Here is a 55359-nt window from a genome sequence, read left to right as displayed (position 1 = left end):
GGCCAACCGCAAGCGCCCGGCCTATGCGGCGCCGGGCAAACGCCCCGCCGGCAAGGGCACGGGGTCCCCGAAGGCCTCCGGTCCACGCGCGGACGGCACGCTGATGATCAAGCGCAAGGTCGCGAACGGCTAACCCGCCCCAACCCGCGAAGACGACGGCTGGCTCAGGCCAGAAGCCCGCGACACCTCTGGATGCCGCGGGCTTTCTCGTTCAGGGCTTCAGAAATCGCCGGTACGGCCCGCCTCGACGATGCTGTAGATCGTGTCGCGGACCTCGCGCGCGGTCGCCTCGAGGTCCTCGGGCAGGTCCGTCGCGTGCAGCATCATGTCCATGTTGGTGGTCACGATCCAGCCCTGCCCCTCGTCGTCCTCCACCACGGCGATCCGGCAGGGCAGGAAGCTGGCGAAGATGATGTCGTGCTGCACCATCTGATTGGCAATCAGCGCATCACAGAAGGCCAGGATGCGCATGTAGTTGCCCTCGCCCCCCATCGCCCGCACCTGCTCGGACAGCGGCAGATCCGCGACCTCCTGGAAATTGCGCAGGTTGGCGCGCAGCTTCATCGACTCGATAGCCTCATCAATGCTTACGCCATCCTCGATGCGCACCAGCTCCACGCTGTGTCGAACCATCTGCTGCAGGGTTTCGCGATCCAGCTCCTCCACATCGGTGGAATCCGACGCAGCCAGAGGCAACGGCAGCAGCATCAACAGCAACACCAGCATCCAGACTTTCATCGCGCTCTCCTGATTCGGGTGGACGGAAGGGTTCGCCGGCCGGGGCGGCATGTGAATCCTTCCTTACCGAAATCTAGATCATGCTGGCGCGCTTCACCCGCTCTCCCGCACTGGACGACGGGAGATACCCCGCGATCAAAGCAATCTGCCCCGCCTGCACTAACGCCGGATCAGGCGGTGCAGAAGCTCGTACTTGCCGTTGGTGTGATCGGTGCGACCCGCCTCGTCACGCCAGTCCCAGCGATCCGCCGGAAACAGTTCCCGCATGGCCGGCAGCGCGCAATGGAAGGGCGGCCCACCCTCCCGGCCGGTCTGCATGAAGCACGCAAACAGCTCACCGCCCGGGCGCAACCAGGCGTGCAGCTGGCGTTCATAGGCCGGCCACTGAGCGGGCGGCAGGGCACACAGGGAGGTTTGCTCGTAAACCCCGTCTACCGGTGCCTCCGGCCGCCAGGACAGCATATCGGCCTGAACCACATCGGCTTCCAGGCCGGCATGGTCCAGATCGCTCCGCAGCTGTTCGACGGGCGTTGGCGCCACGTCCAGTCCAATCACGCGAAAGCCCCGTGCCGCCAGGGTCGGGACTTCGTGGCCAAACCCGCAGCCGGGCACCACGATACGGGCCCCCGGCTTCAGGGCGGTGCGTTGCAACCATTGCTCCAGCGAGGGGCTGGGCCCACCGCGATCCCAGCGGGTCGAGCCCGCCTGATAGCGGGCCTCCCAGTCCGCCTCCGCATCGACGGAAGCGGAATCGGCAGGGGAACTTTCGGAATTTGGCATCGGACTCCTTCTCGGCACAGGATAGGAACCCGATAGACCATACCAAAGCGCCAACGACTCACGGAGAGCCCGATGGACCGGAACCAACTGCCCTACCGCATCCACCGCCAGGAACTCGGCCCCATGGAGAACTTCGTCTACCTGATCGAGGATCGCGCCAGTCACCGCGGCGCCGTGGTCGACCCCGCCTGGGAGCCCGAGGCGATCATCCGTCAGGCACGGGAGAACGACGTCGAGATCTCCGACATCCTGCTGACTCACAGCCATCACGATCACATCAACGGCGTCGAGGCCATCCTGGAGCAATACCCGAATGCCCGGCTACACCTGCTCAAGCCGGAGGCCGAATTCTGGGGCAAGCAACTGGAACGCCCGGAGCTGCACCACGGCGGCGATGCGATGCGCCTGGGCGATACCGATATCCGCTTCCTGCATACGCCCGGCCACACGCCCGGCTCTGCCTGCTTTCACATGCCCGCGGGCGACGACCTCATCACCGGGGACACCCTGTTCGTCTTCGGCTGCGGTCGCTGCGACCTGGCCGGCGGCGACCCGGAACAGATGTTCCATACCCTGAACGGTCTGCGTGAAGGCCTGCCGGCGCATACCTGCATCCACCCGGGCCACAACTACGCCGACAAAGCCGAATCCACACTGGAAGAACAGGACGCCGGCAACCCCTTCCTGCACTTCCACGACAAGGACGACTTCGTCCACTACCGCATGGTCGAGCACGACCGCGCGCGCAGCACGCCCTACCACCCCATCCCCCGGAGCTGAGACGGGCCGAAAAACAAAGAATCCGTCCCGATGGCTTGCATCCCCCGGGACCAATCGCGATAATGCGCGCCTTCAGACGATGCGCCCGTAGCTCAGCTGGATAGAGTACCTGGCTACGAACCAGGTGGTCGGAGGTTCGAATCCTTCCGGGCGCGCCATATTCCAGAGAGAAGGCACCCACGTTCGGGTGCCTTTTTTCGTTTGGGCCAGCACAAAGGATTCGAACCTCCGTCGACAATCCGGTTCGATCCCGAGCGCAGCGAGGAACGTGTCAGCCCACAGCCGGCAGCCGGGAGGTCAACACGTACCGCGTCGCCGCCATCCTTTCGGGCGCGCCACATTTCGGAGAAAGGGATCAGTGACTTACAGTCGCTGGTCCCTTTTTCGTTCTGGCTCAGGGCTCGTGCCACTCCTGTGACAAACCCGAATTACGCCAATTGGGCTCCTCGTGCCCGATTAGTACCTGGCTTCGCGAGTCATTCCGTTCCTTGTGTTCGTAGGAACGCCTTCGATCGTGCCCCTACAGCCAGCCCTCAGGTGCGGCGCAACGCATCTCCTTCTATATTTTCCACGGGCCAGCTCCCGGGAATGCGCCGTTTGCGCAATCATGCCCCCGACCCGTACTTTTAGCGTAGCAACCGGGTTTCGATGACGCCTCGGTAGTGCTCCCGGCGTTTTCCCAAGCTGGGCGCCGTGCAGGCCTCGGGCAGGACGCGATCGGAGGTGGACGACCCGCAACACGCGGGGCGTTACCCGAAAGAGCGGGGTGGGACGATGATGGAACTGCAGTGGCTGATCGCCCTGCTGCCCTTTCTGGCAGCACTGCTGGTGCACCTCCTTGCGGGCCGGCTGGGCCACCGGGTCGCGCACCTGAGCGTGGGGATCAACGTCATCGTCGTAGGGATCGCCGCGTTCCAGCTGGCGCTCTACATCACCGGCGACACCGGGCCGCAGTGGATGGGCCTGGCCAACGGCTGGGGCAGCCTGCAGCTGGACCCGCTCAGCGCCATCATGGCGCTGGTCGTGGCCGGGATCAGCCTGGTGGTGCACGTCTACTCGATCCGCTACATGTTCGAGGAGCCCGGGTACGCCCGCTTCTTCATGCTGCTGGACCTGATGACCGGATCCATCCTCCTGATGGTGATGGCCGGCGACCTGATCACCCTCCTGATCGGCTGGCACCTGATCGGGGTAGTCCTCTACTTCCTGCTTACGCACAACACCGAACCGCCGCGCGCGCAGCGCTACGCCTTCTGGACGTTCATCACCTACCGTCTGGGGGACCTGCCGCTGGTGCTGGCCACCGTGATCCTGTTCCAGGCCTACGGCGTACTCGACCTCCCCACCCTCTTCGACCGTATCGCCGAAAGCCCCGATGCCCGCACCGTCATGGGACTGCCCGTCACTGGGACGGTGGCCTTCCTGGTAGCGCTGGCCGCCTTCGCGAAGTCGGCCCAGTTCCCGCTGCACACCTGGCTGCCCTACACCATGGAGGGGCCCACGCCCGTGTCGGCCCTGATGCATGCGGGGATCGTCAACGCCGGCGGCATCATCATCAACCGCTTCGCCCCGGTGTTCGTCCACAGTAGCGAGGTCCTCCATCTGCTCTTCATCGTGGGCCTGCTGACCGCCGTGATCGGCTCGCTGATGATGCTTTCGCAGAACGACATCAAGAAGTCGCTGGGCTACTCCACCATGGGGCAGATGGGCTTCATGGTGATGGAAACCGGTGCCGGCGCCTTCGCGCTGTCGATCTTTCATCTGATCGCCCACGGCCTGTTCAAGGGCACCCTGTTCCTCGGAGCCGGCAACGTGATCGGGGCCGCGCGTCGCCATGACGGGGTTCCCAATGAGCCCCTCTACGACTTCCTCGTGGAGCGCAAATCGGCCCCCGCACGCGTGCCCTGGTTCATCATCGGGGCGGTCACGCTCATCGTGCCTCTGGTGATCCTGGTCGGCGCACATGCCTGGGTTGCGGAGCGCTTCTTCCAGCAACAGGGCGCGATCGTGCTGCTGTTCTTCGGCTGGATCACCGGGGTCCAGGTGCTCTTCACCGCCCAGCGGCTCGATACCGAGAATCCGCTGCGCATGATGGCCCTGATCATCCTGTCCTTCGCCGTGATCGTGATCGGCTACGTGCTCGTGGGCCACAGCTTCGAGGCCTTCCTCTACCCGGATGCCGCATTCCGTGACGCACTCTACTCGTCGGCGGGTATCGACAAGCTCACCTTCGATGTCCTGGTCGTCCTGCTGGCCGTGGTGTTCGTCCTCGGCTGGATCGGGGCCTACCTGAGCCGGACGCGCCAGCGCCCGATGGACAAGCTGCCGGCCGGCGCACGGCTGATGCTGTACTCGCTTCTGTCGCGCGAGCTTTATGTAGCCGACGTCCACGAACGTGTCACGGACCGGCTGCTGGCCCTGTCCAGACGCCTCAATATCTGGCTGAGGTGGCGCTGACATGTCGGTGTTTCTATTGATACTCGCCGCGTTCTTCCTGCCGCTCTTCCCGGCCACGATGCTGTTCACGCGGCTCGCCGTCAGCACCCAGCCTCTGCCGGTACGGCTCGCACTCGTCGTCTTCTGGCCCCAGATCGGGGTCGTCCTGATCCTCTGGGGCGAACTGGAGCCAGGTCCGATTCTCGCGACCTGGGCCGTGATGAGTGCGCTGTTCTACGCCTTCCGGATGCTGACCGTGCGCGAGGTCGGGCGCTGGAACGCCATGCTGGCCGTATCCGCCTGGCCCCTGGTCTGGCTCTACGCCCTGCAAACACCCGCGCCGGTTGATCTCGTCGCCGTGACGCTGGCACTGACCACCGCCCCTGTCCTGATGCTGGTGGTGCGCGAAGTCCTCGTCGGACGCCTGGGAGCCGCCTACACGGGGCTCCACGGCGGTCTGGCACGCGATCTGCCGCGCCTCTCGGGGATCATTGTGGTGGCAACGCTCGCGGCAATGGCCCTGCCCTTGTTCCCCGGCTTCTTCGCCCTGCTGACCCTACTGGGCAGTGCGCCCGTCGGCTTCGCCATTGGCATCCTGCTGATCTGGCTGCTATGGAGCTGGGCGGGGGCCCGTCTGCTGCAGGGCACGGTATTCGGTCCGCGCAGCGGACCCGTGGCTGCCGATCTGACGGCCCCCCGCGCATGGGGCTTCGCCGGTCTCGTCGTGGCCCTGACAGGCGCCGGGCTCATCTGGACCGGAGGTGCGCTGTGACCCTTTCCCTCGGCCGCCAGCTGAAGATCCGCTCCATGGTGCACATGGCCGCCGAGCCGATCCCCAACTTCTGGCCCATGCGCACCTTCATCCACCACAACCCGTTGCACGGGCTGGAGGACCACCCCTTCCCCGAGGCGATCGAGCGTGGCCGGGCCCTGTTCCACGGGCGCGGCTTCCTGGCCCGCGCCGACTACCAGTGGCTGCTCGCCGATGGCCGCATCGACCCGGATGCGCTGGACACAGCGATCGACCGGGCGCTTGGTGGCTATCCAGCCCTGCAGGCCACCGGTGGCCACGCGCTGATCCATACCCTGCTCACGCGCTGTCGCGAACCGGCCCGTCGACCGTGCGTGCTGGCCGCGGCGGAGGACGTGGCGGCCATCCTCGCCGGCGGTGTTCCATCCGCGGGGGACGGCGTGGATGTGGAACGCATCGAGGACATCCTGCGCCGGGCGTTCCCGCCGGAGCGGCCGCTCTACGAGGCGCTGGACCACCTCTACGACACCCGCATCGCCGAGACCCTGGACGAGCTCCTGATCAAGACCTGCCTCGACTTCTTCGACGAGGGCCAGTCCGCCTGGCCCATGCCCGGGCGCGAACAGGGCCTGTTCGCCGCCTGGAGCCAGCTTGCACAGCGCAACCTGCGGCTGTTCCTGCGCGGCCTGCACATCAAGAAAATCCTGGATCAGAGCGACACCCCGGAGGGCATCATCGCCTTCGTCCTCGACGAACTCGGCATCCCCGAGCCGTCCTGGCCCGGGCTGATCGTGCGCGAACTCACCCATCTGCACGGCTGGGCCGGCTTTATCCGCTGGCGCGAACGGGCGCCTCGCTATCACTGGGCCCGCGAATATCCAGCGGACCTGGTCGACTTCCTGGCGATTCGCCTGGTGCTGGCACTGTCCCTGGTCCGCGAACACGCGCGGCGCCGTCGGATGCCACGCAACCGGTTCGAACTCGAGGCCCGGATTACCGAGCGCCCGGCGGAATCCTTCCTGCGCCACGAACTGTTCACCGGCGCCGTGCTGCCCACTCGGGCCGAGTCCGTCGAGGACGCAGTGGCGCGCGGTCGGCCGGCCGAAATCGCCCGGCTCATCGGGGCTTACATCCCCGAAAAGCGCCAGGCTGAAGCCGGGACCCAGTCACGTGCCCTCGAAGAACTGGCACAGCGCGCCGGCACACCGAATGCCTTCCGCGAGCTCTCGCCGGGATGCCTGGCCGAGGTGCTGTCGGAACTGGAGGCATTCGAACGGCGCGAGGGCATGATCTGGCTGGAGGCCATGGAGACAACCTACCGCCGCGCGCTGCTGTCACGCCTTCACCCGACTCCCGCGCCACCCCGCGAAAAGCGCCCCTTTGCGCAGATGCTGTTTTGTATCGATGTGCGCTCGGAACGCATTCGCCGCCAGCTCGAGACGCTTGGCGACTACCAGACCTACGGGATCGCCGGATTCTTCGGTGTCCCGGTCAGCTTCATCGCGCTGGGCAAGGGTAGCGAGGATCACCTGTGTCCCGTACTGCTGACCCCGAAGAACCTGGTCCTCGAGGTGACGACCGGCGCCGAGAAACTGGAGACGGATCTGTATTCCTCGGCGGAACACCTGCTGCACGACCTGAAGCATTCGGTCCTGTCGCCCTACTTCACGGTCGAGGCCATTGGCCTGCTCTTCGGTTTCGACATGGTCGGCAAGACCCTCGCGCCGCGGCTCTACAATCGCTGGCGCCACCGCATCGAATCGGACAAGCCGTCCACCCGTTTGCTGGTCGACAAGCTCACCCGCGAACAGGCGGACTCGGTCGTTCGTGCGCTGCAGCGGGTCATCATCGTGGAGGCGATTCACAAGGAGTTCGGCATCGAGCGCGAATCGATCACCGACGCGATCATCCGCGAACTGCGCGAGGCGGCCCTGGGGCGCCACACGGGCCAGACCCACTTCGCGCAGGCTTTCGCCCTTGGCAAACGCGCCGAGGCGGATTTTATCCAGACCCTGCAACAGCGCTACCGCATCAATCGCTCGTATGCGCAGATGCAGCTCGAACGCCTCGGGCGCATCGGCTTCTCCCTCGACGAGCAGACCTACTTCGTCGCCCAGGCGCTGCGCTCCATCGGGCTCACTGAACACTTCTCCCGCTTCATCATCCTGACCGGGCACGGCAGCCAGTCGCACAACAATCCCTACGAGTCCGCCCTCGACTGCGGTGCCTGCGGCGGGAGTCACGGCCTCGTCAGTGCCCGCGTCCTGGCGCATATGGGCAACAAGCCGGAGGTTCGCCGGCGCCTGCGGCACGAGGGCATCCACATCCCGGACGATGCCTGGTTCCTGCCGGCATTCCACAACACGACCAGCGACGCGATCGAGTTGCACGACCTGGATCTGCTCCCGGCCAGTCATCTCGTCTACCTCGAGCGCCTGCGCAACGGGTTGCAGGCAGCGCGGCGCCGCACCGCCGCGGAGCGGCTGCAGACCCTGCCGCCGGAGGGCGGGCCGGAACTCGAGCCCATCCAGGCCGCGCGGATGGCCCAGCGCAACACGGTGGACTGGGCCCAGGTGCGCCCCGAATGGGGCCTGGCGCGCAACGCGGGCTTCATCATCGGGCGCCGCCACCTGACCGAGGGCAGCGACCTCGAGGGCCGTACCTTCCTGCACTCCTACGACTATCGCCTCGACCCGCGCGGGCGTCTGCTCGCGAATATCCTGACCGGCCCGCTGGTGGTCGCCCAGTGGATCAACATGGAGCACTACTTCTCCACGGTCGACAACGAACACTATGGCAGCGGCAGCAAGGTCTACCACAACGTGGCGTGCCGCCTCGGTGTCATCACCGGCAACCTCAGTGACCTGCGAACCGGCCTCCCCGCCCAGACCGTACTGCGCGACGGCCGGCCCTACCATGACCCGATCCGCCTGTTGGCGGTCATCGAGGCGCCCTTTGAACACGCCCAGGCGGCGATCGACGGCGTCGCCAAGGTCCGGAGCCTGGTCACCAACGGATGGATCCTGGTGGTGATCCTCGACCCCGAGACCCACCGGATCCATCGCTTCGCGGACGGCCAGTGGCTGGAAGAGCCGCTGCCCGGGGCCGCTCATGGGCAAACCGATCCAACGGCTGCGGAGGAGACCCGCGCATGAACGACGTGAACCTGAATCCCCTCAAGAAGCTGGAGATCATTCTCGAGGGCGAACACCAGGCCTTTGCCACCGATCTGCTCGACCGGGCCGGCGTCAAGGGCTACACCATCATGGGCAACCTCTCGGGAAAGGGCAGCCAGGGCTTCCACGAAGGCCATCTGATGTTCAACGAGGACGACGTGCTGATCATGATCATCGCCGCCGTACCCGAGGAACTGGTCGAGCCGATCCTCGAGGGCTTCACCCCCTTCTTCAACCAGCACAGTGGCGTGATCTTCATCTCCGACATCCAGGTCAGCCGTCTGGTGAAATTCAAGGGCTGAAATCCGCCCCCGGGCGGCTGCGGTGCCCCCGGGAACACCTGCTGTTCGACAGCCGGGCTTGGCCGGTTCACAGGCAACATGCCAATCCCTGGCGTGCATCCCGCCTCTTGCAATGCGCCACTCCCGAGGCCAGCCTGAGTCACTCCCCAGTCACGGTTCACCACCATGCGCCAGATGTCCCCCCGGGAATTGCACGACTATCTCTCGCAGGCAAAGAGCCCGCCGAAGCTGCTGGATGTGCGCGAGCCCTGGGAATTCCGGCACTGCCACATCGAGGGCTCGCAACTGCTCCCGATGGGCCAGATCCCGACGGCGTACCAGGACCTGAATCCGGAGGACGAGATCGTGGTGATCTGTCACCACGGGGTCCGCAGCCAGCAAGTCTGCGGCTTTCTGCAGCGGGTCGGGTTCAACAACGTGATCAACCTGTCCGGCGGCATTGATGCCTGGGCACGCGAGGTCGATCCCCACATGGCGACCTATTGATCAGAGCTCCCCTGGCCGCTGCGTGAGACGCGCACCCACCCTGTCGTTCATCATCCCGGCCTGGAACGAGGCCGAGTGGCTGCCACGAACCCTGACGGCCGTCCAGGAGGCCCTGTCGGGCCTTGATCGCCCCAGCGAGATCATCGTGGTGGACAACGCCTCCACGGACGCGACCCCGCAGATCGCGCAGCGCGCCGGCTGTCGCGTCGTCTTCGAGCCGGAACGCAGGATCAGCCGCGCCCGCAATGCCGGCGCGGAGGCCGCCAGCGGGGACTACCTGCTGTTCGTGGACGCCGACACCTGGCCGGATGGCGCCCTGCTGCAGGCTACCCTGAAAGCACTGGACAGCGGCCGCGTCTGCGGCGGCGGTGCCCGGGTGGCGTTCGACCACCTGAATCACCGCATCTACCGCTGGGGCGCGCGTACATGGAATACGCTCTCCGCGCGCCTGGGGCTGGCCGCGGGCTGCTACGTCTTCTCCACCCGCGAGGCGTTCACGGCGGTGGGCGGGTTCAGCGAGCGCGTGTACGCCGGGGAAGAGGTGTTCCTGTCCCGCGCCCTGCGCCGCTGGGGCCGGGCACACGGCCAGCGCGTGGAAATCCTGGACACGCCGGTCCTGACCTCCGGGCGCAAGGCGGACTGGTTCAACCCCGCGCGCCACCTCCTGGTCGTGTTGCAGGTCCTGCTGTTCCCCTGGAGCCTGCGCTCCCGCCGCCTCAGCTGGTTCTGGTATACCCGTCCGGGCAGTCGCGACTGAACGATCGCGGTGCCGTCGCCCCGTCGGGTTCGGTATACTGCGCGGTCTTTCGGTTCGCGCCCTGCACAGGAATCCCCGGACGCCATGAATCCCCGCCTCGACCGGCTCCAGCCTTACCCGTTCGAACGCCTGCGGGCCCTGTTCACGGACCTGCGCCAGCCGGAGGGGCTGGAGCCCATCGCGCTGTCGATCGGCGAACCACGCCATGCGCTTCCGGGTTTCGTCGAACCCGCCCTGCGCGACGCCGTACAGGGTTACAACCACTACCCCACCACACGCGGTGAACCCGCCCTGCGCGAGACCATCGCCGCCTGGCTGCAACGCCGGTTCCACCTCGATACCGTGAACCCCGAGCGCCAAGTGCTGCCGGTCAGCGGCACCCGCGAGGCCCTGTTCGCGATCGCCCAGGCCGTCGTCGCCGAGAAGCCCGGGGCGCGCGTGCTGATGCCAAATCCCTTCTACCAGATCTACGAAGGCGCGGCCCTGCTGGCCGGGGCGGAACCGGCCTTCTACGACCTGGCCCCGGAGAACGGCTATCTACCCGACTTCTCCACGATCGACGCCGCCACCTGGGATGCGGTGCAGCTCGTCTACATCTGCAACCCGGGCAACCCGGCCGGCGCCTGCATGTCCGAGGCGGCGATGCAGGACCTGATCCGTCTGGCCGAACGCCATGACTTCGTGATTGCGGCCGACGAGTGCTACTCCGAGATCTATCACCCGGAGGCCACCCCGCCCGCCGGCCTGCTGGGTGCCGCGGCGCGCATGGGCAATACCGGCTTCGAGCGCTGCATCGTGTTCCACAGCCTGTCCAAGCGTTCGAACTTGCCGGGGCTGCGCTCCGGCTTCGTGGCGGGCGATGCCGAGCTGCTGGACCGCTTTGCGCTGTACCGTACCTACCATGGCTGCACCCTGCCACCGCCCACCCAGGCCATCAGTCGCGTGGCCTGGGCGGACGAGGCCCATGTGGAGCACAATCGCGCCCTGTACGCGCAGAAGTTCGCGGCGGTCGTCCCACGGCTACAGGCCATACTCGACGTCACCACACCGGCCGCCGGCTTTTACCTCTGGCCACGGGTTCCCGATGGCGACGACGAGGGCTTTGCCCGCCGCCTGTACGCCGAGGCCGGGGTGACCGTGCTGCCCGGGCGCTACCTCTCGCGCAGCGACCCGAACTCCGGGCACAACCCCGGTGCCGGGCATGTCCGCATGGCCCTGGTCGCCGAGCCGGCCGCCTGTGTCGAGGCCGCCGAGCGCATCGCCGGCCTGTATGAATCCATTACCTATTAATACGTTGCAAGGAAAACCTCATGTCCGATATCCAGAGCACCATCGAAACCGCCTTTGAACGCCGCGCCGAGATTAACCCGCGCAACGTGGAGACCAATGTCCGCGATGCGGTGAACGAGGCGCTGGAGATGCTGGACACCGGCCGTGCCCGAGTCGCCGAGAAGAAGGGCGGCGAATGGGTGGTGAACGAATGGCTGAAGAAGGCCGTACTGCTGTCGTTCCGCATCTCGGAGAACGAGTTCATCAAGGGCGGCTTCACCAACTACTACGACAAGGTCCCGTCCAAGTACGCCGACACCTCCAGCCGTGACTTCCGCGAGGCCGGCGTGCGCGTCGTGCCGCCGGCCACCGCGCGCCGCGGGAGCTTCATCGCCCCCAACACGGTGCTGATGCCGTCCTACGTGAACATCGGTGCCTATGTGGATGAAGGCACGATGGTCGATACCTGGGCCACGGTCGGCTCCTGCGCCCAGATCGGCAAGAATGTGCATCTCTCCGGCGGCGTCGGGATCGGCGGCGTGCTGGAGCCGCTGCAGGCGGCCCCGACCATCATCGAAGACAACTGCTTCATCGGTGCCCGATCCGAGGTGGTCGAGGGCGTGATCGTCGAGGAAGGCGCGGTCATCTCCATGGGCGTGTATCTCGGCCAGTCCACCCGGATCTACGATCGCGAGAACGACGAGATCCTCTATGGCCGCGTACCGGCCGGCTCCGTGGTGGTCTCCGGCACCCTGCCCTCCAAGGACGGCAAGTACTCGCTGTACTGCGCGGTGATCGTGAAGCGCGTGGACGAGAAGACCAAGGCCAAGGTGGGTCTGAACGCCCTGCTGCGCGATGTCTGAGATCGCGCTCTTCGGGATCGCCAACTGCGATACCGTCCGCAAGGCTCGCCGGGCGCTGGACGCGGCCGGCGTGAGCGTTCGCTTCGTGGACGTTCGCAAGGACGGACTGGAGGAAGCCCGGGTGCGCGCCTGGGTCGAGGCGCTTGGCTGGGAGGCCCTGGTCAACCGGCGCGGCACGACCTGGCGCCAGCTTCCCGCCGAACAGCGCGACGGGCTGGACCGCGAACGCGCGATCGCCCTGATGCTCGAACACTCAGCCCTGATCAAGCGGCCGGTGATCGAACAGGGGGACGCGATCACGGTCGGCTGGACCCCCGACATCGCGGCCCGCTGGGGGGCTGCCTGAGGCCCTCGGCGGCATGCTGAGGCGGGCCGGCATTCGCTGGCGGGCGTTGCGCTGGCGCGCCCACCACTGGCTGGCCCGTCATCCCCGCCTGCACACGGGCCTGCATGCCGCCGGGAGCATGAAGAGCGGCCCGGAGGCCATGGCCCGCGGGGTTGCCATCGGGCTGTTCATTGGCCTGACGCCCACGGTCGGCTTTCAGACCGTATTGATGATCATCCTCTGCATCGCGCTGGCCGGGAATTTCCCGACGGCCTTCGTGGCCTCGTTCGTCAGCAACCCCCTGACCACCGCTCCCCTGCACTGGGGCTACCACTCGCTGGGCGAGGCAGTCTTTCGCTACATGCCCCTGCTCACCCACGACCCGGACGCCTGGTACCTGCAGGGGATCGGCGACGAGATCACCTTCACGTTGCTGGGCAGCCTGCTGATCGCGAGCCCCACCGCCATGGCCGGCTACTGGATCTCCCATCAACTTTCCGCCGCCTGGCAGCGCCACCGGGACCGGCGGCGCGCCGAGCGGGCCCGGCGCCGCGGCCCCTAAGCCTCGTCACTCGGTCGCCTCCTCGGCGACCCCTTCCCCTGCCGGCGCGCCACTGGGTTCCGGCCATTCCAGCCGGACATCCAGCAACTCCACCGTGCCCCGGTCGCGCTCCAGGGGCGGTACGTCGGCGTAGGGGTCCGGATCCAGCCGGCCGTCGTGCCACACCCACACGAAGTACCCCAGGTTCAGCAGCGCGAGCGCCAGGATTAGCCAGCGCATCCGGCATCCTCCGCGAGCGACAGGGCCCATAGCCCGTCCAGAACCAGGTTGGGCACGATCCGAGATTCCTCGCGCAACAGCGGCGCCAGCCAGTAGGCATCCCCGCCGGTCAGCCAGCAGGGGGCCTCCTCGCCCAGCACGTCGCGGGAGCGCGCGATCAGCCCGTCCAGTGCCCCGGCCAGCCCCAGACCCCAGCCACGCTCCAGCGCATCCGCACTGTTCAGCCCGGGCGACGGGTCGAGGTCCTCGGGCCACTGCGTCGCCTCGCGCGGCGCGATACGATCGGCCAGACGGGGCTGCAGCGCCTCCCAGCCGAGCTGGCGCCCCGGCAGTATGTAGCCGCCTGCATGACACCCGCCCGCCTGCAACACGTCGACGGTGACCGCGGTTCCGGCATCCACCAGGATGACCGGCATATCGCCAACGGCCCGCGCCGCGACCAGCGCGCAGTACCGGTCCACCCCCAGCTGGCCGGCTGCGTAGTCGGTCCGCAGGCCGTTCGGCCCGGCAGCCGCAACCCGGACCGCGTGGACCGAGGCCGCCAGCCCGGCGCTGTCCAATTCCTCGGCGAACGCCGCCCCGCGATCACCCGCCACCCGCGAGACCCATACGGCGTCGATGGTCGAGTCCTGCGCCATGGATGCGAGGGCGCGGGCGCAGCCCGCGGGCTCCCGGGCCGCGCCGGAGCCCAGCACGTCGCCATCCCGGCTGCGCACCTGCCATTTGACCCGGGTACTGCCGATATCCACCAGCGCGATGTCAGACATGTTCAAGACTCCGTACCGAAACCTCGCCCGAGTGCAGATGACGCACCGATCCGTCCGCGAATGCCGCCACCAGACAGCCGCTGGCCGGGTCGATCCCCAGCGCCCGCGCCTGCGCTCCATCGTCCAGAAGCTCGATGGCCTGCCCGCGCAACAGATCGAGCCGCTCCAACTCGGACTCCAGCGGGGCCACGCCCTCGCGCACCAGGACGGGATGCAGGCGGCAAAGCCGGTCGACCACCCGCGCGGCCAGTTCCAGGCCGTCCGGCGCGCCACCCGGACAATGACTGGCAAGATCGGTAACCGCGCGGTCCAGTTCCAGTGTATCCGCGGCCTCGCGATTCATCCCGATCCCGGCGACCAGCCGGCCCGGCCGCTCCCGACCGGGCGCCCGCTGCTCCATCAGGATTCCGCCGAGCTTGGCGCCCTGGATCATCAGGTCATTGGGCCACTTGAGCCGCACGGACTCCAGACCCAGCCCCTCCAGGGCCTGGATTACCCCGATCCCCGCCCCCACCGGATAGGCGGGCGGCACCGGTCCCCGCGCGATGGGCCACGCCAGCGACAGAGCGAGGCTCGCCCCGGGCCGCGACTGCCAGATCCGGCCCCGCCGGCCGCGGCCCGCGGTCTGGGTATGTGCCACGCAGACACGCGGTCGCTCATCGTCCGTGGCAGCCGCCTCCAGGAGATAGCGGTTGGTCGAATCGACCGATTCCAGGACCTCGACCCAAGGTGCGTCGACGTCGCTGCCCGCCAGCAGGCCGTCGACGCGCTCTTTCAGCCATGCACTTTCCGGCGCCATAATGCAGACTGTGAATGAAGTCTCGGTCATCGGGATCGGTACTCGGCCAGGGGGCACAGGGGTTGGATACCAGGGATACGCGGGGGAAAGCCAGGCACCATGGTAAGCATTCCGTCCGGACGGCGCTGGGGCTGCTGGTACTGGTGGCAGGGCTGGTCGCGGGCGGAACCAGCGCGGACGAGCTGTACAGCTACCGCGATGCCTCCGGTGCCCGCGTCCTGACCGACGAACGGCCCCAGGGTATCCCGTACGAAACCATCCGCTCGCCCGCGAGCACGGGTACACGGACGCCTTCCACCGGCGGAGACTGGTCTCCCAGCCAGATCTTCGTGTTCGAGGGCCCGGGCGGTGACCGCCTGGTCACCAACCAGCACCGGCAAGACAACGGCATGGAACTGGTCGCCACCTACGGCCGCCCCACCGCGCGCGCCCGCTGCGGCGAGCGCGCCCGCCAGGCGCTGGCCACCGGTGGTGGCGAGTTCGCGGACCTCATTCGTACGGCCGCCACTCGCAAGGGCCTCGACCCTGCGCTGGTCCAGTCGGTCATTCACGTGGAATCCTGCTTCGATCCGCAGGCGGTCTCGCGGGTGGGCGCCCACGGCCTGATGCAGCTGATGCCCGCGACCGCGGCCGATCTCGGGGTCACCGACCGTTTCGATCCGGCCCAGAACATCAACGGCGGCACACGCTATCTGGCCGCCATGCTCGAGCGTTTCGAGGGCAACCTGGATCTCGCCCTGGCCGCCTACAACGCCGGCCCCGGCGCGGTGGAGCGCCACGGCGGCGTCCCGCCGTTCCGCGAGACGCAGACCTACATCCAGCGCATCCGCTCGCAGTACACCGGCAACGGGCGGCCGAACTGACTCAGACTTTGGGCTTGTCGCGCCCGCAGTTCCAGCACTGGGTGAACTGCGGCTCGATCACCTCGCCGCAGCGCGGGCACTTCCAGTCCCGGCCGTCGTGTTCCGGCTCGCCCTCCAGATACTCCAGGATCAGGGCTCGCGCCTCCTCGGCCTGCTCCTCGTGCACCACCATGATGCGCGCCCAGGTCTCGGTTGGCGGGACCTCCCCCGCCGCGCCCATGAGCCCCGCCTGGTTCACGTACGCCGGGATGCCGGCCTCTTTCAGCAGGTCCTCGATGAACCCGGCCATCACGGGGTCGGCGGCGGAATAGACAGTCCTCATGGCCGCGACCGTAGCACGCGCGGCAAATCCGACGCAGCGGGCCTACCCCTACTGCACAGTGCCCTGATTGGCCGCCTGGAAGTATTCCATCGCCTTCTGGATTGCGAAGAACGGGGCTTCCTCGAGCGCGGTACGGGTGTGCGGCAGGTTGATGTCCGCGTGGTACTTGCGCATGGCCAGGACATGAATCGGCAGCTCGCGCGCGAACATCGGGTTTTCGAAGTTGAAGTACTGGCCCAGCCCCAGCACCAGATCCTGGCGCTCGTCGGCCGTCAGGCTCTCGGGGGACACCCGGACATCCGGGAGCTGCCCGGCCTGGCCGTCGACCGATACGACCACCTGGCGATCCCCGTCGGCCGCGGCCGGCACGGAATCTCCGTTCACCAGCTGCAGGTTCTCCGACAGGTCCAGGTACCCCTTGGACAGGATATGCCCATGCGGCTGGAACACCTTGCTGGACATGTTGACCGCCCAAAGTTCCATGGTCTCCTTGAGGTCCTGGGCCGCCTGCACCTCGCCCAGGGCGAACAACTGCTGGGCGTAAACGATATCCCACACCCAGACCTGGCCGTATTCGGGCAGCTCGCCCTCGACGGCCAGCGAGACCTTGCGCAGCTCGGGCTGCGATTCGTCGCGCGCATGCAGTGTCAGGGTAAATTCGGCCAAGGGAGTTCTCCTTACGGCAGCGCCACTCGCGCTGCATGATCAAGCCATGAATTATAGCCGTCCGTCGACCCGTACCGCAGTTCAGGCACGTCGCCCGGGGACTTCGGCCACGCCTGCCCCCCATTCACGGAACTGACATAATGTCGTCATAGACTCGCGAGTCCACTTCTGCCGCGAGTCGTGCATGCCGGATGCCGACGTGACCCAGACTGATCTGTTCCTCAATCGCGAGCTGTCCCTGCTGGAATTCAACCGTCGGGTCCTCGCGATCGCCCAGGACCCCGCCTTCCCGCTGCTCGAACGCCTGCGCTATCTGAGTATCTCCTCCACCAACCTGGACGAGTTCTTCGAGGTCCGCGTGGGCTCGCTGCGCCAGCAGGTCGAACTGAACGTGCAGGCCCCCGGCCCGGATGGCCTGTCCGCCGCCGAGCAGCTGCGCCAGATCGCCCCGCGTGCGCACGACCTGGTGGAGGAGCAGTACCGCACCCTGAACGATGAACTGATCCCGGCACTGGCGGCCGAGGGCATCCACTTCGTGCGCCGCACCCACTGGAGCTCCGCGCAGCAGGAATGGGTGCTGCAGTATTTCCGCGAACAGCTGCAACCGGTCCTGACCCCGATCGGCCTGGACCCGGCGCATCCCTTTCCGCGCATCCTGAACAAGAGCCTGAACTTCATCGTCACGCTGAAGGGCAAGGACGCCTTCGGACGCGAGTCCGGCCGCGCCGTGGTGCAGGCACCGCGTTCTCTCCCGCGTCTGGTGCGCCTCCCGCGGGAGGTCGCCAGCGGCGACAACGACTTCGTCCTGCTGTCGTCCATCCTGCACGCCCATGTTGACGAGCTGTTCCGCGGGATGAAGGTGACCGGCTGCTACCAGTTCCGGCTGACCCGCAACTCCGACCTGTTCGTGCAGGAAGAGGAGATCGACGACCTCCTGAACGCCCTGGAAGGCGAGCTGCCCCAGCGCAACTACGGCGCCGGCGTTCGCCTGGAGGTCGCGGACAACTGCCCGCAGGAGGTCGCCGATTTCCTCCTGCAGCAGTTCCATCTGGACCCCGACGACCTGTATCAGGTCACCGGCCTCGTGAACCTGAACCGGCTGATGGCGGTGCACGAACTGGTCGAGCGCCCGGACCTCAAGTTCCCGCCCCTGGTCCCGGCCCTGCCTCGCGTGGACGCCAGCGGTAGCGGCATCTTCGCCTGCATCCGCGAGCAGGAGCTATTGCTGCATCATCCGTACCAGTCGTTCATGCCGGTGGTGGATTTCCTGCGTCAGGCCGCGGCCGACCCGCGGGTACTGGCCATCAAGCAGACCCTGTACCGCACGGGCACCCGCTCGCCCCTGGTCGAGACCCTGATCGAGGCGGCGCAGGCCGGCAAGGAGGTCACCGTCGTGATCGAGCTGCGGGCGCGCTTCGACGAGGCCGACAACATCGAGCTGGCCAACCGCATGCAGGATGCCGGGGTGCATGTGACCTACGGCGTGGTCGGCTACAAGACCCACGCCAAGCTGGCCCTGGTGGTGCGCCGGGATGGCGACCAGATTACCCGCTACGCCCACCTCGGCACCGGCAACTATCACTCGGGCACTGCCAAGGCCTACACCGATTTCGGCCTGCTGACGGCCGACCCCGTGCTGACCGAGGACGTCCACCGCGTGTTTCTCCAGCTGACCGGGCTCGGCAAGGTGACCCGGCTGCGCCAGCTCATCCAGGCCCCCTTCCGCCTGCACGACGCGATGCAGGAGAAGATCGAGCGCGAGATCGAGAACCACCGGGCCGGCAAACCGGCGCGCATCGTCGCGCGCATGAACTCCCTGAACGAGGCCACCATCATCCAGGCCCTGTACCAGGCCTCGCAGGCCGGTGTGCCCATCCAGCTGATCGTGCGCGGCATCTGCAGCCTGCGCCCCGGGGTCCCCGGCATATCGGAAACCATCGAGGTGCGCTCGGTACTGGGCCGCTTCCTCGAACACTCGCGGGTGTTCTACTTCGAGAACGCCGGCAACCCCGAGGTGTTCCTTTCCAGCGCCGACTGGATGCCGCGCAACTTCTTCCGCCGCGTCGAGGTGGCTTTCCCGGTGCGCGACCCGGAGCTGCGCGACCGCGTGGCCGAGGAATCCCTGTTCAACTACCTGCGCGACACCGCCACCGCCTGGTCCCTGCAACCGGACGGCAGCTACACCCGCATTCGGCCCGCAGACGACCAGGCCCCCTACTCCGCACAGGAGGTCCTGGCGGCCCGGCTGGCGGGGTCTACCGCCGGCTGACGCGACATCCATGGCCGGCGCGGGGCACCCGGTCGTGGGACTTCGCCGGTCCCCGCTTGACCCCATCCTTCGGACAACCGAACCTGAAGGTCACAACCTCCCTGTGGGCGCGAGCATCCGGACCCCCTATGAAGATCCTGATACTGGAAGACGAAGATCTCATGGCGGATCTCCTGAAGACGCTCGTTCGCGGCCTTTATCCCAATTCCGACATCTTCCACGCGCGCTCCATTACCGAGGCCCTGCGACGTTGGCGCGAGAAACACCACGACCTCGTGCTGTCGGACCTGTCGCTGCCCGACGGGAACGGGCTGGACTTCCTGCGACGGGCGGCCATCGATGGCCGCGTCACGCCCATCGTCATCATCACCGCGAACCCGGACCGTAAGAGTGTCCAGCGCGCCGCTCGCTACGGCGTCCGGGGTTTTATCTCCAAGCCCTTCGAGGCGGAACTGGTGCATGACCGTCTGCAAGCGATACTGGCTACGGGAGCGACTACCGCCGAGTCCCGCGAAGAAGCCGAGGGCGAGCCGGAGGCGCCCGCCCTGGAAAACGCCCTGCAACAGGCCGAATCCGGTGAGCTGAGACTGCCTACACCGATCGATCTTGACGCACTGCGGGAATTGAGGGCGCGGGCCGACACACTCTCGCTGTCCGAACTGGAGAAGGCCTGGCAGGACATTCCATCCCTGGTCACGCGCCTGATCGATGCATCCAACGGCAGTGCTCTGAGGCGCACCGACACCCCCAATACCTCGCTACGCGACGCCCTGCAGGTTCTGGGCATCCCCACCGCCCTGAATCTGGCAATGGCCATGGCCCTCGATCTCACCACCACACTTCAGGACCCCAACCTCCAGACCCGCGCCCGGCATTACCAGGAACAGAGCGAGCGCATGGCCCACCAGGCCGCGGCCCTGGGTCGCAGCCTGCGGGCGGACGCCAGCCTTTGCTTTACCGCCGGACTGATGCATCGCCTGGGCGAGCTCGCGGTCATCGCCACGGCACAGCGCTGCGTCCTTCAGGGCTGCACCCTCGACCCAGCCGCCCTGGATACGGCGCTTGCGGGGGACTGGCCCGCTCGAATGGCCGTAGCGCTGAAGTCGCGTCTACGCCTCTCTCTCCCGTTAAAGCAGATGATTGGGGCCGCCCACGGCTTCGGTCTGGGCAGCGGCCACATTCATCTCCCCATCATGCGCACCGCCTTCTTGCTGACCAATGGGGCGGCGGACTCCGCCGAATGCCAGAAGCTACTGGGGCGCCTTGGTCTGTCGGACCAGGACACAACAGGCGGCATACCCGCTCAGCAGGTCTCGCTCCAGAGAAATGCTGATGGGTGAACACGCTCGCGTGGGCACCCCGAGCCCCCGAGGCAGGGGTCACACAGCCGTTAGCGCCTCCACCCCCGTTCTATAAACCCTCGGGGCGCAATGCAGGGTCGGGGAACCTGGAGTACAAGCCCCAAACGTGAGTGAATACAGGGGCACATGCGCCGCACACCATCGGGCCGCACACGCGTGCGGCACCCTCCCGGAACCGAGGCGCTCCTGTACCCAATCCTCTTGTTCCCGATGCAGAGGGTCGCTGGGTTCCCTACCCGTTCACAACACACCCGGTAAGCGCCTCAGCTCCCGCGGTTTTTTGTATCCGCTTCACTTTGACGCTCGGAGCGCGGCACATCATGCAGTCCGCCCAGCAGGGTGACCTCGGCGTCGCCATGACGCAGCAGGTCCTGCAACAGCACCACGATCCCGGCCACGCAGAGGAACAGCCCGAAGTTCAGTCCGATCGACTGCACATGGCGGAGCACAAAGAAGAACTCCGCCTCCTGCGCCGGAATCCACAGGATCGGCGCCATCACCCCCAGCAACGCCACGAATGCATACACCATGAAACGGATGAAGTGCACCGGTACCCGCCGTATGCTCAGGCCGTACACAATGGTGGCCACGATCAGCACACTCGCCGTCGCCTGAACCGCGATCATGGCCCGGTCGGTGATGAACACGTACCGACCCTCCTCGTAGGTGGCTTCGCTGAGCCCGCCGAACATGGCCACCAGCAGGGCGTTTCCGACCACATACACCAGACTGAGCAGGAAGGGCAGTGCCAGCAACCGGTTGTGCCGCATCAACCGGAACCCCGTAGCCGACCACCAGATGCCGATCCACAACGGCACCGACAGTACATAGATCCAGACCACCAGCGTCAGCATTGCATCCATCCTTTCCGAATCCGCCGTCAGGCGTACTCGAGTTGCAGTGCGTGGCGGGCCCATTCCTCGCGCTCGGCGTCGAGGTCGGCCCGTGTCAGGGGATGGGCATCCAGCCATCCCGTCGCAAAGCTCAGTGCGAGGCCGTCCGTCGTCGCCTCGATACGCTCCAGCGGCACCGGATCGGGTGCCCGCGAGCGATGCAGCAGCACGGCCAGGCGCAACAGCACCGCCATATACCGGAAGGCGCCCGCACGATCCTCACGCACACCGCCCAGCAGCTTGGGTTTCAGGGTCCGCCGGTGCAGCCGCACCAGCAGCGCAAGCTCCGCCTGCTCCGGCTGCGAGAACCCGGGCAGGTCGGCCCATGTGAGGATGTATTCACCGTGCTTGTGATACTTGCTGTGGGCCAGGGCTAGGCCGATCTCGTGCAGCTCGGCAGCCCAGTCCAGACGCTCGGCGTCGTCCCCGTCCAGCCCCCAGGCCGCGCGCACCGCGGTGACCAGGCGTGCCACCGTGGCCTGGACGCGCTCGGCCTGGGCCGGGTCCACCGCAAAGCGCCGGCGCAGATGATGAATGGTGCGCCCGCGCACGTCCTCGTGCCGGAAGCGACCCAGCAGGTCATGCACCACTCCCTCGCGCAGCGCCCCGTCGGAGGGATGCAGGCGTTCGATGCCCAGCGCCTCGAACGCGCCCAGCAGGACCGCCAGTCCGCCGGCGATGACCGGCGCCCGCTCTGCCGCCAGGCCGGGGAACTCCAGCCCGTCGATCGAGCCCTGCTCGATCAGTGCGTCCCGCAGACGCTCGAGGGCCTGCCGGTCCATGCCCGGCGCCGGGTCCTCCAGGCCCGACTCCTGCACCATGCGATCCAGCGCGAGGATCGTGCCCGAGGCCCCGAGTGCCTGATCCCATCCCTCGGCCCGGTAGGCGCTGGCAATCGGCTGCAGTTCCTGCTCCGCTCGCAGTCGGGCGGCATCGAAGGCCTTGCGACTCAGCTTGCCGTCGGCGAAGAAGCGCCGGGTAAAGGTCACACACCCCATCTCGAGGCTCTCGGCCAGGACCGGCTCGAAGCGTTCCCCGATAATGAACTCGGTGCTGCCGCCGCCGATATCCATCACCAGGCGCCGGCCACTGTCATCCGCCAGCGTGTGGGCCACGCCGAGGTAGATCAGCCGTGCCTCCTCGCGCCCGGCGATGATCTCCACCGGATGTCCGAGGGCCTGCTCCGCCGACCGCAGAAAGGCCCGGCTGTCATGCATCTGGCGCAGCGTGTTGGTCCCAACGACCCGCACATGTCCGCGCGGCAGCTGACGCAGCCGCTGGCCGAAACGATCCAGGCAGTCCAAAGCCCGCTGGGCGACCTCCGGATCCAGCTGTCCCTGATCGTCGAGGCCGCTGGCAAGCCGCACCATCTCCTTGAGCCGGTCCACCTTCAGGACCTCGCCATCCTGGCGCCGAGCCACGATCATGTGAAAGCTGTTGGATCCCAGATCGACGGCCGCAACCGTCTCCGTATGGTGAGCCTCCTGCATGCCTAATGCGCCTCCCCATCGGCCAGCCGTTCGAGGACCCGCCGCGGGAGATGCCAGACAAGGCGCATCGGCCCCGGCAGCGAACCCGCCAGCCCGCAGGCATCGCCCTTGCCCATATGCACCAGACTCCGCCCCCCGGGCGCGCCCAGCAAGCAGCTGGCCAGGAGCGACAGGTCGGGTTCGTGGCCCACCAGCACCAACCCGCCGTTCGCCGGCAGGTTCCGGGCCAGGGCCTCGACCTCCAGCCCGGCGGGTTGTCCCGGAGCGAGCCATTTCTTCTGTCGCACCGGTACATCCAGCGCCTGGGAAAGGGGGATCGCCGTCTGTCGGGCGCGCAGATAGGGGCTGCACAGAAGCTCCACGGAAGCCGGCAGCAGATCGCCCAGCGCCTGGGCCATGCGCACCGCGCTGACCTGTCCCTTGTCGGTCAGCGGCCGGTCACGATCGGCCCCGTCCCAGTCGCCGGGATTACCGGCCTGGGCATGCCGCACCAGCACCAGCCGCGCTTCCCGCATGCCGATCAGGCCGCCCCGGGCCGCAGCAGGAACAGGGAATACCAGTCCTCGGGCGCCGACCACTCGGCCTCGTGTTCCAGCCCCGCCGCCGCCAGCAGACCATCAACCGCCTCGCGGCTGAACTTGCGCGAGATCTCGGTGCGGATGATCTCGCCTGCCGCGATCTCCAGGCGAGCCTCGGGCTCCGAGACCTGCACGACCTGGTCGCGACGCGCCACCAGGTGCATCTCGATCCGCGAATGCTCTTCCACGAAGGGCGCGCGGTGATCGAACCCCTCGGGGTCGAAATCCGCCCCCAGCTCGGTATTCAGCACCGACAGCAGATTCAGATTGAACGCCGCGGTGACCCCCGCCGCATCGTTGTAGGCCGCCTCCAGCACCGGACGCGGCTTGACCCGGTCCAGCCCCAGCAACAGGCGATCCTCCGCATTCATGGTCGCGCGGATCCGGGTCAGCAGGGCGGCGGCCTCTGGGTCCTCGAAATTCCCCAGACTGCTGCCGAGAAAGGCGAACAGTCGGGGACCGTCGCCACGCGCGCCGGCGACCTCGCCCAGGTGGCCCAGGGCCGCCGCGTAGTCGCCGCACAGGCTGTCCACCCGCAGTTGATCGAAGCGCTGCAAGAGCCGCTCGCCCGCCTCGTCCAGGATCTCGCTACACACGTCATTGGCGATGTAATGGGGCGCCGCCAGGCGCCGCTCCAGGGCGGCCAGCAGGTATTCGGTCTTGCGCGAGGTCCCGCTGCCCAGCTCGAACAGCGTCCGGGCGCCGGATGCGTCCACGATCGCATCGGCATGACGCTCCAGGAGCTCGGCCTCCAGGCGGGTCGGGTAGTATTCCGGCGTGTCGCAAATCGCATCGAACAGCTGCGAACCCCGTGCATCGTAGAAGTACTTCGGCGGCAGGGATCGCGGTGGCTCGAGCATCCCCGCGCGGAAATCGGCCAGTAACTCGGCGTGGGCATCGCGTTCTTCCACCACCCGGCGGCTGTAACGGGAGGAAACGGGTACAGCGCAGGCGTCGGCGGACATGCGGGCTTCCGTATCAAGAGGGTTTGCGGCACGCTAGCATGAAACCACCGACGTCCCAACTGCCCCCAGGGAAGCCCGGATCAATGTGCCGACACCTCGCTTATCTGGGTCCTCCGATCACGCTGCGCAGCCTGATCCTGGATCCCCCCCACAACCTGATCGAACAGGCCATGGCGCCCCAGGAACTGGTGTACGCGCGGGTCAATGCCGATGGCTTCGGCTTCGGCTGGTTCGGGGCCGGGGGCATGGCGCGCCATTACCGCCGAGCCGACCCGCTCTGGCAGGATCCCAATCTGGAAGATCTGGCCAGCGACATGACCCAGCCCCTCTGGATCGCGGCCATCCGCAGCGCAACCCCCGGCTTCGGGGGCGACTCGGTCAATGCCCAGCCGTTCGCCCGGGACGGCCTGCTGTACAGCCACAACGGCCTGATCAGCCGGTTCCGGCCGGATGTGCGGCGGCAGATCCAGAACATCCTCAGCCACGAGATCGAAGCCAGCATCGAGGGCACAACCGACTCGGAACACCTGTTCGCGCTGGTGCGGCAGTACCTGGCCGATGACGAGAACGCCACGCTGGAAGGCGCCCTCGGCGAGGCGTTCTCGACCATCGAGGCCTGGCTGGGCACGGATACCGCCCTGCTGAACGTGATCCTGTCCGACGGACGCCGCATCATCGCCAGCCGCCACGCGATCAACGCGCCCTGCCCCAGCCTCTACTACACCACCGATGACGAGACGTTCCCCGAAGACAGCGTGGTCGTGGCATCGGAACCGCTGACGGATCGCGAGCGCTGGCGCCCGGTGCCATCCGGCCACCTGCTGATCCTGGATCCCGACGAACCGCCGGAACTCCTGGCCTTGTAACGCGCTCCACCGGATATGAACGCCGTCCATCCGCTGTCGAACGCTTCCGAACCGGACCTCATAGAGTGCCTGTCCGTCCAGCACGACCGCCTGAACGCGGCGCTTCTCGCCACCCCGGAACACGAATGGCGCAATCAGTACCACCCGGACCTCAGCCCCATGGGGTGGCATTACGCCCATTGCCATTTCATCGAGGCGGTCTGGCTGCACGAACGGATTTTGGGTGAACCGCCGCCCGCACGGCGGGATTGGCACGACCTCTATTTCCCGGAGCAAAGCCCGAAATGGCGCCGCGGCGGGCGCCTCCCACCCCGCCACTCGCTGCTCGCGTGGGGCCGGGCATGTCAGCAGCACCACCTGGAGCTTTTGCGCGCCCACCCGGAGGTGCGCCGCCATCCCCTGCTTGAAAACGACTACCTGACCGGTTTCCTCGCGCAGCACCACGCGATGCATCTGGAGAGTCTCGAACAGGTGCGCTGGTTTGCCCGCCTGCAACACACCGAAGCCGGCCCTGTACAAACCTCCGAGACCGCGCACTGGCCTTGCAACGACTGGATCGAGTGCCCGGGGGGCGAACACATCGCCGGCAGCGATTCCATCACCGCCTTCGACAACGAGCGCGGCCGACACACCGTGCGGCTCGCGCCCCACGCCATCCGTGCACACCCCGTCACCAACGCCGAGGTCGCGGCCTTCATCGAGGCCGACGGATATCACCCCGGCCCTCACTGGGACGAATCCGGCCGGGCGTGGCTGGAACAGACGGGGGTCACCGCCCCGCTGGGCTGGGGGCGCCGGTCCGACGGCACACGAGTCCAGACCCTGCCGGGCGGCACCCAGCGGCTCGAGCCCCGGGCACCCGCCGTCGGCCTCTCCTGGTTCGAGGCCACGGCCTACGCGCGCTGGGTTGGCGCCCGCCTGCCCCACGAACACGAGTGGGAGCATGCCGCGCAGGCCGGTTGCCTAGCCGGTACAGGGCAGGTCTGGGAATGGTGTGCGAACCCCTTTCAACCCTACCCGGGTTTCCGGCCCTACCCCTATGATGAATACTCCCTGCCCTGGTTCGACGGGAAGCACTACGTCCTGCGCGGCGGCAGTGCCTGGAGCGACCCGCTGCTCACCCGGACGACCCTGCGCAATTTCTTCACTCCCGATAAACGTCACGTGTTCGCCGGCATCCGGCTGGCGCGCGACCTCTAAGGAAACACCATGCGACCGAACCACATCCCGCTCGTCCACCGTGCATCCTGGCTTGTCGCCGGCCTCGCCGCACTTACGCTGGCGGTCCCCGGGACCGCTGTCGGCAGCGATGGCGCCACGACGCTTTCCCTGACCGGCAAGACCGAACGGCAGGTCGCCAACGATCACATGACCGTGCTGATGCAGACCGAGGCGCGCGCGCCGGAAGCCGCTACTGCCGCGGATGCCGTCAACCGGAACATGGAGGCGGCCCTGGAACGCGCGGGCGAACACGATGTCGTCGAGGCCCGCACCATTGGCTATTCGACCCGCCCCATCTACGACGCCGACGACCGCAGCCGCATCAACGCCTGGCAGGTCCAGCAGAACCTGGAACTGACCAGCGGCGACTTCGACCGCCTGGGCGAACTGGTGGGAACCCTCCAGCGGCACGACCTCACGGTGAGTCAGATCCGTTTTTCCCTGAGCCCCGAGGCCCGCGAGGAACACCGCGAGGCCATGATCGAAGAGGCCATGGACGACCTGAAGGATCAGGCGCGCGTCATCGCCCGCTCACTGGGCGCCACGCACCTGCGTGTTCTGGAAGTGGAACTGCCGGATGACTCCTACAGTGGCCCGCAGCCGATGATGGCCATGCGGGCGATGGACGAATCCGCCAGCCAGCCGGCGCTAGAGGCCGGGCACTCCACCCTGAGCCTCAGCGTACGCGGCCGCCTGCAGGCCCTTGGTGCCGAAACCCTGCGCGTCGGCCCCGCCCGGTAACCCACGGCACCTGCCGCAAGGTGCCGCGAGGCGATTCCAAACCGCGCCTCACCGAGAGCCCTTGCGCCGAAACGTCATCACGGCCGGAGCGCAGCGCAGAGCCGGGATCGCCAGTTCCCTGCCCCAGGCCTTTCCCAGTCCATCGTTGCAGATCCCGGATAACCGCTTCGCGGCTTCCGGGGTGACACAGCGCGGCGGCATCGCGTGTGACCTTGGGAGGTCCCGCGCACCGTCCAGAACAGGCCGTCGGCCCGGGGACGGATGCATGACTCCACAAGGCACTCCCTCAGCGGGCGAGCTCCAGGGCCAGCTCGCCGTCGCGCACCTCGATGGATTCGATGCCGGCGCGCAGTTGCTGGAAGGGCTCCAGCCCCAGCAGATCCTCGTCCTTGAGCCCGCCAAGCCAGGCATCCGGCAGCGGGATCCCGGCAACGCTGACGCCCACCAGCCGCGCGTGCACCTGGCCCTCTTCCGTACCAAAGCGAACGCCCGAGCGCACATTAAGGACGCGTCCGCCCAGAAGGGGGATATCCGGCGGCACATCGATGCGCACCCGCGTGCTCACCTGTCCCGGCGTCAGGCGGATCGCCACCCGCCCGGCCAGGTCCGGGTCCTGCGCGATCAGCGCATTCAGCTCGCGTTCGCTGAATTGCACCACCCGGGCCTCGGCGCGTTCCTCGTAGAGTTCGGGGACCAGCGGCTCGGCTTCGGCGTCGAGATCGATGATCGGATCGCCTGGTGCGCTATCGGGGCGGGGCTCCGCATCGCGCGGACCCAACGCCCGCAGCTTGGCCTCCAGCTCCGCCTGCTCCTCGACATTCAGGGTCACCGGCTTGGGCTCGCCCGACTGCAGGTGGATGACACCCCAGAACCCCGCCCACAGCGCGGCCAGGATCAGCAGGACGATCAGATAGCGCGGGGGCCGCCCGGTGGAACGGTACTGGATGGGCGCGGAGGGTTCGTTGTTCTTGGCCATGCCGGAGTCTCGCAGATCACAATGGCGTCATGGTCGCACAAAGGCGCGACCATGATCCGCACGGCCGGGGCATGGATCAGAGGAAGTCGAACAGCGACAGGCGGTTCACCTGGGTATAGGTCTGCTGCGCGGCCTGAAGGGCCACCTGCTGCTGGTTGAAGCGGCTGATGGCCTCGGCATAGTCCAGATCGCGGATCTCGGAGACCGCGCTGTTCAGGTCCACCAGGCGGTCCTCGTTCAGGTCCTTCTGCTGATCGAAGCTCTTCAGCCGCGAGCCGACCTCGGCCCGGATGTCGCTGAAGTTGCCCAGCACCGCATCCAGGTCGGCCAGTGCCGTGTTGCTGGAGGTCGCAAGATTGGCCCGGCTGGTGCCGCTGGCACCGCCCTCTTCCAGCGCCGCGATAATCGCGTCCAGCGTCTCGAACACGCTCTTGTTTTCGGCGGCGCGGGACAAGACCTGATCCCCAGCCTGGGGTGTGCCACTGAGGGTGATACTCCGCCCCTCAAAAAGGACCGCCTCACCGGCCACAAAAGGCCGATCTTCCATCGAATTCCCGGAATTGTCTTCGGCGAACTGGGTATCTCCATTCTCATCTACATAGGTGATGGAAAACTGGACGTTCCCGCCGGCGTCTTCAGAGAATTCAATCGTGTAGTCGCGCTCATCCAGTGCACCAACGTCGCTTACACCGGTTTGCTCCACAACAAGAGTACTGCCGGGTTCCCGATTGAGCACCTCGGCCCCGACCCGCCCGTCGTTCTCCGGAATATCCATGAACACCCGCGCACCGGTATCGCCCACCGGCACCTTGCGGTTGGCCGAGATTGCGACCTCGCGGACGCTGCCCGTACCCTCGGCCCCCTCATAGCGCACCGCGCCCGTGCCATCCTGCTGGAAGGGCTGCTGCAAGGACTTCGTCCCGGCGAAGAGGTATTCGCCGTTGGGATCCTTGGTGTTGGCGATGTCGAACAGGCCCTCTCGTAACTGACGCAGTTCGCCGGCCAGATAGCTGCGGGTCTCGTTGGTCTGGGAATCGTTGTTGCCGGCCACCACCAGTTCGCGCGCCCGCTGCAGCAGATCCGTCCCGCTTTGCAGGGCCGATTCCTCCTGCTGCAGGCGTGGTTGGGTGTTGTCGATATTGCGCTGGTACTGTTTGGTGGCCTGGATGATGCGTTCGAACTGGTTGACCTGGGTGGCCCCGCTCGGGTCATCGGAGGGGCTCAGGATGCGCTCGCCGCGACCCATCTGCAGCGAGGTCCGGTTCAGCTCCGTCTGGCCCCGCTGGATCTGGTCGATCCCGGTCTGGAAGATCTGGGTGGTCGAGATGCGCATGTCCGTATCTCCCGGTGGGCGCTAGCGGCGGAAGGCGCCGAGCAGTGAGTCGAACAGCGAGTTGCTGACCGAGATGACCTGGGCCGCCGCCTGATAGGCCTGCTGGTAGCGGATCAGATCCGCCGCCTCTTCGTCCAGATTGACGCCGGACACTGCCTCACGCTGCGCCCGCGCCTGTGCCAGCTGCGCATCGGCGGACTCCTGCGCGACCTGGGCCTGCCGGGTGCGCGTGCCGACATTGGCCAGCAGGCTGTTGTAGCCATCCCCGAAGGTCCGGTCACCGCCCACCAGGCGCTGATCCGACAGCTCGTTCATCGCCAGCATGTTGCGATTGTCGCCGGGATACCCCTCGTTGCTGCTGACCTTGAAGATATCCCCGTCCGCAGGCGCACCACGGACCTCCATTTCCCATCCATTGAACTCAATGGTTGTCACACCATCCTCACTGAGCTCAAATTCTTCTCCATCGATCACGAAAGCGCCCCGGTCCCCGATGTCAGCATCGAACACAACCTCATCGGGGTCGTCCGCGGGTAGAGCTTCCAAATCGATGGTCGGGTCTGCTGCTCGCACAGACGCGATCGCGGCATCCCCGGCGTTGTCATCGCCAAGGTCGGCCCGCACGGCGCTGGCTGCAGCGATCCGACTAGGGTCGGTCATCTCCACCGACAGGTCGCGCGACCCATTGCGGGTCGGCTGGATCAGCCAGCCATCCCCTTCCACCTGTCCGCCAATCGTAGCCGTATCCACAATGATCCCATCCGCCTCAAGGACTCCATTGCCACTCGCTACGACCTCACCATCCGACAGCTTCCGTAGTTCATAGTCCGTACCGTTATAACTCAGGCGGTAATCGGACGTGGTCAGGTCGCGCACGTCTCCGAATTCGACAGACGGAACATCATCAGACTCATTGCCGGGGAATCCACGTACCGCCGGATCACCAATCCCGAAGATATCCGCGCCCAGATTGCCCTCCAGGTCCAGCCCGAGGTTGTTCTGCTGGTTGTATTCCGCCCCGATGCTCACCGCGAGCCGGCCCAGGGTGTTCTGGGCCTCGTCGATGATCCCGGTTCGGGTCTCCAGCAATGCACCCAGCTCGCCGCCCTGGATGAAGCGGGAGATGTTGACCGGATCACCACTGGTCTTCAGCCCGATGTCCGGGGAGCGCGGGTCGCCCGTGAGCGACTCGGCGACCAGCTCGCGGTTGTTGCCGCCCAGCACCAGGGCCTGGCCGTTGCCGACGAAGACGTTGACCGCTCCGTCATCCTGTTCGGTGATGCGGACGTTCACCTTCTCCGCCAGCTGGTTGAGCACCCGGTCGCGCTGGTCCAACAGGTCGTTGGGCGTCCCCTGTGTCGACTTCGACACGATCTCGCGGTTGAGCCCGGCGATCGCTTCGGTCAGGGAGTTGATCTCCTCGACGTTGGTGCGGATCTGGCCATTAATGATGTCGCGCTGCTCCTCGATGCGCCGGTCGATGGAGGCAAAACGCTCGGCCAGGGATTCCGCCTCGGTCAGGAAGACCGTGCGCGCGGCACTGGACGTCGGGTCGTTGGCCAGATCCTGGCCGGCGTCGAAAAAGTCCTGCAGTACCGGCGTCAGACCGGAACTGGAGCTTCCCAGCAGGTCGTCGATGCGCCCGGCCAGCGAGGCCTTCAGCTCGGCATTCGACTGATCCGAGATGGAGTTGCGCAGCTGGGTGTTCACGAAGTCGTCAGAGATGCGCCGAACCGTGTCCACCTGCACGCCCTGGCCCTGGAAGCTGCCCCCCAGGAACTGCGGCGTCAGGTTGGACAGCTCGGTGCGCTGCCGACTGTAGCCCTCGGTCGCGGAGTTCGCGATGTTGTTGCTGGTGGTGCCAATCGCGCGCTGGAAGGCCAGCAGCGCCGAGGTGCCAATCCCGGACGCGCTCATACCCGCGCCTCCCGCGAAACCGCTCGTTCAACCACCGGATTGGGCCATTTCTGCTTCATGCTCTACCCCTCGGTACGGGTAACGGCCGCATCGGCCGCGACTTGAGTCGATCCACTGCCCTGGTGCGCGGCCAACTGATCGCGCAGGCGCAGGACCTTGTCCGCATAGGCCGGATCCGTCGCGTAACCGGCGTCCTGCAGCTCGCGAATGTACTGTGCGTCATCCCCGGCCTGCAGGGCCCGGTGGTAACGCGGATTGTTGCGAATGAACTCGACGTAATCGGAGAACGACTCTGACGGATCGGCATAGGCACGGAAACGCGCCTGCTCCCTTTGCGCAACCCCCTCACGGAACTCGAGGGTGCCCACGGAGACCTGATCCCCGTTCCAGCGGCTGTCCGCCTTGATCCCGAACAGGTTAAAGCTCGGCTGGCCGTCGGCGCGCGACGGCACGTGCTGTCCCCAGCCGGTCTCCAGGGCACTCTGCGCCAGCAGGATGCCGGGTTCGACCCCGAGCTCCGCGGCCGCATCCCGCGCCAGGGGCTCCAGGCTCTGCACAAACTCGGCGGCGTCCCGCGGGGGCCAGGCGATGGGTGATGGCGCCGCCGCCCCCGCGCTCGGTTGCGGGGCCACAGCATCGGGGCGCTGCGGCCCCACCGGCTGCAACTCGGGCTCCACATCGCCCTGCAGTACGCGCAGGGTATCCAGTCCCGACCGCCGCTGCGGCAGTTCGAGTGCCGCCTGGCGATCCGGGTCATTCAAGGCCTCGGGATCGGCGGGTTGCTGCGCGGAGAGCTGGCGCATCAGGGCATCCCGCAGGCCGATGCCATCGCCCTGGCTCATGGCCTTGGCGAATTCCTGGTCCTGCATCTCCAGGTACATCTTGCTCTGGTCGTTGTCGAACAGGCCATCGCCCAGCGACGCCTCGCGCATCTGCTTGAGCATCTGGCCGATCAGCATCGCCTCGAACTCGCGGGCGACGGCCTCCAGGCCCTGTTGATCGCCCGAACGCGCACCCCGGGCCAGGTCCTGCAGACCACTGGGGTCAGAGGCCAGGGCCGCGCGGGCCTGCATCTGGGTATCGACGCCCGGGGTAATCATCAGATCACCACCAACTCCGCGCGTAGCGCGCCGGCTTCGCGAAGGGCCTCCAGGATCGCGACCAGGTCGCCGGGGGCGGCCCCCACGTTATTCACCGCGCGCACGATCTCGTCCAGCGAGGTGCCCGGATCGAACAGGAACATGGTGTTGTCGCCCTCCTCGATCGCGATGTCGGTATCCGGCTGGATCGCCGTTTCGCCCGCGCCGAAGGGCGCCGGCTGGACGACCTGAGGGGCCTCACTGATCGTCACCGTCAGGCTGCCGTGCGAGACGGCGGCCGGGGTCACCTGCACGCTGGAGCCGATCACCACCGTCCCGGTGCGCGAGTTGACGATCACCCGCGCCGGTGGCGCACCACGTTCAATCGGCAGGCGCTCCAGCTCCGCGACAAAGCCGACCCGGTGATCCGGGTTGGACGGCGCGCGCACGCGCACCGACGATCCATCCAGGGCATGGGCGACCCCCTGGCCGAAGGTATCGTTCACCGTCTGTACCAGGCGGTTGGCCGTAGTGAAGTCCGGGCGGTGCAGATTCAGGGTGACATGATCCCCCTGGGCAAACGCGGTCGGGACCTCGCGTTCCACCGTGGCGCCGTTGGGGATCCGGCCGACACTAGGCACATTCACGGTGATGCGCGAACCATCGGTCCCCTCGGCCCCGAAGCCCCCGACCACCAGATTGCCCTGGGCGATGCTGTAGGTCTGCCCGTCCGCCCCCTTGAGCGGCGTCATCAGCAGCGTGCCACCGCGCAGGCTGGTCGCGTTGCCCATCGACGAGACGGTCACGTCGATGCGCTGGCCGGACTTGGCGAACGGCGGCAGTTCGGCCGTGACCATCACGGCGGCGACGTTGCGCAGCTGCGGGTTGCCGGCATCCGGCGTCAGCCCGAGCTGGCCGAGCATATTGTTCAGGCTCTGCACGGTGAACGGCGTTTGGGTGGTCTGGTCCCCCGTGCCGTCCAGGCCCACCACCAGGCCGTACCCGACCAGCTGGTTCTCGCGCACGCCGGAGACACTGGCCACGTCCTTGACTCGCTCCATGTAGCTGCGCTCCTGCATCGCCGCCTGCTGCTGGATGGCGGTCTGCGCCGCCACCGAAGCGCTCCCCGGACCGGCCACCAGCAGCGCTACCAGAACCAGCAGGGCCAAGCGCCGCCAGTCGCCGAGCGCCACGATCCGGCGGTCGTTCGCGGGTTGTTTGAGGGATATCGAGTCCATGTCGTACCTCGGCGCGCGCACGCTGCGTCAGAAGGGCCAGATCGGGCTGTTAAAGAAGCGCGTGATCCAGCCGGGGGTGTTGCTGTCCGCCAGCACGCCGGAACCGCCGTAATAGACACGAGCGTTGGCGACCTGCGTGGAGAGCACGGTGTTGTTGGTGGTCACGTCCACCGGGCGCACGATGCCGCGAAAGCGCACGTATTCTTCGCCCTGGTTGATCCCCAGCCACTTCTCGCCCTGCACGACCAGGTTGCCGTTGGGCAGGACCTCGGCCACGGTCACGGTAATCTCGCCGTCGAGCTGGTTGCTCTGCGAGGAATCCCCCGAGCCGTCGAAGTCACGCGAGCTCGAATTGCTCGCGCCAAAAAGGGGGCGCCCGTTGAAGGTGGCATCGCGGCCGAAGGCCGACAGGTTCCCCAGGTCGAGATTGGAATCCTTGCCCGTGGAGGTCGACGCCGACTTCTGCGCGTTGGTGCTCTCCGCCAGGATCACGGTGAGGATGTCGCCCACGTTGCGCGCCTTGTAGTCCTCGAAGAGGCCCTGGGAATGCGCCGCCTGGTAGATCCCGCCATTGTTCTGCGACTGCGGGACCGGCTGGGCAGGCATCACCGGGCGATATTCCGGGTTGTCGTCCGGCTTGGTTGTTTGCGTGGCGGCGCAGGCGGACAGCAGCAGTGCGGCGGTCACGGCCAGGGCCGGGCGGAGAACGGTTCCGAGGCGCGTCATCACATCACCCGATGGTCTGGTTGACGAACTGCAGCGATTGGTCAGCCGCGGAGATCGCCTTGGAGTTCACCTCGTAGGCGCGCTGGGTCTCGATCATGTTCACCAGCTCCTCGGCGATGTTCACGTTCGAGGTCTCCAGCGAGCCCTGCACCACGGTGCCGGTCCCGTTCAGGCCCGGCAGGGACTGCTGTGCCACGCCGGACGCGGCGGTCTCGCGGAACAGGTTCTCGCCCACCGCCTGCAGGCCCGCCGGGTTCACGAAGTCCGCCAGCTGGATGTTGCCCAGCTCCACCGGCGCCGCCTGACCCGGGATCTGCGCGGTCACCGTGCCATCCTTGCCGATGGCCAGGGACTGCGTGTCCTCCGGTACGAACAGACCCGGCTGCAGCGGGTAGCCGTTGGACATCACGACCTGGCCGTCCGAATTCAGCTGGAAGCTGCCGTCGCGGGTATAGCCGACGTTGCCGTCGGGCAGCAGGATCTGGAAGAACCCGCGCCCCTCGATGGCGATGTCCAGCGAGTTGTCCGTCTGCTGCAGATTTCCCTGCTCGAACATCTTCTCGGTGGAGACGGCGCGCACGCCGGTGCCGATCTGCAGGCCCGAAGGCAGCTGCTGATCCTGGGTGGCCTGGGCGCCCGGCTGGCGCACGGTCTGGTAGATCAGGTCCTCGAATACCGCCCGGTCCTTCTTGAAGCCCGTGGTATTCACGTTGGCCAGGTTGTTCGAGACCGTCGACATGCGCGTGTGCTGCGCGTCGAGGCCGGTCTTGGCGATCCACAGTGCCTGGTTCATGGTGTTCTCCTGTTTTCTCTCAAGTGCCGCGCGAGTCCCGGGAAATTACCCGAGGCCCAGCAAGCGGTTACTGCTCTGTTCCAGCGTGTTGGCGCTGTCCATCATCTTCACCTGCATCTCGAAGTGACGGGACAGCTCGATCATTCGGGTCAGGGCCTCCACCGTGTTCACGTTGCTGCCCTCCAGCATTCCGGAGACCACGCGAACCTCGGCATCCGCCGGGGCCTCGCCACCATCCGCCAGGCGGAACAGGCCGTCATCACCCCTTTGCAGGTCGTCCGTATCGGGGTTGACCAGGCGGATGCGTTCCACGGCTGCCAGGGCCTCCGGACCCACGCCCAGCGGGCGCACGCTGATCGTGCCGTCGGTGCCAATCTCGATCTGCTCCGCCGGCGGGATGGCAATCGGCCCGCCATCCCCCAGGACCTGGTGGCCCTGCGCGGTGCGCAGCAGGCCGAAGGCATCCACATGCAGCGAACCGGCCCGGGTATAGCCCTCCTCCCCTTCCGGTCCCTGCACCGCGATGAACCCCTCGCCCTCGATGGCGATGTCCAGATCACGGCCGGTGCTCTGCATCTTGCCCTTGCTGAAATCCACCGCCTCGTTACCCACCTGGGTGTAGTCCCGCGAGGCATAGCCCGGGCCGCGTACCGGCACCGTATCCGCGGTGGCCAGGGCCTGGCGGAAGCCGTCGGTGTTGGCGTTGGCGAGGTTGTGATTGTTGATGGCCTGTGCGTGCATCGTCTCCTTCGCACCGGACATCGCGATGTACAGAAATCGATCCATGCTCAAGCCCTCTTTACCTACTTATCCGTTACTTAGCGGATATTGATGATCGTCTGGGTGACCTGGTCGGCCGTGGAGATCGTCTGCGCATTCGCCTGGAAGTTGCGCTGCGCGGTGATCAGGTTCACCAGCTCCTGGGCGATATCCACGTTCGAGGCCTCCAGCGCCCCAGCCTGCACCGACCCCAAGTTGCTGGATCCGGGCCGATCCAGGCGCACATCACCTGCTGCAAAGGTTTCGGCCCAGTTGTTGTCACCCAGCTGTTCCAGGCCCTGCGGATTGGGGAAATTCGCCAGCGCCAGCTGACCCAGCTCCGTGGACTGCCCATTGGTGAAACGAGCGAACACCACGCCGGTTTGATCGATGTCGATACCGGTGAGCTGTCCAGAGGCAAAGCCGTCCTGATTCAGGTCATTGACGGAAAAATCTCCGCCGAACTGGGTCGTACCGTCGAAGCTGATATCGAATTCCAGATCATCTGCCCCGTCCAAGCTAGTGCCCGGGACGAATAATCCCTCTGCAGCGGGACTAACACCGTTCAACTGACCGCTTGGGCCAAAGTCCAGTGTTAGCGCAGATGCCGGTGTACCAGGAGTAGCCGGGTCATCTGGATACTGAACCTCTACCAGCTCACCATCGTCTTGACGCACCGCGACATGGGCGTTCCACTCGTTCTGCCCCGTCTTCACGAAGTAGAGGTTGGCGTCCCGCGCAATGCCCAGAGAGTCATACATCGTGAGCGAGGTCGAGAAGTTGTAGGTCTCCGGATCCTCGAGATCAAAATCGTCCGGATCGGCACTCAAAGCCGGCGCATCCGAACGCAAATTAATCAGTGCCTCGAGATTCTCGGTGGCCTGAGGGGCGGCCGTATCGGTTTGCAGACGCAAATCCCCGAGATTCGTACCACCCGCCTCGTCATAGCCCTGCAGGCGCAGGCCCTGGTTGTTCACCAGGTAGCCGTCGCGGTCGACCTGGAAGGCCCCCGCCCGGCTGTACACCGTGCTGCCCTGGTCATTAAGGACGAAGAAACCCTCTCCGTTGATCGCCAGGTCCAGGCCGTTCTCGGTGAACTCGGTCCGTCCCTGCGAGAACTGCTGGGTGACCGCCTGCAGTCGTGTGCCGGAGCCGATGGCTGTCTGGCTGATCCCGCCGAAGCTCTGGGCGAACACATCGCCGAACTCGGCACGGGAACGTTTAAACCCCGTGGTCCCCGAGTTGGACACATTGTTACCGGTGGTCTGCAGATCGGCCTGGGCCGCGTTGAGTCCGCTCAATCCGATATTGAAGGGCATGGGGTGTTTCCTCCGTCAGGGTTCTTGTTGCGGGGCGTCAGCCGCCAATCCGCCGTACATCCGAAAAGCTGATCTCGCCCAGGCCCTGCACGGTCAGTGCCAGCCCGGAGTCACTGCCCACCGCGACGCTTTCCACGCGGGCATCCAGAAAGGTATCCACGGCCTCCGACTGGGTCCCGGAGCGGGCCGTGGCCTTGAATTCGTAGACGCCCGGTGGCGCGAAGGTGCCGTCGTCGCGCATGCCGTCCCAGGTGAACTCCTGCAGGCCGCTGCCGGCAGCGCCCATATTCATGCGGCGAATGCGCTCGCCATTCGGGCTGTACACGTCGATCTGCAGCTCTTCGGTGGCGCGCTCCAGATCGACCGCGCCGTTCACCCGCCCGTCGGGCCCCAGTTCGCCAAACTCGACGGGCACCAGTACATCCTTGCCAACCAGCGAAGCCGCCTGCAGCGTCTGGTTCTGCCCCAGGGACTGCGCCAGCTTCTCGAAGGACTTGGACAGCTGCTCGATGCCGGTCACGGTGGAGAACTGCGCCATCTGGCCGAGGAAATCACCGTTATCCATCGGCTCCATCGGGTCCTGGTTCTCCAGCTGGGTGGTCATCAGCTTGAGGAAGTCGGACTGCCCGAGGCGGTCCATCTCGCCTTCCGGCTTCTTCTCCGGGCGCGACAGGCCGAGGCGATCCAGCAATTCGGGGGAAATCTGTGTCATGGCGGGCTCCTCTAGCCTTGGCCGATCTGCAATGTGCGCTGGAGCAGCTGACGCGAGGTCTCCATCACCTCGACGTTCGCTTCGTAGTTGCGCGAGGCGGACATCATGTTGGCCATCTCCTCGACCACGCTGATCGCCGGGCGGAAGATGTAGCCCTCCTCGTTCGCCTGCGGGTGGTGTGGCTCGTAGTGGGCCTGTGGCGCGGCCTGCGACTCGGTCACGCCGGCCACCCGCACGGACGTCGCCGCACCATTGGGGTTGGCCTGATCCATCACGCTCTGGAACAGCACCTGCTTGGCGCGATACGCCTCGTCCGGGTTGGTGGCGGCGGTGTTCGCGTTGGCCAGATTCGAGGCCACGGTATTCAGGCGCACCGACTGCGCCGACAGCGCCGAAGCCGAGGTATTGAACAGACTGAACATATTGCTCACGACATCGATCTCCCGATCAGGCCCGCGTTAACGGTCGCCCCTCAGGGCTTCGCGGATGCCGGAGACCCGGCGATTGAGGAATTCCAGACTGCTCTGGTACTGGATCGCGTTCTCGGCAAAGGCGGCACGTTCCATCTGCGGATCCACCGTGTTGCCATCCAGGGACGCCTGCGAAGGGACGCGATAAAGCGCCTCGGCCTGCCCGTTCATCGCCCCGGCATTGGGGTCGATATGCGCCGCCTGGCTACGCGCCATGGGCAAGTGATTGCCGCTCCCAGCCGCGGACTCGAGCACCGCGCGAAAGTCGATATCGCGCGCCTTGTAGTTCGGGGTGTCCGCATTGGCGATGTTGGAGGCCAGCAGCTCCATGCGCTGGGCGCGCACGTTGACCGCCTGCGGCAGGATGCCCATCGCCTTGTCGAGAGAGAGACTCATCGTTTCCGTCCTGTCCGCCCGTGGCGGACCCTCGCTACCAGAACCGGGACGCAGCCATTGCGGCCCTTTGCGAGGAGACCGATGCAATCGCTATGCCAGCGACGGGAATCCGTCTCGGCTGGGGACGCCCTTAGCGGGAAACGTGGGAAGGGGGCAATTCGAGTCGCGGCCGCATTGCGCGGGCGTTTCGGACCTGGCGGCCCTGCGACGGAGGGGCGTCAGGATTTGAGCCGGAGGACCGAGCCGTAGTCGGTGCGAACCGTCTCGAAGGCCTTGGTGTACGGGCCGGCCGTCTCCGAAGCGCCAAGAAACAGATAGCCGCCCGGATTCATCTGCCGGGCAATACCGTCAAGAACCTGTCGCTTGGTCTCGCCGGAGAAATAGATCAGCACGTTGCGGCAGAACACCAGGTCGAACTTGCCCAGTGCCGCGTAGCTGTCGATCAGGTTGAGCTTCTGAAAACGACAGCGCCGCTGGACCTCGGGAACGACCTTGTGGCCGTCCGTCACGGTCTCGAAGAAGCGCGCGCGGCGGCTCTCGCTCAACCCGCGCACAATACTCAGGCCGTCGTAGACCGCCCGCCGGGCGTCATCCAGGATCTTCTCCGACAGGTCCGTCCCCAGGATGGATACCGGCACCTTGCGCGGGGGGCGGGATTCCTCCCACTCGGAGACGACCATGGAGATGCTGTAGGCCTCCTGGCCACTGGAACAGCCGGAAGACCAGACCTTGATGCTGCTTCCCTTCGCAGCCAGCTCCGGCAACAACACATGCCGGAGGATCTCGAACGGAAAGCCATCGCGAAACCACGAGGTTTCGTTGGTCGTCATCGCGTCGATCACACGGGTGCGCAGCCGCGGATTCGGGGCTTGCCGCATCGCGTGCAGGAGCTCCGGCACGCTCTTGAAGTCGAACTCGTCGAGCAGCCGGGACAGTCGGCTCGACACCAGATACTGACGGCTGTCACCCAGCACCAGGCCGCAGCAGTCCTGCAGGAAGCGGGAAAACTCCTCGTAATCGCGGGAATCGATCACCGGTTCATCCCCGAGCACAGTCCATGGTGATTAGCATCCTGATGACGAGTCCTTGACAGCGGCGCCCGCGCCACGAAACGCAGGGGGAATCCCCGGTAGCGGGTTTCAGTATACGGTGTCGCAGGCGGGACACGACACTGGGCCCTTGTCGGCCATGTGACGCCGCCCCGGCCTTGCCGGGCGGCAACCCCGTTCCCCCCGGCGGTCATTCGACCTGTTGATCCTCGCGCCCGGTCTGGTCGAGCACCGCGTTGGCCAGTTCGTCGGGGTTGAATTTCGAGAGAAACGCATCGGCCCCGGCGCGCTTGACCATGTCGGTATTGAACTCGCCGCTCAACGAGGAATGCAGCAGCACCTTCAGATCTTTCAGGGCGGGATTGTCCCGGATCCGCGCCGTCAGCGTATAGCCGTCCATGCGTGGCATCTCGATGTCCGAGATCACCAGCTCGATCTGGTCGCGAACCGGGCCCTCCCCGGCCTTCTGCTCCAGGAAGTCGAGCGCCTCCTGACCATCCTTGAAAACCTCGTATTCGAACCCGAGACCGCGAATCGCCCCCTCGATCTGCTTGCGCGCCACGACCGAGTCGTCAACGATCACGACCTTGCGCCCCCCCGCTGGCGTGGCGTCCGCTCGGATGGACTCGGAGACCTCGGTCGGCAGAGGATTGACGATCGAAAGCACCCGTTCCACGTCGATGATCTCGACCAGCTTGTTGTCGATCTCGGTGACCGCGACCAGGAAGGACTCGCGCCCCGTACCACGCGGAGGGGACTTCACGTCCTGCCAGTTCACATTCACGATCCGGTCCACGGCCGATACCCAGAACCCCTGAACCGAACGGTTGAACTCGGTGACCACCACCTTCTGGTCGCCGCTGTCGCTGGCACCGGCCGCGCTGCGCAGGCCCATGGCGCGCGCCAGATCAATGATCGGCACCGTGCCGCCCCGCAGCGTAGCCACACCGCGCACCACACTCATCGACCCCGGGATCTGGCGCAGCGGCGGCGACGGGATCACCTCGCGCACCTTGAACACGTTGATTCCGAAGGTCTGTGATCCACCCAGGTGGAACAGCAGCAGTTCCATCCGGTTCTGACCCACCAGCTGCGTTCGCTGGTTCACATCGTCAATGAATTGACTCATGGTGCTGCTCTCCTTGTCCCGCGCCCATCTGCCGCGAGCCGCTCCCGGGAGGTCAGTGTGCACCGCGCACCCCCGGGCTGTCATTTGCAATCGCCTGTATGCGCCTTCTGGCGCCGCTTCCCAGGGATAACGGCATCGAACGCCGGGCCTTGAGTCGGGCACTGCCCGGACAACTGGCATCAAACCTGCATAGCTTCGGGTCCGCGAACGGACGCGGCAGACCCGGGGTATTCCCTCGGGCGGCGAGGACCGGCATATGCATCCACATACAACCTGTACATCACGCTGCATCCCCATGGGGCTCATGGCTCTCGTGGCGTGGTTCGCGCTCTCCGTGCCGGCCCACGCCGAGATCCACCCCGTTGCGGAGATCCGCGCGGCCGCGGAACAGTTTCTGTTGCAGGAGCTGGACGCCGAACATAGCGACGACATCAATATCGAGATCGGCCAGCTCGACAACCGGCTCCGGCTGGCCTACTGCCATGAAGGACTCAACGCCCGTTTCCCGCCCGGCGGCCGCCGCGACGGCAATACCGCGATCCACCTTCAGTGTGCGGGCCCGGTCACCTGGCAGCTGTATGTCCCGGCCACGGTGGAACGTTACGCTCAGGTGCTGGTGGCCAGTCGCAACCTCCCTCGCCAGCACACGCTGACCAGCGGCGATCTGCGCTTCCAGCGCATCGAGACGTCACGCCACGCGGGCAGTTATCATGAAGACAAGTCGGCCCTCATCGGTCAGCAGACCCGGCGCAGCATTCGTCCGGGCCAGATCATCGGCACACAGCACGTCACCCAGCGCGAGATCGTCAGCCGCGGCCAGCGGGTCACGATCCTTGCCGAAAACGGCTCGATCGCCATCCGCATGCAGGGCGAGGCCCTGGAAAACGGCACCCTCGGGGACCGCATCCGGGTCAGGAACACCTCGTCCGGGCGCGTGGTCGAGGGCGAAATCCAGCCCTCCGGGCACGTCCGGGTGACACTTTGATGCCGACTCTGTGATTGGTGTTACAAAAACCACCGCCACAGGGCTACAGTTTCAGCACACGCGGCCGTAAACACTTGCAGCACAGTTACAACGACAGGACGGCACAATGGATATCAAGGGCCTCAATACGAACAGTCTGCGCCCCGACGGCCAGAGCTCCACGGTCAAGGGCCGCGAGGACTCCAGCGGCGCGCCCAACCGGGCGCAAGGGTCGGATAGCGCCGTGACCACCGGTAACGATTCGCTCACCCTGACCGGCGCCGCCCAGGCGATGAGTTCGGCCGCCAGCGCCGGCGAGAACGCCCCGTTCGACGCGGCGCGTGTGGCCGAGCTGCGCGAGGCGATCGCCAGCGGCAACTACCCGGTGGACAACGAACAGCTGGCCGACCGCATGATCGACCTCGAGCGCCTGCTGCGCTAATCACGGACCTCACCGATGAACACCGACACGCGCCATCGCCTGCTGCGCTCCCTGGAAACCTCGATCCGGCTGGCCCACCAACTGGAAGAGGCCCTGATCCAGGAGACCCGCGCGGTCGAGGCGCGCACCCCGGAGACCCTGCAGGAAGTCGTGGCGACCAAGCAGGGGCTGCTGCAGGAACTCGAGACCGAGACCCGCCAGCAGCGCGCTATCGCCGAGGCCGCGAGCGAGTCATTCACGCCCGAGGGCATGGCCCGCCTGCTCTCGCGCATGGACGACGGTGCCGTCCTCAACGATCACTGGCAGGCCCTGCGCCAGTCCATCGAGCGCTGCAACACCCTCAACCAGGGCAACGCACGCCTGATCGATCGCGATCGCCAGCGCGTGGAGCTCTCCATGCAGATCCTGCGCGGCGAAGAGGCCGGCCCGGCGGCGACCTACGACCCCTACGGGCGCACCCGCCCCAACACCCGTGGCGGACGCCGTATCACACAAGCCTGATGCAGCTTATTCGCACCGATGCTGGCATTTCGGATGCTCGACCAGTACCTTGCGTCCTCACACCCAGCTAACGTCACGGACGCATGGACGAAACCGACTACACGGTCGACAAGCCGGACCGGATCGCCGGCATTCTCAAGGACCTAGACCACAAGCTCACCCTGGTCAGCGTCCGGCTCGACGCCGACGGCCCGCTGTACACTTCGGCCCTGGTCCGGCTGGACCCCGCCGCGAAGGAACTCTTTCTCGACGAACTGAATCCGCCGCGCGCGCACCAGCATGTCACCTCCGGTATGCCCCTGCGGGTATTCGCCGCGCTGCGCGGCGTGGCCGTACGCTTCTCCACCACCGTGGCCCGGATCGAACATGAAGAAGGCGGCGCCCTGTACGCCTGCCCCTATCCCGAAACACTGGAGCATCTCCAGCGCCGCGAAACCTTCCGCGTTCACATCCCCATGGCCCAGCGCCCGCAGATCGAACTGCGCGCGCCCGGCTGGAAGGACCCGGTCATCGGCGAGCTCGTCGATCTCTCGGGCCAGGGCATGTGCATCGAGCTGGCCACGGCCACGCTCGACACGCTGGAGACCGGCACCACCCTCGCGTTCACCAATCTGCTGCTCCCCGACGTCAGTGAGCGGCTCTCGGGCGACCTGCGCCTGGCCAACCGGCGGCGCAGTACGCGGGAGGGCTACGAATACGCCGGCTTCGAGATTGTCGGGATGACCCAGTGGCTGGAGCGCCAGACCAACCTCGCCTTGCTGCATTACCAGCGCGAGGCGCGTCGCCGCTCGATGGAATAGACCCGCCCGGACAAACTCGGACGTCAGACACAAAAAAGGCCGCTACAAGCGGCCTTTTTGATGCTTCCCGTTTGGTCGGGACGGCAGGATTTGAACCTGCGACCCTCTGCACCCCATGCAGATGCGCTACCAGACTGCGCCACGCCCCGAAGCCGCGAACTATATCCGATTCCCCGCCGTCACGAAAGCACCCAACACCGTCAAAGCGAACCGAGCGCCCATCACGGCACACGGCTGTTTAGTTCACCACAGAGTGCACGGAGGACACAGAGAAACGCGAGGGAACGGAAGGCATCGATGGCTCGCGGATTCGGAGACGGGATGCGCCCCAATGGATGCGGCCCTTTAACCCGCGACCAGACCCGAAAGACCTTCTTCGTGAACTTCGTGCCCTCTGTGCTTCAAAAAGACTTTCTGAACGCGGGCACAAGGAAGGTCAGGCGCGGAGCGTGCGCAGTACGGACTCGAGCTCGGAGATGGTGTCCTGGATGATCTGCTGGGCCTGCTGGCGATCGCCCTTCGCCTCATCACCGGAGAGCTTCTGGCGGGCCCCATTGATCGTGTAGCCCTCCTCGTACAGCAGAGCCCGGATCTGGCGGATCAGGATCACGTCCTGGCGCTGATAGTAGCGGCGGTTCCCGCGGCGCTTCACCGGCGCCAGCATCGGGAATTCCTGCTCCCAGTAGCGCAGCACGTGCGGCTTGACCTGGCACAGCTCCGCCACCTCGCCGATCGTGAAGTAGCGCTTGCCCGGGATCGCGGGCAGTTCCTGGTGGTTACTCGCCTCCAGCATAGCTCTCTACCCGCTCGCGCAGTTTTTGCCCCGGGCGGAAGGTAACCACGCGTCGCGCGGATACCGGGATCTCCTCGCCCGTCTTCGGATTGCGTCCCGGACGCTGGTTCTTGTCGCGCAGGATGAAGTTGCCGAAGCCCGAGAGTTTTACGCCCTCGCCTGCTTCCAGCGACTGGCGCATTTCCTCGAAGAACATCTCGACGAATTCCTTGGCCTCCCGCTTGTTGAGACCCAGTTCCTCGTTTAGCACGGCGGCAAGATCCGCCTTGGTAACAGCTGCCATCGCCTTATTGTCTCAGGGTTGCGTTGAACCGGGCCTGGAGATGCTGCATCACCGCGTCGGTGACGCCAGCCACATCCTGTTCGCCTAGGGTGCGATCAAAAGCCCGTAAAATCAAGCCCAAAGCCAGGCTCTTCTCGTCCGGATTCAAGCCCTTGCCCTGGTACAGATCAAACAGGCGGACATCCTGCACCGGCTCCAGGTCCAGCTCCCGGATGGCCGCCAGGACGTCGCCGGCGGCGACCGATTCGCCGACCACCACCGCCAGATCGCGCCGGATCGACGGATAGGGCGACAGCGGGCTGAACTGGGCCACCGGCGCGCGGGCCACGGCGACCGCGTCCAGGTCGAACAGGTAGACGGGCTCCACGTCGAATCGCTCGCACAGGGAGGGGTGCAACCGCCCGACCCAGCCAATCGCCTGGCCATCCACCAGGACGCGCGCTGACTGACCATCATGCAGCGCCGGGTGCCGTTCCATACGGAAGCCCAGCTCCCCGGAGAGCCGCTCGCAGAGGGTCTCCACTACCCCCTTCGCGTCAAAGAAATCGATCTTCCTCGGTGTCCCTTCCCAGTGCTCCGGTGCCGCCCGGCCACCGAGCAGACCGGCCAGGCGTGCCTCCTGGCGCAAGCCCGAGGCATCCGGCACAAACCGCAGACCGTGCTCGAACAGCCGCAGATCCGGTTGCTGGCGGGCCTGGTTGTACGCCGCGGTGGTTACCAGTCCCGGCCACAGCCCGGGACGCATCACCGCCAGGTCGGACGAGATGGGATTGGCCAGGGCCAGGGGTTCGACGTCCGGATAGAACGCCCGGGCCGTGTCCGCCGCAACAAAGCTGAAGCTGATGATCTCGTGAAACCCGCGGCGCGCGAGCCCGTCGCGCAGTGACCGCAGGGCATTGTCCGGGGTCACCGGCGCCACGGGCGTCGGCAGGGTCTGCGGCAGGGCATCGTAGCCGTGCACCCGCGCCAGCTCCTCGATCAGGTCCTCTTCGCGTTCCAGATCGAACCGCGCGCGCGGCGCCCGCACCGACCAGCCATTACCGACCGTCTCGACCTCGCAGTCCAGCGCCCGCAGGATGCGTTCGATCTCGGCGGCATCGAGTGTGATCCCCAGCAGCCGCTGGACCCGCTCCGGGCGCAGGGTGATCGCGCTCTCCCGGTGCGGAGCCGGCGTCTCGCCGGTCTGCTCGATCGGGCCGCACTGCCCTCCGCAGATCGCAAGAAGAAGCTCTGTGGCGCGCTCCATGGCCCGGGGGACCAGGGTGGGATCGACCCCGCGCTCGAAGCGGTGCGAGGCATCGGTGTGCAACCCGTGGGCCCGGGCGCGGCCGGCCAGGGCACGCGGGGTAAAATGAGCGCACTCGAGGATTACCCGCGTGGTGGCGTCGTCGACCGCACTGGTGGCCCCGCCCATCACGCCGGCGAGCGCCAGCGGCCCATCCTCTCCAGCAATCACCACGTCCCTGGGCGACAGCTTCACCGTCTCCTCCCCACCCAGCAGGGCCAGGGATTCACCCCCTTCCCCGCGGCGCACGATGATCCGTTCACCGGCGCGCCCGGCATCAAAGGCATGCAGGGGCTGGCCCAGCTCCAGCATGACGTAGTTGGTCACATCCACGATGGCGCTTAGCGGACGCACCCCGGCACGCCGCAGGCGTTCCGTCATCCAGACCGGTGTGGCAGCCTTCGCGTCCAGCCCCTCCAGCACCCGCGCCGCATACAGCGGGCAGGCCTCCGCATCGCGGACCTCAATGGCCACACGGGCTTCGCTGGCCACCTGCACGCCCGGCATGTCCGGGGCGTGCAGCGGGCGATCGAGCAAGGCCGAACATTCGCGGGCAATACCCCGCATCCCCAGGCAATCCGCCCGATTCGGGGTCAGGTCCACCTCGAGGATGATGTCGTCCAGCCCCAGGGCCTCGCGCAGGTCCAGGCCGGCCTCCAGGTCCGATGGCAGCGCCATCAGTCCCGCCGCATCCTCGGACAGGCCCAGCTCGCGCGCCGAGCAGAGCATCCCCTCGGAGGCCACCCCGCGCAGCTTCGAGCGCTTGATCCGGAAATCGCCGGGCAAAACCGCCCCCACCACGGCCACAGGCGCACGCATGCCCTCGTGCACATTGGGCGCCCCGCACACGATGGTCAGCGGCTCCGCCGCGCCGGCCGCGACCCGGCACACGCGCAGGCGATCGGCATCCGGATGCGGCTCCACCGAAAGGACATGCCCCACCCGCACGCCGCTGAAATCCGGGGCCGCGGGCTCCAGGGCGTCCAGCTCCAGCCCTGCCATGGTCAGGCGATGCCCCAGCGCCTCCGGGGTTTCGTCGATCTGCAGCCATTCCTGCAGCCACTGCACACTGATACGCATTAGCCTGTCTGCCCGAATTGCCCGATAAAGCGGATATCGTTGTCGAAGAACAGCCGGAGGTCATTCACGCCGTGGCGCAACATCGCCATGCGCTCCACCCCCAGCCCGAAGGCAAAGCCCGTGTACTGCTCGGCGTCGATCCCGACGTGCGCCAGCACGTTCGGATGCACCATCCCGCAGCCCATCACCTCCAGCCAGCCGGTATGGCTGCACACCCGACAGCCCTCCCCGCCGCAGTGCACGCACTGGATGTCGACCTCCGCCGAGGGTTCGGTGAACGGGAAGTAGGAGGGCCGAAACCGGGTGGCCAGATCATCACGGTCGAAAAAGGCCTGCAGGAACGCGCTCAGCACACCGCGCAGATCCGCGAAGGTGATATCCGTATCCACGCACAGTCCTTCCACCTGATGGAACATCGGGCTGTGGGTTAGGTCGGAGTCACAGCGATACACCCTACCCGGCGCGATGACCCGCAGCGGCGGCTTCTGCTGCTCCATGGTCCGGATCTGCACCGGCGAGGTATGCGTACGCAGCACCCGGTGGGCGTCGAAGTAGAACGTGTCGTGCATCGCCCGCGCGGGGTGATGCTCGGGGATATTCAGGGCCTCGAAGTTGTGGAAGTCGTCCTCCACCTCCGGTCCCTCGGCCACGCGGAACCCGAGACCGGCAAAGAAGGTCTCGATTCGTTCAAGCGTCTGCGTGATCGGGTGCAGGGCACCCGGCCCCGGCCGGCGCCCCGGCAGCGTCACGTCCACCCGCTCGCTGGCCAGCTGATCCGCCAGGGCCGCCTGCGCCAGCGCTTCCTTGCGCGCCTCGATCAGACCGGCGACCTCGGCCTTGGCTTCGTTCACCTTCTGGCCCGCGGCGGGGCGTTCCTCCGCCGTCAGCTTGCCGAGTTCCTTCAACTGGGCGGTAATCGACCCCTTCTTGCCCAGGTACTGCACCCGGACCTCATCCAGCGCCTTCAGGTCGGTGGCCGCCTCGATGCGGTCGCGCGCCTCGGCGACGAGCTGTTGCAGTTGCTCCACGTGCGTTCCCCGAAAATGATGGGCGACGGCTTACCCGCCGTCCCGGTGTTCCCTGTTCCCGAAACAAAAAAGGGAGGGCGTCGACCCTCCCCTTTCCGGGACCCGCCAGGCAATGCCCGGCGGGTAATCCTGCAGGATCCTGCTCAGGCCGGCAGTGCGGCCTTGGCCTTTTCGGCGATCTTGCCGAAGGCGGTCAGGTCGTGCACGGCCAGATCGGCCAGGCTCTTGCGGTCGATCTCGATCTCGGCCTTCTTCAGACCCGCCATCAGGCGGCTGTAGGAGAGATCGAACTGACGGGCCGCCGCATTGATGCGGACGATCCACAGCGACCGGAACTGGCGCTTCTTCTGGCGACGGTCACGGTAGGCGTACTGGCCGGCCTTGATGACGGCCTGGTTGGCAACGCGGAAGACGTTCTTCCGGGCGCCGTAGTAGCCCTTGGCCTGCTTCAGGACCTTCTTGTGACGGGCGTGAGCGGTTACACCGCGCTTGACTCGTGGCATGTCTCGATTCCTCGGTCAGTTCAACGGTACGGCAGCAGCTTGCGCACGGCCGGGGCATCCGACTCGTGCACCATCGCCGGACTGCGCAGGTGACGCTTACGCTTGGTAGGCTTCTTGGTCAGGATGTGGCTGCGGTGCGACTGGAACCGCTTGAACTTCCCCGACCCGGTACGGGTGAAGCGCTTGGCCGCACCCCGATTGGTCTTGATCTTCGGCATTACTCTCTCCGGCATTTGGGGCCGTACCCGATTCGGGCCGGCCGTTTGTGAAAAGGCGATACGGGTATGCGGAGACCCGACCGCCCTTGTTGTCTGACCGGCCTACTTCTTCTTGCCGGTCAGCACCATGATCATCTGGCGCCCTTCCATCTTCGGGCGCTGTTCCACGACCGCAATATCGGCCATGTCCTGCTCGATCTTGTCGAGCAGCTCGCCACCGAGTTCCTGGTGGCGCATCTCGCGCCCGCGAAAGCGGATGGTGACCTTACCCTTGTCGCCGGCCTCGATGAAGCGGCGCAGGTTGCGAAGCTTGACGTTGTAGTCGCCCTCGTCCGTACCCGGACGAAACTTCACTTCCTTGATCTGGATCTGCTTCTGCTTCTTCTTGGCTTCCTGCGCCTTCTTCGCCTGCTCGAACTTGTACTTGCCGTAGTCCATGATCCGGGCCACGGGCGGCTCGGCATTCGGCGAGATTTCGACCAGGTCCAGACCGCTTTCCGCGGCCATTTCCAGGGCCTCTGCAGTACTGCAGACGCCGCGATTCTCGCCCTCGGCGTCGATCAGTCGGATTTGCGGGCTGGTGATCTGATCGTTCAGGCGGACCGTTTTCGCTGCGCTAATAGCCTTCTCTCCAGTTCAAGGTTCAGTGTTGGCGACTCGCGACCTCCTCCCGGAGGCGCTCGCCGAAGGCCTCGAGACTCATCACGCCGAGGTCTTCTCCGCTTCGCGTGCGTACCGCGACCTGCCCGTTTTCCATTTCCTTGTCTCCAAGGACCAGCAGATACGGCACGCGCTTGAGCGTGTGCTCGCGAATCTTAAAGCCGATCTTCTCGTTTCTCAAGTCGGACTCGACCCGGAAACCCTTGTCCCGCAGCGTCTTGGTGACCTCGCGGGCGTAGTCGTCCTGGCGCTCGGTAATGGTCAGCACCTCGGCCTGCACCGGCGCCAGCCAGGTCGGGAAGTGCCCGGCGTAGTGCTCGATCAGCACGCCGAAGAAGCGCTCCACCGACCCCAGCAGCGCGCGGTGGATCATGATCGGGCGACGGCGCTCGTTGTCCTCGGCCACGTACTCCATGTCGAAGCGCTCGGGCAGGTTGAAGTCCAGCTGTACCGTGGAGCACTGCCATTCGCGGCCGATCGCGTCGTGGATCTTGATATCGATCTTCGGTCCGTAGAACGCACCACCGCCCTCGTCCACCGAATACTTCAGCCCCTTCTTCTCGATCGCCGAGCGCAGCGAAGCGGTCGCGTGCTCCCAGATCGCGTCGGAGCCGACCGCGTCCTCGGGCTTGGTCGAGAGGTTCACGTCGAACTTCTCGAAGCCGAAGGTCTGCAGGACCTCCAGCGTCAGGTCGATCACCGCCATCACCTCGGCCTCGATCTGGTCCTCGCGGCAGAAGATATGGGCGTCGTCCTGGGTGAAACCGCGCACACGCATCAGCCCGTGCAGCGCACCGGACATCTCGCGGCGGTACACCGTGCCCATCTCCGCCCAGCGCAGCGGCAGGTCGCGGTAGGAGTGCAACCGGTCCTTGTACATCAGCACATGGAACGGGCAGTTCATCGGCTTGAGCTGGAAGGCCTGATGCTCGTCCTCCATCGGCTCGTACATGGACTCGGCGTAGAAGTCCGCGTGGCCGGAGGTCTTCCACAGCTCGAGGTTCGCGATGTGCGGCGACACGACGAAGTCGTAACCCGCCTTCTCGTGCATGTCGTACCAGTACTTCTCGATCTCGCGGCGAATGCGCGCGCCCTTCGGGTGCCAGAACACCAGGCCGCCACCGGCCTCGTCCTGGATCGAGAAGAGATCCAGCTCCTGGCCGATCTTGCGGTGATCGCGGCGCTCGGCCTCTTTCAGGCGTTCCAGGTATTCCTTCAGCTGGTCCTTGTTCGGCCAGGCGGTGCCGTAGATGCGCTGCAGCATCTCGTTGTCGGAGTCGCCGCGCCAGTAGGCGCCGGCCACCTTGGTCAGCTTGAAGGCCTTCAGCTTGCCGGTGGAAGGGATATGCGGGCCGCGGCAGAGATCGACAAAGTCGCCCTGCTTGTACAGCGAGATGTTTTCGCCCTGCGGGATGCTGGCAATGATCTCGGCCTTGTACTCCTCGCCCATGTCGCGGAAGTACTTCACCGCCTCGTCGCGATCCATCAGCGAGCGCTCCACCGGCAGGTCCTGTTTGGCCAGCTCTTTCATCCGCTTCTCGATCTTCTCCAGATCCTCCGGCGTGAAGCCGCGGTCATAGGCAAAGTCGTAGTAGAAGCCGTTCTCGATGGTCGGGCCGATGGTGACCTGGGCCTCGGGAAAGAGCTGCTTGACCGCCTGCGCCATCAGGTGCGCGGTCGAATGCCGGATGATCTCCACCCCCTCCGGGTCGCGGTCGGTCACGATCGCGAGTTCGGCGTCATCGTCGATCTCGTGGCGGGCATCGACCAGCTGGCCATTCACCTTGCCGGCCAGGGTCGCCTTGGCGAGGCCCGGACCGATGTCCTTGGCCACATCCAGCACGGTGACCGGATGATCGAACTCGCGGCGGCTGCCGTCGGGGAGGGTTACTGCGGGCATTGCGAGGCTCCTTCGCCGACCCATACGCGGGGTCGAACGTCGCGTGTAAAAGATTGGAATTGCCGGAAACGACAACGGCGCGAAGCGTATCACACGCCCCGCGCCGTCGGCAGGTTTCCCGGCCTGCAGCCGGGATTCCCAAGGGAGACGCTGATTGAATCGCACGTCCGCGTTGGCGCCCCCTGTTTTCCGAGACAAGGCGCGTCGTGCAGCGGGTAGTGGTTCTACCCGCAAGCGGCGCAACGCAGGATCGGGGAACAGGGGGCACCAACCCCACAAGCCATTGAAAGCCGGGGCTCGGCCGCTTTTGCGCGCGCACGGCGTTACGGCTCCCTTGTGCAGAATGACTGCACGGCGGTCACCGCGCCTTGTTCGCACGCAAAAGCGAATCGAGCGCGGACGCGCGATTCAATCAGCGTCTCCCTAGGGGTGGCTTACATGTTGCCTTCGATAAACAGGTAGGTCCGGTTCACGTTCGGGCGGTGCCAGTCATCGTAATGACGCAGATGCTTGAACTCTTCCAGATCCGCGAGTCGGTCCACCACCTCGCTCAGGGATTCCCAGTCTTCGATCCCCGCGCGCACTTCGCGCACCAGCAACTCGAGGTAATCACCGGTATCCTGGCGCGCCTCGACCATATCCGTCGCCCGGCCATGACCCGGCACCACAATCTCCGGGTCAATGGACTCCAGGTGCCGGAAGGCCTCCAGCTTTTCCACCGGGTTGCTGAACGGATGAATCCCCAGCATGCGCTCGGTGTAGACGATATCGCCGGTAAAGACGACGTCCTCGCCCGGCAGATGGACCATGATGTCACCCGGGAAATGGGCATCCCCGGCATAGATCAGCTCGAAGTCCACGCCGCCCACGCTCAGGGTGTACTCATCGGCATCCACGGGGTTCGGTGCCGGAACCGGCTCGGTGCCCTCCATCGCCTCCTCACCCACGGAGTTGGCCAGCGAGGCGATTTGCCCCTCGCCCCGTTCGGCCTGGGTACTCGCGGTCCGCTGGAGTGCCACCAGTTCGGCGCCCTGCTCGTGGAAGTACCCGTTCCCCAGCCAGCGATGGTCCTGCGAGCCTACGGAGATCACGTGCGTGATCGGCTTGTCGGTCACGCCGGCGATCGCCTCTTCCATGCGCTGGGCTACCTTGTAGCTCGGGCCGGAATCGATCAGCACCACGCCCTCGTCCGTGACCACAAAACCGGTGTTGTTGGTGAACCCCAGATTGACCGGCGTGCGGTTCTCGAGCGAGCCATAGAAGTAGTAGACCCGGTCGGTCAGCTGGATCGGCTCCAGCACCTTTTCGATCGGTCGATCCAGCGGCTCGTCTTCCGCCTGCACCGCCATGCCGAGCCCCATCAGACCCAGCGCGAGAAGCGCCGCCTGACCCTGGCGCAGAAGAACATTCAATGTCATGTAATTAACTCTCCTTGGGCCTGGCAGCGCACTCGGCAGACAGGCGAATCGATCCCGAAAGCCTTGAGACTTGAATCCCGCGACTCTCGTTCCAAACGCGCAGCTTAACGGACAACAGGAGTATATACGCACCTGCAGATACAGCAGTCGGTTCAACCCCTGCCGGCATGCCGGCGCCGCGAGCGAACCGCGGTCACGCCCCAGCGCGCCAGGAGCGGAAACACACCCGTCGCGACCAGGGACAGCAGCAGCACCGGCGACAGCAGCCCGTCCAGCCCTTGCAACTGCCCCAACTGCGTACCGGCATTGGCGAAAACGACCGTGGCCGGCAGCATGCCCACCAGCGACACCCAGAAATAGGTCCAGGTCCGGATCGGCAGGAGTCCCATCCCGGCATTCACCAGCAGGAACGGGAACACCGGAATCATCCGCAACGCGAAAAGATAGAACGCGCCCTCGCGGACGAAGCCTTCATTGATCCGCCCCAGCTGCCGCCCGTAACGCCGCTGCACCGCATCGCGCGCCAGCGCGCGGGCTGCCAGGAAGGTCAGCGTTGCGCCCAGCGTGGAGGCCAGTGACGACAGCAACGCCCCCCAGACCACCCCGAACAGGGCACCGCCCGCCAGGGTCATCACCACGATGCCCGGCACGGAAAACGCGGCGACCACCGCATACGCGACAAAGAACAACGCGGCCGTGGACAGGGGCCGTGCATCCCGCCACGCCTCCATCTCCCCGCGCGCGGCCCTCAGGCTCTCGAGGTCCAGCCCCGTTCCCACTCCGGCCAGCAGACAGACGCCGACCAGAGCCATCAGTGCGGCCAGCAGCCCCCAGTAGTAACGGTTCAAGCGCGGTTCCTCGCGTGCAGCTCGGCGAAACCATGCGCGGCAAACCCGTACACTGCAAGTATGAACACATCGCAACCGCATCCGTACGACGCACTGAAGCCCGGGGTGATCCTCGACGCGGTCGAGACCACCGGGCTGCGCTGCGACGGGCGCCTGCTGGCGCTGAACAGCTACGAGAACCGGGTCTACCAGGTCGGCATCGAGGACGCCACGCCGGTGATCGCCAAGTTCTACCGGCCCGGGCGCTGGTCGCCGGATGCCATCCGCGAGGAACATGCCTTCAGCCAGGAACTGGCCACGCGCGAGGTCCCGGTGGTCGCCCCGCTGGCGGACGATCGGGGCGAAACGCTGCACGAACACGCGGGCTTCCTGTTCGCCGTCTACCCGCGCTGCGGTGGCCGCGCGCCGGATCTGGAGCAGCGCGAGACGCTGGTGCGCATTGGCCGCTTCATCGCGCGTATCCACGAGGTCGGGCGCGCCGACCGTTTTCGCGAGCGTCCGGTACTGGATCCCGTGCCACGTGGCGAGGAAGCGCGCCAGGCCGTGCTCGCCTCCGGCTATCTGCCACTGGAACTGGAATCGGTCTACCGCGACCTCAGCGCCGACCTGCTCCAGCGCATCCAGCGCACACTCGACAGCATTGGCCCGGTCCAGCAGCTGCGCCTGCATGGCGACACCCATCCCGGCAACATCCTGTGGACCGACGACGGGCCGCACTTCGTGGATCTGGACGATGCCTGCACCGGTCCGGCGATGCAGGATCTGTGGATGTTCCTGTCCGGCGAGCCCCCGGAGATGGCGTGGCAGATGCAGGCCCTGCTGGAGGGCTACGAGACCTTCGTGCCGCTGGATCGGCGCGAGCTTGGGCTGATCGCCCCGCTGCGCACGCTGCGCATCCTGCGGCATGCCGCCTGGCTGGCCCGCCGCGCCGACGACCCGGCCTTCATCGACGGCTTCCCGGTCTTCTACACCCCGCGCTACTGGGAAGACCACATCCTCACCCTGCGCGAGCAGGCCGCCGCCCTCGACGAGCCCGCGCTCGAGCTGGGTTACTGAACCACCGGCCCCGGCCTCACCGCAGATTCCGGATGAGCTCCAGAACCGAGTCGCGGGTGTCGTCCAGAGCCGTCAGCAGCGCCTCCTCCGCCTCGCGGGCCAATTCGTCGTCCCCGTGCAGGTGCCGCGCATGCTGCGCCCAGGTAGTGTGCAGATGGAGCCCATGCGCCGGCAGTGGATCCGGTAGGACGGAGGTCAGATCCCGTACGCTGGCCGCGCGGCCCCAGCCCCGTATCCAGGTTTCCGCATCGCCAATCCCGGCTGGCACATCGCTCTCGACCGGATGGAAATAACGCCGGTAAAGAACTACCTGCTGGAGTTCGTTGATCTCGCGCGTCAGTTCGAAGGACGCCTGGCGCCAGTTGCGGTGCAGTTCCGATGTCTCGTTGCGCCAGGTGTTGTAGCCGAGGGAGGAGATCGCGATCATCAGCGAGATCAT

Annotated in this window: 59 protein-coding genes and 2 tRNA genes (1 of these 61 only partly in view); 24 read left to right on the top strand and 37 right to left on the bottom strand. The window is 66.3% G+C overall.

Annotated elements, in window-relative coordinates; genetic code table 11:
- A protein-coding gene (locus C996_RS0110345) for a DEAD/DEAH box helicase (protein WP_018867371.1) crosses the window boundary here: on the top strand, positions 1–133 show its 3' portion. It extends 1823 nt beyond the left edge of the window; 133 of the gene's 1956 nt are visible here — the last part of the coding sequence; the start codon falls outside the window, past its left edge; the stop codon is at positions 131–133.
- Between the two features lie 86 nt (positions 134–219).
- On the opposite strand, the gene C996_RS0110340 is transcribed toward C996_RS0110345, so the two are convergent.
- Together C996_RS0110340 and C996_RS0110335 are read right to left on the bottom strand one after the other, a co-directional pair.
- A complete protein-coding gene (locus tag C996_RS0110340; protein WP_018867370.1) occupies positions 220–738 on the bottom strand; it encodes a DUF302 domain-containing protein in 519 nt (172 codons plus the stop codon).
- Positions 739–897: 159 nt separating this feature from the next.
- Positions 898–1518 (bottom strand): methyltransferase domain-containing protein, encoded by a 621-nt coding sequence (locus C996_RS0110335; protein WP_018867369.1) that lies wholly within the window; start codon positions 1516–1518, stop codon positions 898–900.
- A 72-nt stretch (positions 1519–1590) separates the two neighbouring features.
- On the opposite strand from C996_RS0110335, the gene C996_RS0110330 reads away from it, so the two are divergent.
- The 12 genes from C996_RS0110330 to C996_RS0110275 all read left to right on the top strand — a co-directional run bounded on the left by C996_RS0110330 (position 1591) and on the right by C996_RS0110275 (position 13225).
- Entirely contained in the window at positions 1591–2298 is a 708-nt protein-coding gene (locus C996_RS0110330; RefSeq protein ID WP_018867368.1) for an MBL fold metallo-hydrolase, read from the top strand.
- Positions 2299–2379: 81 nt separating this feature from the next.
- Positions 2380–2456, top strand: a tRNA-Arg gene (locus C996_RS0110325).
- A gap of 616 nt (positions 2457–3072) precedes the next feature.
- Complete coding sequence (locus C996_RS0110320) at positions 3073–4755, top strand: NADH-quinone oxidoreductase subunit L (RefSeq protein WP_018867367.1); 1683 nt, start codon at positions 3073–3075, stop codon at positions 4753–4755.
- Position 4756: 1 nt separating this feature from the next.
- On the top strand, positions 4757–5506 hold the full coding sequence (locus C996_RS0110315) for a hypothetical protein (RefSeq protein ID WP_018867366.1): 750 nt from the start codon (positions 4757–4759) through the stop codon (positions 5504–5506).
- Positions 5503–8640: a DUF2309 domain-containing protein gene (locus C996_RS0110310; protein WP_018867365.1), complete on the top strand. Its 3138-nt coding sequence runs from the start codon at positions 5503–5505 to the stop codon at positions 8638–8640. The genes C996_RS0110315 and C996_RS0110310 overlap by 4 nt, the downstream gene beginning before the upstream one ends.
- On the top strand, positions 8637–8963 hold the full coding sequence (locus C996_RS0110305) for a P-II family nitrogen regulator (protein ID WP_018867364.1): 327 nt from the start codon (positions 8637–8639) through the stop codon (positions 8961–8963). Before C996_RS0110310 ends, C996_RS0110305 begins: the two co-directional genes overlap by 4 nt.
- Positions 8964–9128: 165 nt before the next feature.
- Positions 9129–9449 (top strand): rhodanese-like domain-containing protein, encoded by a 321-nt coding sequence (locus tag C996_RS0110300; RefSeq protein ID WP_018867363.1) that lies wholly within the window; start codon positions 9129–9131, stop codon positions 9447–9449.
- A 22-nt stretch (positions 9450–9471) separates the two neighbouring features.
- Positions 9472–10206, top strand: a complete 735-nt coding sequence (locus C996_RS0110295) for a glycosyltransferase (protein ID WP_018867362.1) — start codon at positions 9472–9474, stop codon at positions 10204–10206.
- An 84-nt stretch (positions 10207–10290) separates the two neighbouring features.
- The gene (gene dapC / locus C996_RS0110290; protein ID WP_018867361.1) at positions 10291–11496 is read left to right on the top strand and encodes a succinyldiaminopimelate transaminase; all 1206 of its coding nucleotides are present in this window, start codon (positions 10291–10293) and stop codon (positions 11494–11496) included.
- Between the two features lie 20 nt (positions 11497–11516).
- Positions 11517–12338, top strand: coding sequence for a 2,3,4,5-tetrahydropyridine-2,6-dicarboxylate N-succinyltransferase (gene dapD / locus C996_RS0110285; RefSeq protein WP_018867360.1), 822 nt, complete (start codon positions 11517–11519; stop codon positions 12336–12338).
- The gene (locus tag C996_RS0110280; RefSeq protein ID WP_018867359.1) at positions 12331–12684 is read left to right on the top strand and encodes an arsenate reductase; all 354 of its coding nucleotides are present in this window, start codon (positions 12331–12333) and stop codon (positions 12682–12684) included. The genes dapD and C996_RS0110280 overlap by 8 nt, the downstream gene beginning before the upstream one ends.
- A gap of 13 nt (positions 12685–12697) precedes the next feature.
- Entirely contained in the window at positions 12698–13225 is a 528-nt protein-coding gene (locus C996_RS0110275; RefSeq protein ID WP_018867358.1) for a DUF2062 domain-containing protein, read from the top strand.
- Positions 13226–13231: 6 nt separating this feature from the next.
- Here C996_RS0110275 and C996_RS0110270 read toward each other — a convergent pair whose 3' ends face one another.
- From C996_RS0110270 to C996_RS0110260, 3 genes are read right to left on the bottom strand one after another with little or no spacing between them, the layout of a single operon-like run.
- Complete coding sequence (locus C996_RS0110270; protein ID WP_018867357.1) at positions 13232–13444, bottom strand: hypothetical protein; 213 nt, start codon at positions 13442–13444, stop codon at positions 13232–13234.
- Complete coding sequence (locus C996_RS0110265) at positions 13432–14211, bottom strand: type III pantothenate kinase (protein WP_018867356.1); 780 nt, start codon at positions 14209–14211, stop codon at positions 13432–13434. The genes C996_RS0110270 and C996_RS0110265 overlap by 13 nt, the downstream gene beginning before the upstream one ends.
- Positions 14204–15010 carry a biotin--[acetyl-CoA-carboxylase] ligase gene (locus C996_RS0110260; protein ID WP_018867355.1) on the bottom strand — a complete coding sequence of 269 codons (807 nt, stop codon included), beginning with the start codon at positions 15008–15010 and terminating at the stop codon, positions 14204–14206. The genes C996_RS0110265 and C996_RS0110260 overlap by 8 nt, the downstream gene beginning before the upstream one ends.
- Positions 15011–15153: 143 nt before the next feature.
- On the opposite strand from C996_RS0110260, the gene C996_RS0110255 reads away from it, so the two are divergent.
- Positions 15154–15873: a lytic transglycosylase domain-containing protein gene (locus C996_RS0110255; protein WP_018867354.1), complete on the top strand. Its 720-nt coding sequence runs from the start codon at positions 15154–15156 to the stop codon at positions 15871–15873.
- 1 nt (position 15874) lies between these two features.
- Here C996_RS0110255 and C996_RS0110250 read toward each other — a convergent pair whose 3' ends face one another.
- Together C996_RS0110250 and C996_RS0110245 are read right to left on the bottom strand one after the other, a co-directional pair.
- Entirely contained in the window at positions 15875–16195 is a 321-nt protein-coding gene (locus tag C996_RS0110250; protein WP_081618691.1) for a DUF2007 domain-containing protein, read from the bottom strand.
- 48 nt (positions 16196–16243) lie between these two features.
- Positions 16244–16861 (bottom strand): hypothetical protein, encoded by a 618-nt coding sequence (locus tag C996_RS0110245; RefSeq protein WP_018867352.1) that lies wholly within the window; start codon positions 16859–16861, stop codon positions 16244–16246.
- A 184-nt stretch (positions 16862–17045) separates the two neighbouring features.
- Between C996_RS0110245 and ppk1 the strand changes: the two genes are divergently transcribed.
- Both ppk1 and C996_RS0110235 read left to right on the top strand, forming a co-directional pair.
- Entirely contained in the window at positions 17046–19130 is a 2085-nt protein-coding gene (gene ppk1, locus C996_RS0110240; RefSeq protein WP_018867351.1) for a polyphosphate kinase 1, read from the top strand.
- A 128-nt stretch (positions 19131–19258) separates the two neighbouring features.
- On the top strand, positions 19259–20470 hold the full coding sequence (locus tag C996_RS0110235; protein ID WP_018867350.1) for a response regulator: 1212 nt from the start codon (positions 19259–19261) through the stop codon (positions 20468–20470).
- 284 nt (positions 20471–20754) lie between these two features.
- Here C996_RS0110235 and C996_RS0110230 read toward each other — a convergent pair whose 3' ends face one another.
- From C996_RS0110230 to egtD, 4 genes are read right to left on the bottom strand one after another with little or no spacing between them, the layout of a single operon-like run.
- The gene (locus C996_RS0110230; protein WP_018867349.1) at positions 20755–21345 is read right to left on the bottom strand and encodes a hypothetical protein; all 591 of its coding nucleotides are present in this window, start codon (positions 21343–21345) and stop codon (positions 20755–20757) included.
- 26 nt (positions 21346–21371) lie between these two features.
- On the bottom strand, positions 21372–22874 hold the full coding sequence (gene ppx / locus C996_RS0110225) for an exopolyphosphatase (RefSeq protein WP_018867348.1): 1503 nt from the start codon (positions 22872–22874) through the stop codon (positions 21372–21374).
- Positions 22875–22876: 2 nt separating this feature from the next.
- Positions 22877–23389, bottom strand: a complete 513-nt coding sequence (locus C996_RS0110220) for a histidine phosphatase family protein (RefSeq protein ID WP_018867347.1) — start codon at positions 23387–23389, stop codon at positions 22877–22879.
- A 5-nt stretch (positions 23390–23394) separates the two neighbouring features.
- Positions 23395–24417 (bottom strand): L-histidine N(alpha)-methyltransferase, encoded by a 1023-nt coding sequence (gene egtD, locus C996_RS0110215; RefSeq protein WP_018867346.1) that lies wholly within the window; start codon positions 24415–24417, stop codon positions 23395–23397.
- Between the two features lie 83 nt (positions 24418–24500).
- Here egtD and egtC point away from each other — a divergent pair, with 83 nt between their 5' ends.
- From egtC to C996_RS0110200, 3 genes are read left to right on the top strand one after another with little or no spacing between them, the layout of a single operon-like run.
- Positions 24501–25283, top strand: coding sequence for an ergothioneine biosynthesis protein EgtC (egtC, locus tag C996_RS0110210; protein WP_018867345.1), 783 nt, complete (start codon positions 24501–24503; stop codon positions 25281–25283).
- 15 nt (positions 25284–25298) lie between these two features.
- Positions 25299–26483: an SUMF1/EgtB/PvdO family nonheme iron enzyme gene (locus C996_RS0110205; protein WP_018867344.1), complete on the top strand. Its 1185-nt coding sequence runs from the start codon at positions 25299–25301 to the stop codon at positions 26481–26483.
- A 9-nt stretch (positions 26484–26492) separates the two neighbouring features.
- A complete protein-coding gene (locus tag C996_RS0110200; protein ID WP_018867343.1) occupies positions 26493–27245 on the top strand; it encodes an SIMPL domain-containing protein in 753 nt (250 codons plus the stop codon).
- A gap of 286 nt (positions 27246–27531) precedes the next feature.
- Here the strand turns inward: C996_RS0110200 and C996_RS0110195 are convergent, their stop codons facing one another.
- From C996_RS0110195 to C996_RS0110130, 14 genes are all read right to left on the bottom strand, one after another.
- Positions 27532–28221 carry a hypothetical protein gene (locus C996_RS0110195; protein WP_018867342.1) on the bottom strand — a complete coding sequence of 230 codons (690 nt, stop codon included), beginning with the start codon at positions 28219–28221 and terminating at the stop codon, positions 27532–27534.
- A gap of 76 nt (positions 28222–28297) precedes the next feature.
- Positions 28298–29554 (bottom strand): flagellar hook-associated protein FlgL, encoded by a 1257-nt coding sequence (flgL, locus tag C996_RS0110190; RefSeq protein ID WP_018867341.1) that lies wholly within the window; start codon positions 29552–29554, stop codon positions 28298–28300.
- A 21-nt stretch (positions 29555–29575) separates the two neighbouring features.
- Positions 29576–31471 carry a flagellar hook-associated protein FlgK gene (gene flgK, locus C996_RS0110185; protein ID WP_018867340.1) on the bottom strand — a complete coding sequence of 632 codons (1896 nt, stop codon included), beginning with the start codon at positions 31469–31471 and terminating at the stop codon, positions 29576–29578.
- Between the two features lie 62 nt (positions 31472–31533).
- Positions 31534–32571 (bottom strand): flagellar assembly peptidoglycan hydrolase FlgJ, encoded by a 1038-nt coding sequence (gene flgJ / locus C996_RS0110180; RefSeq protein WP_018867339.1) that lies wholly within the window; start codon positions 32569–32571, stop codon positions 31534–31536.
- Complete coding sequence (locus C996_RS0110175) at positions 32571–33788, bottom strand: flagellar basal body P-ring protein FlgI (RefSeq protein ID WP_018867338.1); 1218 nt, start codon at positions 33786–33788, stop codon at positions 32571–32573. Before C996_RS0110175 ends, flgJ begins: the two co-directional genes overlap by 1 nt.
- A gap of 27 nt (positions 33789–33815) precedes the next feature.
- Complete coding sequence (gene flgH, locus C996_RS0110170; protein WP_018867337.1) at positions 33816–34514, bottom strand: flagellar basal body L-ring protein FlgH; 699 nt, start codon at positions 34512–34514, stop codon at positions 33816–33818.
- A 4-nt stretch (positions 34515–34518) separates the two neighbouring features.
- Positions 34519–35307: a flagellar basal-body rod protein FlgG gene (flgG, locus tag C996_RS0110165; protein ID WP_018867336.1), complete on the bottom strand. Its 789-nt coding sequence runs from the start codon at positions 35305–35307 to the stop codon at positions 34519–34521.
- Between the two features lie 45 nt (positions 35308–35352).
- The gene (flgF, locus tag C996_RS0110160; RefSeq protein WP_018867335.1) at positions 35353–36093 is read right to left on the bottom strand and encodes a flagellar basal-body rod protein FlgF; all 741 of its coding nucleotides are present in this window, start codon (positions 36091–36093) and stop codon (positions 35353–35355) included.
- 32 nt (positions 36094–36125) lie between these two features.
- Entirely contained in the window at positions 36126–37385 is a 1260-nt protein-coding gene (gene flgE, locus C996_RS0110155) for a flagellar hook protein FlgE (protein ID WP_018867334.1), read from the bottom strand.
- A 37-nt stretch (positions 37386–37422) separates the two neighbouring features.
- Positions 37423–38097 carry a flagellar hook assembly protein FlgD gene (locus tag C996_RS0110150; RefSeq protein WP_018867333.1) on the bottom strand — a complete coding sequence of 225 codons (675 nt, stop codon included), beginning with the start codon at positions 38095–38097 and terminating at the stop codon, positions 37423–37425.
- An 11-nt stretch (positions 38098–38108) separates the two neighbouring features.
- Positions 38109–38528, bottom strand: a complete 420-nt coding sequence (gene flgC, locus C996_RS0110145) for a flagellar basal body rod protein FlgC (RefSeq protein ID WP_026279284.1) — start codon at positions 38526–38528, stop codon at positions 38109–38111.
- Between the two features lie 27 nt (positions 38529–38555).
- Positions 38556–38963: a flagellar basal body rod protein FlgB gene (gene flgB, locus C996_RS0110140; RefSeq protein WP_038028802.1), complete on the bottom strand. Its 408-nt coding sequence runs from the start codon at positions 38961–38963 to the stop codon at positions 38556–38558.
- A gap of 218 nt (positions 38964–39181) precedes the next feature.
- On the bottom strand, positions 39182–39997 hold the full coding sequence (locus C996_RS0110135) for a protein-glutamate O-methyltransferase CheR (protein WP_026279283.1): 816 nt from the start codon (positions 39995–39997) through the stop codon (positions 39182–39184).
- Positions 39998–40202: 205 nt separating this feature from the next.
- Positions 40203–41141 carry a chemotaxis protein CheV gene (locus C996_RS0110130; RefSeq protein WP_018867329.1) on the bottom strand — a complete coding sequence of 313 codons (939 nt, stop codon included), beginning with the start codon at positions 41139–41141 and terminating at the stop codon, positions 40203–40205.
- Between the two features lie 295 nt (positions 41142–41436).
- On the opposite strand from C996_RS0110130, the gene flgA reads away from it, so the two are divergent.
- The 4 genes from flgA to C996_RS0110110 all read left to right on the top strand — a co-directional run bounded on the left by flgA (position 41437) and on the right by C996_RS0110110 (position 43848).
- Positions 41437–42126: a flagellar basal body P-ring formation chaperone FlgA gene (gene flgA / locus C996_RS0110125; RefSeq protein ID WP_018867328.1), complete on the top strand. Its 690-nt coding sequence runs from the start codon at positions 41437–41439 to the stop codon at positions 42124–42126.
- A 106-nt stretch (positions 42127–42232) separates the two neighbouring features.
- Positions 42233–42547, top strand: coding sequence for a flagellar biosynthesis anti-sigma factor FlgM (gene flgM / locus C996_RS0110120; protein WP_018867327.1), 315 nt, complete (start codon positions 42233–42235; stop codon positions 42545–42547).
- Positions 42548–42562: 15 nt separating this feature from the next.
- Positions 42563–43048 (top strand): flagella synthesis protein FlgN, encoded by a 486-nt coding sequence (locus tag C996_RS0110115; protein ID WP_018867326.1) that lies wholly within the window; start codon positions 42563–42565, stop codon positions 43046–43048.
- An 83-nt stretch (positions 43049–43131) separates the two neighbouring features.
- A complete protein-coding gene (locus C996_RS0110110; RefSeq protein WP_018867325.1) occupies positions 43132–43848 on the top strand; it encodes a flagellar brake protein in 717 nt (238 codons plus the stop codon).
- 72 nt (positions 43849–43920) lie between these two features.
- On the opposite strand, the gene C996_RS0110105 is transcribed toward C996_RS0110110, so the two are convergent.
- From C996_RS0110105 to C996_RS0110055, 11 genes are all read right to left on the bottom strand, one after another.
- Positions 43921–43997 (bottom strand) — tRNA-Pro (locus C996_RS0110105).
- 287 nt (positions 43998–44284) lie between these two features.
- The gene (locus tag C996_RS0110100) at positions 44285–44641 is read right to left on the bottom strand and encodes a MerR family transcriptional regulator (RefSeq protein WP_018867324.1); all 357 of its coding nucleotides are present in this window, start codon (positions 44639–44641) and stop codon (positions 44285–44287) included.
- Entirely contained in the window at positions 44625–44924 is a 300-nt protein-coding gene (locus C996_RS0110095) for an integration host factor subunit alpha (RefSeq protein ID WP_018867323.1), read from the bottom strand. Before C996_RS0110095 ends, C996_RS0110100 begins: the two co-directional genes overlap by 17 nt.
- Positions 44925–44928: 4 nt before the next feature.
- The gene (gene pheT / locus C996_RS0110090; protein WP_018867322.1) at positions 44929–47289 is read right to left on the bottom strand and encodes a phenylalanine--tRNA ligase subunit beta; all 2361 of its coding nucleotides are present in this window, start codon (positions 47287–47289) and stop codon (positions 44929–44931) included.
- Complete coding sequence (pheS, locus tag C996_RS0110085; RefSeq protein ID WP_018867321.1) at positions 47289–48317, bottom strand: phenylalanine--tRNA ligase subunit alpha; 1029 nt, start codon at positions 48315–48317, stop codon at positions 47289–47291. Before pheS ends, pheT begins: the two co-directional genes overlap by 1 nt.
- Before the next feature lie 143 nt (positions 48318–48460).
- The gene (gene rplT / locus C996_RS0110080) at positions 48461–48820 is read right to left on the bottom strand and encodes a 50S ribosomal protein L20 (protein WP_017925358.1); all 360 of its coding nucleotides are present in this window, start codon (positions 48818–48820) and stop codon (positions 48461–48463) included.
- A 20-nt stretch (positions 48821–48840) separates the two neighbouring features.
- Complete coding sequence (gene rpmI / locus C996_RS0110075; protein ID WP_017942014.1) at positions 48841–49038, bottom strand: 50S ribosomal protein L35; 198 nt, start codon at positions 49036–49038, stop codon at positions 48841–48843.
- A 102-nt stretch (positions 49039–49140) separates the two neighbouring features.
- Entirely contained in the window at positions 49141–49659 is a 519-nt protein-coding gene (gene infC, locus C996_RS0110070; RefSeq protein ID WP_081618407.1) for a translation initiation factor IF-3, read from the bottom strand.
- Between the two features lie 22 nt (positions 49660–49681).
- A complete protein-coding gene (gene thrS / locus C996_RS0110065) occupies positions 49682–51598 on the bottom strand; it encodes a threonine--tRNA ligase (protein WP_018867319.1) in 1917 nt (638 codons plus the stop codon).
- 434 nt (positions 51599–52032) lie between these two features.
- Positions 52033–53016: an MBL fold metallo-hydrolase gene (locus tag C996_RS0110060; protein ID WP_018867318.1), complete on the bottom strand. Its 984-nt coding sequence runs from the start codon at positions 53014–53016 to the stop codon at positions 52033–52035.
- 152 nt (positions 53017–53168) lie between these two features.
- A complete protein-coding gene (locus tag C996_RS0110055) occupies positions 53169–53864 on the bottom strand; it encodes a TVP38/TMEM64 family protein (protein WP_018867317.1) in 696 nt (231 codons plus the stop codon).
- A gap of 60 nt (positions 53865–53924) precedes the next feature.
- Between C996_RS0110055 and C996_RS0110050 the strand changes: the two genes are divergently transcribed.
- Entirely contained in the window at positions 53925–54920 is a 996-nt protein-coding gene (locus C996_RS0110050) for a serine/threonine protein kinase (RefSeq protein ID WP_026279282.1), read from the top strand.
- A gap of 16 nt (positions 54921–54936) precedes the next feature.
- Here the strand turns inward: C996_RS0110050 and C996_RS0110045 are convergent, their stop codons facing one another.
- Positions 54937–55359 (bottom strand): hypothetical protein, encoded by a 423-nt coding sequence (locus C996_RS0110045; protein WP_018867315.1) that lies wholly within the window; start codon positions 55357–55359, stop codon positions 54937–54939.

This window comes from Thioalkalivibrio sp. ALE25 (assembly GCF_000377285.1).
Classification (GTDB): domain Bacteria; phylum Pseudomonadota; class Gammaproteobacteria; order Ectothiorhodospirales; family Ectothiorhodospiraceae; genus Thioalkalivibrio.
This window is presented reverse-complemented; position numbering and strand designations above follow the sequence as displayed.

Bases quoted from the DNA above. Each gene is read 5' to 3' on its own strand.
- C996_RS0110130 (WP_018867329.1), bottom strand. From the start codon at position 41,141: ATGAGTCAATTCATTGACGATGTGAACCAGCGAACGCAGCTGGTGGGT.
- flgH (WP_018867337.1), bottom strand. From the start codon at position 34,514: ATGACGCGCCTCGGAACCGTTCTCCGCCCGGCCCTGGCCGTGACCGCC.
- dapC (WP_018867361.1), top strand. From the start codon at position 10,291: ATGAATCCCCGCCTCGACCGGCTCCAGCCTTACCCGTTCGAACGCCTG.
- C996_RS0110300 (WP_018867363.1), top strand. From the start codon at position 9,129: ATGCGCCAGATGTCCCCCCGGGAATTGCACGACTATCTCTCGCAGGCA.
- C996_RS0110205 (WP_018867344.1), top strand. From the start codon at position 25,299: ATGAACGCCGTCCATCCGCTGTCGAACGCTTCCGAACCGGACCTCATA.
- rpmI (WP_017942014.1), bottom strand. From the start codon at position 49,038: ATGCCGAAGATCAAGACCAATCGGGGTGCGGCCAAGCGCTTCACCCGT.
- C996_RS0110340 (WP_018867370.1), bottom strand. From the start codon at position 738: ATGAAAGTCTGGATGCTGGTGTTGCTGTTGATGCTGCTGCCGTTGCCT.
- flgG (WP_018867336.1), bottom strand. From the start codon at position 35,307: ATGAACCAGGCACTGTGGATCGCCAAGACCGGCCTCGACGCGCAGCAC.
- flgJ (WP_018867339.1), bottom strand. From the start codon at position 32,571: ATGATTACCCCGGGCGTCGATACCCAGATGCAGGCCCGCGCGGCCCTG.
- C996_RS0110335 (WP_018867369.1), bottom strand. From the start codon at position 1,518: ATGCCAAATTCCGAAAGTTCCCCTGCCGATTCCGCTTCCGTCGATGCG.
- C996_RS0110150 (WP_018867333.1), bottom strand. From the start codon at position 38,097: ATGACACAGATTTCCCCCGAATTGCTGGATCGCCTCGGCCTGTCGCGC.
- C996_RS0110320 (WP_018867367.1), top strand. From the start codon at position 3,073: ATGATGGAACTGCAGTGGCTGATCGCCCTGCTGCCCTTTCTGGCAGCA.
- C996_RS0110100 (WP_018867324.1), bottom strand. From the start codon at position 44,641: ATGCTGGAGGCGAGTAACCACCAGGAACTGCCCGCGATCCCGGGCAAG.
- C996_RS0110110 (WP_018867325.1), top strand. From the start codon at position 43,132: ATGGACGAAACCGACTACACGGTCGACAAGCCGGACCGGATCGCCGGC.
- C996_RS0110305 (WP_018867364.1), top strand. From the start codon at position 8,637: ATGAACGACGTGAACCTGAATCCCCTCAAGAAGCTGGAGATCATTCTC.
- C996_RS0110235 (WP_018867350.1), top strand. From the start codon at position 19,259: ATGAAGATCCTGATACTGGAAGACGAAGATCTCATGGCGGATCTCCTG.
- flgL (WP_018867341.1), bottom strand. From the start codon at position 29,554: ATGCGCATCTCGACCACCCAGATCTTCCAGACCGGGATCGACCAGATC.
- pheT (WP_018867322.1), bottom strand. From the start codon at position 47,289: ATGCGTATCAGTGTGCAGTGGCTGCAGGAATGGCTGCAGATCGACGAA.
- C996_RS0110280 (WP_018867359.1), top strand. From the start codon at position 12,331: ATGTCTGAGATCGCGCTCTTCGGGATCGCCAACTGCGATACCGTCCGC.
- C996_RS0110200 (WP_018867343.1), top strand. From the start codon at position 26,493: ATGCGACCGAACCACATCCCGCTCGTCCACCGTGCATCCTGGCTTGTC.
- C996_RS0110250 (WP_081618691.1), bottom strand. From the start codon at position 16,195: ATGAGGACTGTCTATTCCGCCGCCGACCCCGTGATGGCCGGGTTCATC.
- flgK (WP_018867340.1), bottom strand. From the start codon at position 31,471: ATGAGCGCGTCCGGGATTGGCACCTCGGCGCTGCTGGCCTTCCAGCGC.
- C996_RS0110175 (WP_018867338.1), bottom strand. From the start codon at position 33,788: ATGGACTCGATATCCCTCAAACAACCCGCGAACGACCGCCGGATCGTG.
- C996_RS0110270 (WP_018867357.1), bottom strand. From the start codon at position 13,444: ATGCGCTGGCTAATCCTGGCGCTCGCGCTGCTGAACCTGGGGTACTTC.
- C996_RS0110265 (WP_018867356.1), bottom strand. From the start codon at position 14,211: ATGTCTGACATCGCGCTGGTGGATATCGGCAGTACCCGGGTCAAATGG.
- egtC (WP_018867345.1), top strand. From the start codon at position 24,501: ATGTGCCGACACCTCGCTTATCTGGGTCCTCCGATCACGCTGCGCAGC.
- flgM (WP_018867327.1), top strand. From the start codon at position 42,233: ATGGATATCAAGGGCCTCAATACGAACAGTCTGCGCCCCGACGGCCAG.
- C996_RS0110315 (WP_018867366.1), top strand. From the start codon at position 4,757: ATGTCGGTGTTTCTATTGATACTCGCCGCGTTCTTCCTGCCGCTCTTC.
- C996_RS0110330 (WP_018867368.1), top strand. From the start codon at position 1,591: ATGGACCGGAACCAACTGCCCTACCGCATCCACCGCCAGGAACTCGGC.
- thrS (WP_018867319.1), bottom strand. From the start codon at position 51,598: ATGCCCGCAGTAACCCTCCCCGACGGCAGCCGCCGCGAGTTCGATCAT.
- ppx (WP_018867348.1), bottom strand. From the start codon at position 22,874: ATGCAGGAGGCTCACCATACGGAGACGGTTGCGGCCGTCGATCTGGGA.
- flgE (WP_018867334.1), bottom strand. From the start codon at position 37,385: ATGCCCTTCAATATCGGATTGAGCGGACTCAACGCGGCCCAGGCCGAT.
- C996_RS0110275 (WP_018867358.1), top strand. From the start codon at position 12,698: ATGCTGAGGCGGGCCGGCATTCGCTGGCGGGCGTTGCGCTGGCGCGCC.
- C996_RS0110230 (WP_018867349.1), bottom strand. From the start codon at position 21,345: ATGCTGACGCTGGTGGTCTGGATCTATGTACTGTCGGTGCCGTTGTGG.
- flgA (WP_018867328.1), top strand. From the start codon at position 41,437: ATGGGGCTCATGGCTCTCGTGGCGTGGTTCGCGCTCTCCGTGCCGGCC.
- C996_RS0110220 (WP_018867347.1), bottom strand. From the start codon at position 23,389: ATGCGGGAAGCGCGGCTGGTGCTGGTGCGGCATGCCCAGGCCGGTAAT.
- C996_RS0110050 (WP_026279282.1), top strand. From the start codon at position 53,925: ATGAACACATCGCAACCGCATCCGTACGACGCACTGAAGCCCGGGGTG.
- C996_RS0110115 (WP_018867326.1), top strand. From the start codon at position 42,563: ATGAACACCGACACGCGCCATCGCCTGCTGCGCTCCCTGGAAACCTCG.
- dapD (WP_018867360.1), top strand. From the start codon at position 11,517: ATGTCCGATATCCAGAGCACCATCGAAACCGCCTTTGAACGCCGCGCC.
- egtD (WP_018867346.1), bottom strand. From the start codon at position 24,417: ATGTCCGCCGACGCCTGCGCTGTACCCGTTTCCTCCCGTTACAGCCGC.
- flgB (WP_038028802.1), bottom strand. From the start codon at position 38,963: ATGAGTCTCTCTCTCGACAAGGCGATGGGCATCCTGCCGCAGGCGGTC.
- flgF (WP_018867335.1), bottom strand. From the start codon at position 36,093: ATGGATCGATTTCTGTACATCGCGATGTCCGGTGCGAAGGAGACGATG.
- C996_RS0110260 (WP_018867355.1), bottom strand. From the start codon at position 15,010: ATGGCGCCGGAAAGTGCATGGCTGAAAGAGCGCGTCGACGGCCTGCTG.
- ppk1 (WP_018867351.1), top strand. From the start codon at position 17,046: ATGCCGGATGCCGACGTGACCCAGACTGATCTGTTCCTCAATCGCGAG.
- C996_RS0110095 (WP_018867323.1), bottom strand. From the start codon at position 44,924: ATGGCAGCTGTTACCAAGGCGGATCTTGCCGCCGTGCTAAACGAGGAA.
- C996_RS0110195 (WP_018867342.1), bottom strand. From the start codon at position 28,221: ATGGCCAAGAACAACGAACCCTCCGCGCCCATCCAGTACCGTTCCACC.
- C996_RS0110060 (WP_018867318.1), bottom strand. From the start codon at position 53,016: ATGACATTGAATGTTCTTCTGCGCCAGGGTCAGGCGGCGCTTCTCGCG.
- C996_RS0110045 (WP_018867315.1), bottom strand. From the start codon at position 55,359: ATGATCTCGCTGATGATCGCGATCTCCTCCCTCGGCTACAACACCTGG.
- rplT (WP_017925358.1), bottom strand. From the start codon at position 48,820: ATGCCACGAGTCAAGCGCGGTGTAACCGCTCACGCCCGTCACAAGAAG.